45 protein-coding genes and 1 riboswitch (1 of these 46 running past the window's edge) are annotated in these 57398 nt (G+C 75.0%); of the genes, 23 read left to right on the forward strand and 22 right to left on the reverse strand.

The features are described from left to right. The coding region (locus tag SM793_RS23985; RefSeq protein ID WP_320440349.1) for a tetratricopeptide repeat protein at positions 1-1015 on the forward strand (1015 nt) is incomplete at its 5' end. 1 nt (position 1016) lies between these two features. On the opposite strand, the gene SM793_RS23990 is transcribed toward SM793_RS23985, so the two are convergent. Further along, positions 1017-1664 carry a TetR/AcrR family transcriptional regulator gene (locus SM793_RS23990; RefSeq protein WP_320440350.1) on the reverse strand — a complete coding sequence of 216 codons (648 nt, stop codon included), beginning with the start codon at positions 1662-1664 and terminating at the stop codon, positions 1017-1019. A gap of 118 nt (positions 1665-1782) precedes the next feature. Here SM793_RS23990 and SM793_RS23995 point away from each other — a divergent pair, with 118 nt between their 5' ends. Next, positions 1783-2406, forward strand: coding sequence for an SRPBCC family protein (locus SM793_RS23995; protein ID WP_320440351.1), 624 nt, complete (start codon positions 1783-1785; stop codon positions 2404-2406). 47 nt (positions 2407-2453) lie between these two features. On the opposite strand, the gene SM793_RS24000 is transcribed toward SM793_RS23995, so the two are convergent. The 3 genes from SM793_RS24000 to SM793_RS24010 all read right to left on the reverse strand — a co-directional run bounded on the left by SM793_RS24000 (position 2454) and on the right by SM793_RS24010 (position 14868). After that, a complete protein-coding gene (locus tag SM793_RS24000) occupies positions 2454-5681 on the reverse strand; it encodes an amino acid adenylation domain-containing protein (RefSeq protein ID WP_320440352.1) in 3228 nt (1075 codons plus the stop codon). After that, positions 5678-11401, reverse strand: a complete 5724-nt coding sequence (locus SM793_RS24005) for a non-ribosomal peptide synthetase (RefSeq protein WP_320440353.1) — start codon at positions 11399-11401, stop codon at positions 5678-5680. Before SM793_RS24005 ends, SM793_RS24000 begins: the two co-directional genes overlap by 4 nt. A gap of 185 nt (positions 11402-11586) precedes the next feature. After that, entirely contained in the window at positions 11587-14868 is a 3282-nt protein-coding gene (locus tag SM793_RS24010; RefSeq protein ID WP_320440354.1) for an amino acid adenylation domain-containing protein, read from the reverse strand. 566 nt (positions 14869-15434) lie between these two features. Here SM793_RS24010 and SM793_RS24015 point away from each other — a divergent pair. The 5 genes from SM793_RS24015 to SM793_RS24035 all read left to right on the forward strand — a co-directional run bounded on the left by SM793_RS24015 (position 15435) and on the right by SM793_RS24035 (position 22706). Then, entirely contained in the window at positions 15435-18557 is a 3123-nt protein-coding gene (locus SM793_RS24015; protein WP_320440355.1) for a phosphocholine-specific phospholipase C, read from the forward strand. A gap of 258 nt (positions 18558-18815) precedes the next feature. After that, positions 18816-19181, forward strand: coding sequence for a hypothetical protein (locus SM793_RS24020; RefSeq protein ID WP_320440356.1), 366 nt, complete (start codon positions 18816-18818; stop codon positions 19179-19181). A gap of 238 nt (positions 19182-19419) precedes the next feature. Continuing rightward, positions 19420-19812 (forward strand): hypothetical protein, encoded by a 393-nt coding sequence (locus tag SM793_RS24025; RefSeq protein ID WP_320440357.1) that lies wholly within the window; start codon positions 19420-19422, stop codon positions 19810-19812. 61 nt (positions 19813-19873) lie between these two features. Next, on the forward strand, positions 19874-22111 hold the full coding sequence (locus SM793_RS24030) for an MMPL family transporter (RefSeq protein ID WP_320440358.1): 2238 nt from the start codon (positions 19874-19876) through the stop codon (positions 22109-22111). A 76-nt stretch (positions 22112-22187) separates the two neighbouring features. Then, a complete protein-coding gene (locus tag SM793_RS24035) occupies positions 22188-22706 on the forward strand; it encodes a MarR family winged helix-turn-helix transcriptional regulator (protein ID WP_320440359.1) in 519 nt (172 codons plus the stop codon). 100 nt (positions 22707-22806) lie between these two features. Here the strand turns inward: SM793_RS24035 and SM793_RS24040 are convergent, their stop codons facing one another. Next, a complete protein-coding gene (locus SM793_RS24040) occupies positions 22807-24339 on the reverse strand; it encodes an SDR family oxidoreductase (RefSeq protein WP_320440395.1) in 1533 nt (510 codons plus the stop codon). Positions 24340-24802: 463 nt separating this feature from the next. On the opposite strand from SM793_RS24040, the gene SM793_RS24045 reads away from it, so the two are divergent. Together SM793_RS24045 and SM793_RS24050 are read left to right on the forward strand one after the other, a co-directional pair. Continuing rightward, complete coding sequence (locus tag SM793_RS24045; RefSeq protein ID WP_320440360.1) at positions 24803-25624, forward strand: CBS domain-containing protein; 822 nt, start codon at positions 24803-24805, stop codon at positions 25622-25624. A 160-nt stretch (positions 25625-25784) separates the two neighbouring features. Beyond that, positions 25785-26453: a family 16 glycosylhydrolase gene (locus SM793_RS24050; RefSeq protein ID WP_320440361.1), complete on the forward strand. Its 669-nt coding sequence runs from the start codon at positions 25785-25787 to the stop codon at positions 26451-26453. Positions 26454-26496: 43 nt separating this feature from the next. Here SM793_RS24050 and SM793_RS24055 read toward each other — a convergent pair whose 3' ends face one another. Both SM793_RS24055 and SM793_RS24065 read right to left on the reverse strand, forming a co-directional pair. After that, the gene (locus SM793_RS24055; RefSeq protein WP_320440362.1) at positions 26497-26862 is read right to left on the reverse strand and encodes a hypothetical protein; all 366 of its coding nucleotides are present in this window, start codon (positions 26860-26862) and stop codon (positions 26497-26499) included. Between the two features lie 865 nt (positions 26863-27727). Then, on the reverse strand, positions 27728-28138 hold the full coding sequence (locus SM793_RS24065; RefSeq protein WP_030393124.1) for an organic hydroperoxide resistance protein: 411 nt from the start codon (positions 28136-28138) through the stop codon (positions 27728-27730). Between the two features lie 134 nt (positions 28139-28272). On the opposite strand from SM793_RS24065, the gene SM793_RS24070 reads away from it, so the two are divergent. Then, positions 28273-28755 (forward strand): MarR family winged helix-turn-helix transcriptional regulator, encoded by a 483-nt coding sequence (locus tag SM793_RS24070; RefSeq protein ID WP_043475867.1) that lies wholly within the window; start codon positions 28273-28275, stop codon positions 28753-28755. A 146-nt stretch (positions 28756-28901) separates the two neighbouring features. On the opposite strand, the gene SM793_RS24075 is transcribed toward SM793_RS24070, so the two are convergent. The 9 genes from SM793_RS24075 to SM793_RS24115 form a co-directional block, all read right to left on the reverse strand. Then, the gene (locus SM793_RS24075; protein ID WP_320440363.1) at positions 28902-29285 is read right to left on the reverse strand and encodes a VOC family protein; all 384 of its coding nucleotides are present in this window, start codon (positions 29283-29285) and stop codon (positions 28902-28904) included. Between the two features lie 101 nt (positions 29286-29386). After that, complete coding sequence (locus SM793_RS24080) at positions 29387-30373, reverse strand: STM4011 family radical SAM protein (RefSeq protein WP_320440364.1); 987 nt, start codon at positions 30371-30373, stop codon at positions 29387-29389. Continuing rightward, a complete protein-coding gene (locus SM793_RS24085) occupies positions 30370-31797 on the reverse strand; it encodes an STM4012 family radical SAM protein (RefSeq protein ID WP_320440365.1) in 1428 nt (475 codons plus the stop codon). The genes SM793_RS24080 and SM793_RS24085 overlap by 4 nt, the downstream gene beginning before the upstream one ends. Next, the gene (locus SM793_RS24090) at positions 31794-32708 is read right to left on the reverse strand and encodes an STM4013/SEN3800 family hydrolase (protein ID WP_320440397.1); all 915 of its coding nucleotides are present in this window, start codon (positions 32706-32708) and stop codon (positions 31794-31796) included. Before SM793_RS24090 ends, SM793_RS24085 begins: the two co-directional genes overlap by 4 nt. Before the next feature lie 107 nt (positions 32709-32815). After that, positions 32816-34045, reverse strand: a complete 1230-nt coding sequence (locus SM793_RS24095) for an STM4014 family protein (RefSeq protein ID WP_320440366.1) — start codon at positions 34043-34045, stop codon at positions 32816-32818. Between the two features lie 10 nt (positions 34046-34055). Next, on the reverse strand, positions 34056-35012 hold the full coding sequence (locus SM793_RS24100; protein WP_413816024.1) for an STM4015 family protein: 957 nt from the start codon (positions 35010-35012) through the stop codon (positions 34056-34058). Between the two features lie 80 nt (positions 35013-35092). Continuing rightward, positions 35093-36046: an STM4015 family protein gene (locus tag SM793_RS24105; protein ID WP_320440367.1), complete on the reverse strand. Its 954-nt coding sequence runs from the start codon at positions 36044-36046 to the stop codon at positions 35093-35095. 382 nt (positions 36047-36428) lie between these two features. After that, positions 36429-37187, reverse strand: coding sequence for a hypothetical protein (locus tag SM793_RS24110; protein ID WP_320440368.1), 759 nt, complete (start codon positions 37185-37187; stop codon positions 36429-36431). A 103-nt stretch (positions 37188-37290) separates the two neighbouring features. Beyond that, a complete protein-coding gene (locus SM793_RS24115; protein ID WP_320440369.1) occupies positions 37291-37851 on the reverse strand; it encodes a hypothetical protein in 561 nt (186 codons plus the stop codon). A gap of 215 nt (positions 37852-38066) precedes the next feature. On the opposite strand from SM793_RS24115, the gene SM793_RS24120 reads away from it, so the two are divergent. After that, positions 38067-38393: a hypothetical protein gene (locus SM793_RS24120; protein WP_320440370.1), complete on the forward strand. Its 327-nt coding sequence runs from the start codon at positions 38067-38069 to the stop codon at positions 38391-38393. Positions 38394-38554: 161 nt separating this feature from the next. Next, positions 38555-39685, forward strand: coding sequence for a DUF6745 domain-containing protein (locus tag SM793_RS24125; protein ID WP_320440371.1), 1131 nt, complete (start codon positions 38555-38557; stop codon positions 39683-39685). Between the two features lie 151 nt (positions 39686-39836). On the opposite strand, the gene SM793_RS24130 is transcribed toward SM793_RS24125, so the two are convergent. After that, complete coding sequence (locus SM793_RS24130; RefSeq protein ID WP_320440372.1) at positions 39837-40043, reverse strand: hypothetical protein; 207 nt, start codon at positions 40041-40043, stop codon at positions 39837-39839. 263 nt (positions 40044-40306) lie between these two features. Here SM793_RS24130 and SM793_RS24135 point away from each other — a divergent pair, with 263 nt between their 5' ends. Next, the gene (locus SM793_RS24135; protein WP_320440373.1) at positions 40307-41464 is read left to right on the forward strand and encodes an ABC transporter substrate-binding protein; all 1158 of its coding nucleotides are present in this window, start codon (positions 40307-40309) and stop codon (positions 41462-41464) included. A 38-nt stretch (positions 41465-41502) separates the two neighbouring features. Here SM793_RS24135 and SM793_RS24140 read toward each other — a convergent pair whose 3' ends face one another. Next, positions 41503-42999 (reverse strand): bifunctional phosphatase PAP2/diacylglycerol kinase family protein, encoded by a 1497-nt coding sequence (locus SM793_RS24140; protein WP_320440374.1) that lies wholly within the window; start codon positions 42997-42999, stop codon positions 41503-41505. 194 nt (positions 43000-43193) lie between these two features. Here SM793_RS24140 and SM793_RS24145 point away from each other — a divergent pair, with 194 nt between their 5' ends. The 3 genes from SM793_RS24145 to SM793_RS24155 all read left to right on the forward strand — a co-directional run bounded on the left by SM793_RS24145 (position 43194) and on the right by SM793_RS24155 (position 45326). After that, on the forward strand, positions 43194-43949 hold the full coding sequence (locus tag SM793_RS24145; protein WP_320440375.1) for a lysophospholipid acyltransferase family protein: 756 nt from the start codon (positions 43194-43196) through the stop codon (positions 43947-43949). A 42-nt stretch (positions 43950-43991) separates the two neighbouring features. After that, positions 43992-44498, forward strand: coding sequence for a DinB family protein (locus SM793_RS24150; protein ID WP_320440376.1), 507 nt, complete (start codon positions 43992-43994; stop codon positions 44496-44498). Positions 44499-44567: 69 nt separating this feature from the next. After that, positions 44568-45326: a class I SAM-dependent methyltransferase gene (locus tag SM793_RS24155; protein WP_320440377.1), complete on the forward strand. Its 759-nt coding sequence runs from the start codon at positions 44568-44570 to the stop codon at positions 45324-45326. 74 nt (positions 45327-45400) lie between these two features. Here SM793_RS24155 and SM793_RS24160 read toward each other — a convergent pair whose 3' ends face one another. Beyond that, complete coding sequence (locus SM793_RS24160; RefSeq protein ID WP_320440378.1) at positions 45401-46138, reverse strand: alpha/beta hydrolase; 738 nt, start codon at positions 46136-46138, stop codon at positions 45401-45403. A gap of 396 nt (positions 46139-46534) precedes the next feature. Between SM793_RS24160 and SM793_RS24165 the strand changes: the two genes are divergently transcribed. From SM793_RS24165 to lepB, 4 genes are all read left to right on the forward strand, one after another. Beyond that, entirely contained in the window at positions 46535-47548 is a 1014-nt protein-coding gene (locus SM793_RS24165; RefSeq protein ID WP_320440379.1) for an alpha-L-glutamate ligase, read from the forward strand. A 165-nt stretch (positions 47549-47713) separates the two neighbouring features. Beyond that, positions 47714-47899: riboswitch (M-box (ykoK) riboswitch) on the forward strand. A gap of 359 nt (positions 47900-48258) precedes the next feature. Beyond that, the gene (locus tag SM793_RS24170; RefSeq protein WP_320440380.1) at positions 48259-49431 is read left to right on the forward strand and encodes a magnesium and cobalt transport protein CorA; all 1173 of its coding nucleotides are present in this window, start codon (positions 48259-48261) and stop codon (positions 49429-49431) included. Positions 49432-49578: 147 nt separating this feature from the next. Next, entirely contained in the window at positions 49579-50664 is a 1086-nt protein-coding gene (locus SM793_RS24175) for a helix-turn-helix transcriptional regulator (RefSeq protein WP_320440381.1), read from the forward strand. 149 nt (positions 50665-50813) lie between these two features. Then, on the forward strand, positions 50814-51992 hold the full coding sequence (gene lepB, locus SM793_RS24180; RefSeq protein ID WP_320440382.1) for a signal peptidase I: 1179 nt from the start codon (positions 50814-50816) through the stop codon (positions 51990-51992). A gap of 142 nt (positions 51993-52134) precedes the next feature. On the opposite strand, the gene SM793_RS24185 is transcribed toward lepB, so the two are convergent. From SM793_RS24185 to SM793_RS24195, 3 genes are all read right to left on the reverse strand, one after another. Beyond that, positions 52135-52827: a TetR/AcrR family transcriptional regulator gene (locus SM793_RS24185; protein WP_320440383.1), complete on the reverse strand. Its 693-nt coding sequence runs from the start codon at positions 52825-52827 to the stop codon at positions 52135-52137. A 120-nt stretch (positions 52828-52947) separates the two neighbouring features. Next, entirely contained in the window at positions 52948-54186 is a 1239-nt protein-coding gene (locus tag SM793_RS24190; RefSeq protein WP_320440384.1) for an MFS transporter, read from the reverse strand. Then, positions 54183-55073 carry a pirin family protein gene (locus tag SM793_RS24195; protein ID WP_320440385.1) on the reverse strand — a complete coding sequence of 297 codons (891 nt, stop codon included), beginning with the start codon at positions 55071-55073 and terminating at the stop codon, positions 54183-54185. Before SM793_RS24195 ends, SM793_RS24190 begins: the two co-directional genes overlap by 4 nt. A 159-nt stretch (positions 55074-55232) precedes the next feature. Between SM793_RS24195 and SM793_RS24200 the strand changes: the two genes are divergently transcribed. The 3 genes in view from SM793_RS24200 to SM793_RS24210 are tightly spaced (at most 43 nt apart) and all read left to right on the forward strand, a layout consistent with a single transcriptional unit that may run on beyond the window. After that, complete coding sequence (locus SM793_RS24200) at positions 55233-55820, forward strand: NADPH-dependent FMN reductase (protein WP_320440386.1); 588 nt, start codon at positions 55233-55235, stop codon at positions 55818-55820. Between the two features lie 43 nt (positions 55821-55863). After that, positions 55864-56724, forward strand: a complete 861-nt coding sequence (locus tag SM793_RS24205; RefSeq protein ID WP_320440387.1) for an MBL fold metallo-hydrolase — start codon at positions 55864-55866, stop codon at positions 56722-56724. Continuing rightward, on the forward strand, positions 56721-57398 hold the 5' portion of the coding sequence (locus tag SM793_RS24210; RefSeq protein WP_320440388.1) for an alpha/beta hydrolase. Its footprint extends 204 nt past the window's final position; the window shows 678 of its 882 coding nt (coding positions 1-678); its start codon is at positions 56721-56723; its stop codon lies off the right edge, out of view. Before SM793_RS24205 ends, SM793_RS24210 begins: the two co-directional genes overlap by 4 nt.

Genomic DNA, 57398 nt, shown 5'->3' on the forward strand with positions numbered 1-57398 from the left:
TCCATCGCGCAGAGGCGTCCTCGGTGCGGGCCTCTACTCCGCGGCGCTGGCCATTCCCGGGTGGCCGGACGTGGTGGGGCGGTTCGAGAGACTGGGGTCGGATCCGCACGCCAGGATCGGGATGGGCGAGGTCGAGTCCGTCATCGCGATGACCGAGCGGATCAGCCAGATCGACGACCAGTTCGGCGGGCGCACCGCGCGGCCCATGGCGGCAGCGTTCATGGTCAACAACATCGTGCCGTACCTTCGCGCCACGGCCTCGGACGAGGTGCGCAGGGCGATGCTCTCCGCTGCGGCCGACCACCTCTACCTGACGGGGTACATGGCCGTGGACGAACGGCTGGACACCCTGGGGCAGAGCTACTACACCAAGGCGCTGGAGCTCGCGCTCGCGGCCGGTGACCATCTCACCTACTGCACCACCTTGCGTGGCATGAGCGTGCAGGCCGTCGAACTCGGCCACGGGGCAGAGGCGGTACGGCTTGCGGAAGCGGCATCGAGCGCCTCACCGCAGGCTGGGCCGCGGATGCGGGCGTTCCTGGCCGGGCAGCAGGCGCACTCTCTCGCGCGGACCGGTGACCGCGCGGGGGCGTTGGCGATGCTGCGTGCGGCGGAAGTCGCCATGGAGCAGGCCGAGTCCAGGGCGAAGGCTCATGGCTCGTACGATCCCGCCTCGCTCGCCTATCACGTGGCCCAGGTGAACCACGAACTCGGCGACCGGGAAGGGGCGATCAAGGCGCTGCAACGCTCCGAGAAGGTCAGGCCCGCCGTGTACCGGCGGGCCCGGGTGCGTCATCGGGCGATGCTGGCCGAGTGGCAGGTCGAGGCCGGTCGGGTCGAGGAGGCCGTGCAGAACTGGCACTTGGCCTTGGACGAATACCCGCAGGTGCAGTCCGGTCGGGCGGACGACCGGTTCCGGGCGATGGTCGCAGCGGTTCGCCCGTACCGACGTGACGTGCGGGTGCGTGAACTGCTCGAACGGGCCCGGCCGATGGCGGGTGGACGGGTGGGCTGAATCAGCCCAGCAGGGTGGCGAGTTCGGACTCGAAGAGGACTTCGGCGTCGAACTGCATGCCGGTGAAGTGGCCGGCGAGTTCGAGGGACAGCACGCCGTGGAGGCGGGTCCAGAGGGTGAGGAAGAGGGCGAGGGCCTCGGGTGGGGCGGGGTGGCCGGCGGCCCAGGTGCGGTGGTCGGCGAGGTGGGTGGCCAGGGGTGAGGCGGGGGTGGCCGGGGGGAGGGCGGCGGCGCAGGCGTCGATCAGGGTGACGGCGATCTCCTGGGAGATGGCCCTCGTGTCCTCGGGGGCCTGGTAGCCGGGCACCGGGGTGCCGTAGAGCAGCAGGTAGCGCTGCGGGTCGGCGAGGGCCCAGGTGCGCAGGGTGCGGGCGAGGCCGGCCAGGTCGGCGCCGGTTTCGGCGGCTGCGTGGAGGGTGTCGGCGAGGTCGCGGTAGGCCTCGCGGACGAGTTCGGTGATCAGCTCGTCCCGGTTGGCGAAGTAGCGGTAGAGGGCGGGGCCGCTCATGCCCATCTGCTTGGCGATCGCGTTCAGGGAGAGCGCGGAGGCGCCGGCGGTGGCGATCTGTTCCCAGGCGCGCTCCCTCACCTCGGTGCGGACCTGGGTGCGGTAGCGCTCGCGGGGGGTGGTGGGGTCGCTCTTCGCCATGGTGGGGGTCGCCTCTCGGATGCGTTCGTTAGAGGCTATCACGGAAGCTATTGACTCTTGATGGAGCTCGGAGTTATAACTTCTAACAAGGATGACGGGATATCGAGAGGGGAACGCCATGTTCGGTGGACGCAGGATCGGAATCCGGGCCGCAGTGATCACCGTCCCGCTGGTGGTCGCACTCCTGGGCGGTGCCGCGGCACCGGCCGGGGCGCGGTCCGCGAAACCGGCCAAGGGGCTGAGCTGCCGGGGAGCCGGGGTCGACCCGGCCGCGCAGGTCCGGTACCGGACCGAGGCGGTGATCGACGCGCCGCTCGACGTGGTGTGGAAGCTGCAGACGGACGTCGACCGCTGGCCGGCCTGGCAGCAGGCGGTCAGCAGCGCCGAGCGGCTGGACCACGGGCGGTTCCGCGCCGGGTCGGCGTTCCACTGGACGACGCCGATCCCGCCCGAGGTCGGCATCCCGGCCACCGCCCTGGACATCACCTCGACCGTGCGCCAGGTCGAGGACCGCTCCTGCGTCCGCTGGACCGGCCCGGCGGACGGAGAGGGCCTGCACATCGACGGCGTGCACGTCTGGAGGTTCACCAAGGTGCGGGGCGGGGTGCGGGTGAGCACCGAGGAGACCCACACCGGGCCGCAGGTCGACGCCGATGTGCCGTTGGCGACCGCGATCCTGCGGGCCGGGCTGGAGGGATGGCTGGCCGACCTGAAAGTGGCCGCCGAGGACCAGGTGCGCTGACGGACGGTGACGGGCGCGGTTACCGGCCCGCGCCCGTCACCGCTCGGTCAGCCGTCCAGGCGGTCGGCCGCCTCGTCCTCGCTCAGGGCCTCGATCTCGGCGACGAGCAACTCCTCCACCCGGGCCGCGAGCGCTGCCGCCGTGGAGAGTTCGAAGGCGTCGCGGATCGGGACGTCCAGCCCGACGCCCGCCCGGATCCGGGCCACGACCCGGGTGACCAGCAGCGAGTCGCCGCCCAGTTCGAAGAAGTCGTCCAGGGCTCCCACCCGGGGCACCCCCAGGACCTCCTGCCACAGCTGGGCGACCAGTTGCTCGGCATCGGTCCGCGGCGCCAGGTACGGGCGCCCGGTGGCCGGGGCCGGTTCGGGGAGGGCGGCGGTGTCGAGCTTGCCGTTGAGGGTCAGCGGGAGGGTGTCGAGGAGGACGACGGTGTCGGGGACCAGGTAGGCGGGCAGGCGCCGGACCAGGTGCTCGCGCAGGGCGGCGGCGTCGGGCTCCGCGCCCGGGGCCGGGGCGGCGTACGCGACCAGCCGCCGGCCGCCGCGCACCACGGCGGCGGCCCGGGCGACCTCGGGGCGGGCGGTCAGGGCGGCCTCGATCTCGGCCGGTTCGATCCGGTAGCCGCGCAGTTTGATCTGCTCGTCACCGCGGCCGAGGTAGTCGAGGGTCCCGTCGCTGCGCCAGCGCGCGCGGTCGCCGGTGCGGTACATCCGGCCGGCGGCGAAGGGATCGGCGGCGAACGCATCGGCGGCGAACGCATCGGCGGCGAAGGGAACGTCGGCGAACGGATCGTCCAGGAAGGCCGCGGCGGTCAGGTCGGGGCGGCCCAGGTAGCCGCGGGCGAGGCCGGTACCGCCGATGTGCAGCTCGCCCTCGGAGCCGCGCGGCAGCAGGGCGCCGCGTTCGTCCAGCACGTACAGCCGCACGCCGGGCAGCGGGCGGCCCAGGGACGGGCGGCGGGCGGCGTCCCGGGCGCCGAGGTCGGTGGCGGTGACGATCACGGTGGCCTCGGTCGGGCCGTAGGTGTTGACCAGCCGGACGGTGTCGCCGTGCCGCTCCCGCCAGCGGGCGACGGCCTCGGCGCGGACCTCGGAGCCGCCGAGCACCACCAGCCGCAGGGCGGCCGGCCACGGGGTGCGGTCGTCGTGCGAGACCAGTTCCTCCCAGTAGGCGGTGGGCAGGTCGAGGACGGTGACGGAGGGGCCGTGCGGGCCGCGCAGCAGTTCGGGCAGGGTGCGGCCGCCGCCGGGGAGCAGCACTACGCGGGCGCCGGAGGCCAGGGCGGGCCACAGTTCCTCGGCGTGGGTGTCGAAGCCGATCGACGCGAACTGGACGATCCGGTCCCCGGGGGTGAGCCGGTAGCCCTCGGGCCCGGCCATCCAGTCGACCCGGGCGGCGAGGGCGGCGTGGTCGACGGCGACGGTCTTGGGGGTGCCGGTGGAGCCGGAGGTGAACAGGACGTAGGCGAGGCCGGAGCGGTCACCGTCCGTGCTCGCCGGGGCGGCCTCGACGATCCGCAGGCCCTCGGGACCGCCCTCGTCGGTGAGCAGCAGGACGGCCCCCGACTCGCGCAGCATCAGCCGCCGCCGCTCCTCCGGGTGGGCCGGGTCGAGCGGCAGGTAGCCCGCGCCGGCCTTCCAGATCGCCAGCAGGGCCGTCACCAGCTCGAAGGAGGGGGCCAGCCGGACGGCGACCAGCTGCCCCGCCACGGATCCCAGGCGCTCGGCCAACTCGTCGGACAGCCGGTCGAGTTCGGCGTAGGAGAGGGTGCGGCCCGCGCATTCCAGGGCCGGTGCGTCCGGGGCGGCGGCGACCCGCCCGGCGAACCGGGTGAGCACGGGAAGGCCGGTGGGCCGGGGAGCCGGTCCGGTGCCGAGGGCGAGCAGTTCGGCCCGCTCGTCCGGTGTGATCAGCCAGTCGCCGTGCAGCGGCACCGTCACGTCCGCGACGGCGGCGGTGAGCAGCGCGTGGCAGCGGGTGCCGAGCGCGGCCACCGTCTCCGCGTGGAGCACCTCCCGGTCGAAGCAGAAGGAGAGCGTGAGCCCGCCGTCCGGTGTGCGCCAACTGTCCAGCAGCAGATCGGTCTTGGCGCGTTCGAAGCCGGAGTCCATGGAAGCGGTGCGGACCCCGGCGGGCAGCGGGGTGCCGCCGTTCTCGCCGGCCAGGTCGTACTGGCTCTGGTGCACGAACACGGCCTGGTAGAGCGGCGCCGCGCCGGTCTCGGCGGGCAGGCCCAGGTGGGTGGCCAGCCGCTCCAGCGGGACGTCCTGGTGGCTGAGCGCGCCGAGGGTGGCGGTGCGGACGCGGTGCAGGACGGTGCGGAAGTCCGGTTCGCCGGTGAGGTCGGCGCGGAGCACACCGGTGCGGGCGAAGTAGCCGACCAGCTCCTCCTGGGCGGCCTCGGTGCGGCCCGCGAGCGGGGTGCCGACCACGAAGTCGGTGCTGCCGGTCCAGCGGGCCAGCACGCACTGGTAGGCGGCGAGCAGCACCATGAACGGGGTGCAGCGCTCCCGCCGGGCGAGGGCGTCCAGGGCCGAGGTGAGCTCCGGGCCGAGGGCGGTGGTGGCGAAGCCGGCCGGGTGCCGGGGGTCCGCCGGGCGCGGGCGGTCCAGCGGTAGCCGCAGCCGGCCGGTGCCGGCCAGCTTCTCCGCCCAGTAGCGGAACGCGGCCTCGGTGCCGCCCGCCCCGGCGCGCCGCTGCTCGGCGCGGGCGACGTCACCGTAGCGCAGGGCGAGCGGCGCCAGCCCGGCCGGTGCCTCGCCGAGGGCCTCCCGGTAGAGCGCGAGCAGTTCGCGCCAGAGGATCCGGAACGACCAGCCGTCCGAGACGATGTGGTGGACGACCAGCGCGAGCGCGTGCTCCCCGGGCCCGGCGGAGACCAGGACGACGCGCAGCGGCGGGCGCGCGCCGAGGTCGAACGGCGCGTTGACGGTGGGGCGGCAGGCGTCGGTGAAGTCCGCCTCCGCGGCGCCCGGGGCCAGCGCGACGAGGTCGAGCGGGACGGGCGCGGCGGGCTCGACCAGTTGCACGGGCGCCTCGCCGTCCAGGGCGAAGCGGGTGCGCAGCGGCTCGTGCCGGGCGGTCAGTTGGTCGAGCGCGGCGCCCAGGGCGGTCATGTCGAGCGGGCCGCTCCACCGGCGGCACAGGTACATGTTGAAGCCGGCGTCGGCGGGGTGGAGCTGCTGGAGGAACCAGAGCCGGCGCTGTTCCTCGGTGAGCGGGTGGACGGCCTCGACGGGGCGGGCGGGGCCGGCGGTCCGGTCGGTGGTGGTCATCGGGCGGCGGCCTCGGTTCCGGTGCGGGAGGTGGGTGCGGAGGGGAGTTCGGGTGAAGCGGGGGGTGCGGTCCCGGCGCGGGCCGCGAGGGTGGCCAGGCCGACCAGGTCGTCCGGCTCCGCGTCGGGGACGTCGCGGTCGAAGTGCCGCAGGGCGGGGACGGCGAGGCAGACCAGCACCAGCAGGGCCATGGCGAGCCCGAACAGCAGGTACAGCAGGCCGATGCCGCGGCCGTCGCCGGTGCCGATCAGCCGGCCGACGCTGCCCGCCAGCGGGCCGTCCGCGTCCACCCACGGCTGGACCAGGCGCGGTCCGAGCGGTGCGACCAGGGCGAAACCGACCGGCAGGGTGGACCAGGCGACCATGGTGTTGACGGCGATCACCCGGCCGTGGAACCGCAGCGGCACCTTGGTCTGCACGATCGTCGCGTAGACGCCGTTGACCAGGGCCAGCCCGTACGCCATGCCGAAGGCGCCGAGCGCGACCGGCAGGACGCTCGGCCGCAGGCCGGTCACCAGGCAGGCGGCCGCCAGGCCGAGGGTGGCGAGCAGGACGCCGCGCAGCCGCAGCCGGCGCGGCCCGCCCCACACCAGCAGGGTCAGACCGCCGAGGACGGCGCCCAGCCCGGCCGCGACCGCGACCCAGCCGGCGGCGGCCAGCGGGGCGAAGGACAGCACCAGCGGGGTGGTGAGCAGGAACAGCGGCGACAGGAAGATGTTGAGCACGGCGAAGAACAGCAGCATCGCCCGGAAGTTGCGGCTGCCGAGCGCCCGCCGGAAGCCGGCCCGGATCTCGGCGGCGACGCTCTCCCGGCGCCGCGCTGCCATCACGTCGGGGAAGCGCACGGCCAGCGTCACGCCGGTGGCGACCACGTAGCTGGCCACGTCCATCGCCAGGATGCCGCCGAGCCCGAGCGCCGACAGCAGGCCGACCGCGAACAGCGGCACCAGGAACTGGGCGAGGCCGAAGGCCATCTGGACGACGCCGTTGGCGCGGCCGAGGAAGCGTTTCGGGACGAGCTGCGGCACGGCCGAGTTCCAGGCCAGCCGCTGGAAGGTCAGCGCCGTCGACAGCACCGCGATCAGCACGTACGCGTGCCACACCGCCAGCGAGTCGGTCAGGTACAGCAGCAGCATCACCGCCTGGGTGAGGCCAGCGGCGACATCGCCGTACAGCATGATCCGGCGCCGGTCGCCCCGGTCCACCAGCGCCCCGGCCAGCGGCGCGGTGAGGATGCCGGGGACGAGCCCGCAGGCGGCCAGCAGGCCGAACTGCGCGAGCGAGCCGGTGGTCAGGTAGATCCAGACCGGCAGCGCGAACTCGGTGAGCGCCGAGCCGATCATCGAGATCTGCTGGCCGGCGGCGACGCCGAGGAAGCGGCGCATGGTGGGCCGCACCGCGGCGGTCGAGGCCGCGGCTGCCGTCGCCGGCTCGGCCGCCGAGCCCGCGCCGTCCGCCGCGTCCGGGGAACGGGAGAGCCCGGCCAGCCACCAGGTGGCGCCCTCGGTGCGCCGGTGCCGCTGCTCCTCGCCGTCGACGACCGAGCGGTGCACGGTGGTGAGGACCTCGGCCAGTTCGGCGGCCCGGTACTTGAGGTAGAAGTGCCCGGCCTCGTCGAGCACCACGACGCCGGTGGTGTCGCTGAGCCGGTGCCACTCCCGGTACCGCTCCTCGTAGAACTCGGTGGCCGGGTCCCGGTCGCCGCAGACCGCGTACACCGGGGCGGCGATCCGGCCGTCCTCGCTCTCGAACAGCCGGGTGAAGTACTGCTCGGCCTCCCGGGTGCCGGTCCGGCGGTTGGCGACCATCAGCCGCAGCTGCTCGGTGCCGACCTCGTCGGTGTCCAGGCCGGCCGCCGCCAGGGCGTTGATCATGCCCTGGTCGCTGCGCAGCCGGTCGGCGGTGCGGGCCCACCACTCGCCGACGGCGGCGCCGCGCCCGCGCGGCCGGGCGAACGGGAAGATGCCGCCGAGGTGGACGGCCTCGACCTCGCGGCCGGCCGCCTCCAGCCGCCGGGCGATCTCCACGGCCAGCCGGACGCCGACACCGCAGTGGCCGTACAGCACGATCCGGCCCTCGACGGTGTCCAGGACCTCCTGGGCGCAGCCGGCCGCGACCTCGTCGATGTCCATGGCCTCCTCGCCCAGTTCGTGCCCGGGGACGGCGAGCGAGTGCAGGGCCCAGTCGGCCGGGAGGGCGTCGGCGAGCGGCTTGTAGATGAGCGCGCTGCCGCCGCCGTACGGGGTGCAGACCAGGCTGGCGGTGGTCCGGCGGCCGGCCGGGGTGAGCAGGTGCAGCAGGCTGCGCGGGCCGCGATCGGCGTGCGGATCGCTGACCAGGGCGGCCAGCCGGCGCACCGTGGGGTACTTGAAGAGGTCCATCACCCCGACCGGGGTGGGGAGTTCGGGGAAAGCGCGGCGCAGCTTGGCGACCACCTGGGTGGCCAGCAGCGAGTGCCCGCCGAGTTCGAAGAAGTCGTCCAGGGCGCCCACCCGGGGCACGCCGAGCAGTTCGGCCCAGAGCGCGGCGAGGAATTCCTCGGCCGCGCCCTCGGGTTGGACGAACTCCCCGCTCGCGGCGGGCTCCTCGGGTTCGGGCAGGTTCCGCCGGTCGACCTTGCCGTGGGCCAGCAGGGGCAGCCGGTCGAGTACCACGAACCGCGCCGGGACCATGTAGTCGGGCAGCAACTCGCCCAGGGCGTCGCGCAGTTCGGCCGGAGTGGGCACCGGGGCGCCCCCGGGGTGCTCCAGGTAGGCGACCAGCATCTGCCGCAGGCCCTCGCCCCGGGCCAGGACGACGGCCTGGCCGATCCCGGGCAGGGCGGTGAGGGCCGCCTCGATCTCGCCGGGTTCCACCCGGTAGCCGCGGACCTTGATCTGGTCGTCGGCCCGGCCCAGGTAGTCGAGTGTGCCGTCGGTGCGCCAGCGGGCCAGGTCGCCGGTGCGGTAGAGCCGGTCGCCGGGGGCGCCGAAGGGGTCGTCGACGAAGCGCTCGGCGGTCAGCTCCGGCCGGCCCAGGTAGCCGCGGGCCAGCCGGTCGCCGCCGAGGAACAGCTCGCCGGTGACGCCCGGCGGCACCGGCTGCCCGGCCTCGTCGAGGACGTGGCAGCGGGCTCCGGCGAGCGGGGTGCCGATCGGGGTGCTGCCCGGCCCGGCGGCCTCGGCGGTGACCTCGTGCACGGTCACGCCGACGGTGGCCTCGGTCGGGCCGTAGTGGTTGAACACCGCGCACCGGCCGAGGGCGGCCAGGCCCGCGGCCCACGGCCAGGCCGAGGCTTCGCCGCCGAGCACCAGCGACCGGCGCGGCAGCAGCCGCTCCATCGGGGCGTCGGCGCTCAGCGCGGCCAGGTGCGAGGGGGTCATCTTGAGGTGGTCGAGCTCCAACGCCTCGATCTGCTCGGCGAGTTCGGCCCCGGCGATCCGGCGCGGCAGCAGGTGGACCAGGCCGCCGGTGCTCAGCGCGAGGTACAGCATCGTCATGCTGAAGTCGAAGGCCAGCGACTGCAGCAGCCCGTAGCTCGCGCCGGGCTCGATCCGCAGCCGCTCCCGCACCCCGGCCAGGTAGTTGAGGATCTGGCGGTGCTGGACGGCGACACCCTTGGGGGTGCCGGTGGAGCCGGAGGTGTAGATGACGTAGGCGAGGTGGTCCGGTCCCGAGAGTTCCGGCAGCGGGTCGGCGTCCCGCGGTGGCGGCTCGGTGTCCAGCAGCAGCGCGGCGCCGTCGTGGCCGGGGAAGCGGTCGCGCAGGGCCGAGTCGGTGAGCAGGACCCGGACCCCGGCGTCGGCGACCAGGTGGGCGAGCCGGGCGGGCGGCTGCTCCGGGTCCAGCGGCAGGTAGGCGCCGCCGGCCTTCAGCACGCCGAGCAGGGCCACCGCCAGTTCGGGCGACTGCTCCAGGCAGACCGCGACCCGGTCGTCCGGACCGACGCCGAGCGCGCGCAGCCGGCGGGCGAGCCCGGTGGCGCGCTCGTCCAGCTCGCGGTAGGTGACGGTGCGGCCCCCGGACTCCAGGGCCGGCCGGTCGGGGTGGGCACGGGCGGTGGCGGCGAGCAGGGCGGTCAGGGTGGCCGGGGCGCCGTCCGGGTCGGGCAGCGCGGGCCCGGCGGCCCAGCGCTCCAGGACGTCCCGCCGCTCGGCGGGGGTGGCCAGCGGCAGCCGGGAGAGCGGCCGGTCCGGGTCGGCGACCGCCGCCGCGAGGAGGAGTTCGAAGCGCTCGACCAGCCGGCGCACGGTCGCGGCGTCGAACAGGTCGGTGCGGTAGGTGAGCAGCCCGTAGAGGCCGCCGTCGGACTTCTCCCGCAGGTAGAACGCGAGGTCGGTGCGGGTGGTGGCGGCCTCGTGCCCGAAGCTCTCGGCGGTCGGCGCGGCGGGGGAGCCCGCGGAGCCGGGGGCGGACGCGGGGCCGGGGGTGGACGCGGAGCCGGGGGCGGACGCGGGGCCGGGGGTGGACGCGGCGCTGCGCTCGCCGTAGTTCTGGTAGGCGAAGCTGACCTGGAACACGGCGGAGCGGCTGACGTCGCGCTCGATCTCCAGATCGGCCACCATCTGCTCGAACGGCACCTCCTGGTGGGTGTACGCGTCGAGGGTGGTGGCGCGGACCCGGCCGACCAGTTCGGCGAAGGTCGGATCGCCGTCCAGCCGGGCCCGGATCGGCAGCATGTTGATGAACAGGCCGACCACGCCTTCGAGTTCGCGGTGCAGGCGGCCGGCCACCGCCGAACCTATCGCGAAGTCCCGCCGCCCGGCGTGCCGGCCGAGCAGGGTCTGCAGCGCCGCCATCAGCACCATGTAGCCGGAGGCGCCCGAGGACCTGGCCAACTCGGCGACGCCACTTCCGAGTTCACTGCTCCAGTGGAATTCGGTGGCGGCCCCCTCGAAGGTCCGCACCGGCGGCCGGGGGCGGTCCGTCGGCAGCTCCAGGGCCGGGACGTCGCGCAGCTCCTCGCGCCAGTAGGCCCGCGAGCCCGCCAGCGCCCCGCCGGCCAGCCGCTCCCGCTGCCAGCCCGCGTAGTCGCCGAACCGCACCGGCAGTTGGGGCAGCCGGTCCGGGGTGCCGTGCGCGTGCCGGGCGTACAGCGCGTCGAGTTCGCGGTGCAGGATGTCCAGCGACCAGCCGTCGCTGACGATGTGGTGCATGACCAGGGCGAGCACGTGCTCGTCCGGCGCGGTGCGCACCAGCAGGGCGCGCAGCAGCGGGCCCTCGGCCAGGTCGAACGGTCGCGCCACCCGCTCGCCGACCTCGCGGGCGGCCCGTCCGGCCGGGTCCCGGTCGCCGGTCGCGTCCACGAACTCGGCTGCGAGCGGGCCGGGTTCGGCGATCCGGACCTCGGCGGTGCCCTCGGGGGTGGCGGGGAAGCTCATCCGCAGCGCCTCGTGCCGGGCGAGCAGCCCGGTGAGTGCGGCGTCGAGCGCGGTGCGGTCCAGCGGGCCGCGCAGCCGGCGGGCCGGGGCCAGGGTCCAGGCGGTGGAGCCGGGCGCGAACTGGTCCATGAACCAGAGGCGTTCCTGCCCGCTGGAGAGCGGGACCGCGCTGCCCGGGGGCCGGACGGGGACGGTGGTGGCGGGAGGCGCGTCGACGGGAGTGCCGCCGCCGGGCGCGGGCGCGGTGGGTCCGGCGGCGTCCGCGGCCGCGGTGGTGCCGGCGGCCGCGCGCAGGCGCTGGGCGAGCAGGGCGCGTTTGGTCGCGGACAGCCCGGCCGCGGGGTCCTGGAGGTCGGTCATGGGTTGTTCCATTCGGCGCACGTCGGGCGGCGGCTGCGGTGCCGTCGGGCGGGATCGCCACGGGGCGGGCCGCCGCGGGGGAGGGGGCGCGGGGCAGGGAGGGCGAGGGAAGCGGGTGCGGGTACGAGTGCGGGCGGCGGGGAGGGAAGGCCGGGCGGCGCGGGTCCGGCCGCGCCGCCCGGGGGTCACCGCAGTTCGCGGACGGCGGCGGCGATGCCGAGCGGGGTCGGGCTGGCGAAGAATACGTCGAAGTCCAGCTCGACACCCAGCAGGTCGCGGATCCTGGCAGTGATCTGAATGATCGTCAGGGAGTGGCCGCCGAGGTCGAAGAGGTCGTCCTCGGGACCGAGGCCGGGCATCCGCAGCACCTCGGACCAGATCCCGAGCACGGCGGCGAGCACCTCGTCCTCCGCGTCCGGCCCGGCGGCGGGACCGGCCGGGGCCTCGACCGGCACCGGCGGGACGGGCAGCGCGCGGCGGTCCAGCTTGCCGTTGGGCGTGAGCGGCAGCCGGTCGAGCACCAGGAAGCGCTGCGGGACGGCCGCTCCGGGCAGCAACCGCTGGAGGAAGGACCGGAGTTCGGCGGGAGCGGGAGCGGGCTGTCCGGCGGCCGGGACGAGATAGCCGGCGACGAACGGCTCTCCGTCGACCGCGTCCCCGCCGTCCCCGCCGTCCCCGTCGCCCCCGACCCCGCGGCCCCCTTCCCCGGGCGCGGCGGCCTCCTCCCGGTGCACCGCGGCGGCGGCCTCGGCGACCGCCGGATGGGTCAGCAGTGCCGCCTCGACCTCCCCCAACTCGATCCGGTGGCCGCGGACCTTGACCTGGTCGTCGAGCCGGCCGAGGAACTCCAGTTCGCCGTCCGGGCTCCAGGCCACCAGGTCGCCGGTGCGGTAGAGCCGGTCGCCGGGGGCGCCGAAGGGGTCGTCGACGAAGCGCTCGGCGGTCAGCTCCGGCCGGCCCAGGTAGCCCTCGGCGAGCCCGTCGCCGCCCAGGTGGAGTTCGCCGGGCACGCCGATCGGCAGCGGCCGGCGGCGGCGGTCGAGCACCAGCGCGCGGGTGTTGGCGATGGGCCGGCCGATCCGGACCGCCTCCGGGTCGTCCGGCAGCTCGGCGCAGGTGGACCAGACGGTGGTCTCGGTCGGCCCGTAGACGTTGAACAGGCGGTCGGTGCCGGCCCGCAGCTGCCGGGCCAGCGGCAGCGGCAGGGCCTCCCCGCCGACCAGGCCGGTCAGCCCGGACGGCAGCGGCCCGGCGCCGAGCAGGACCCGCCAGCCCGAGGGGGTGGCCTGGACGTGGGTGACGCCCTCGCGCTCGACCAGCGCGCGCAGCCCGGGGCCGTCCACGGACAGGCCGTCCGGGGCCAGCACCAGGCGGCCGCCGGTGGTCAGCGGCAGCAGCAGTTCCAGGGCGGAGATGTCGAAGGAGAGCGAGGTGAGGCCGAGCCAGACGTCCCGGGGGCCGGAGCCGAGCCGCGTGGCGAAGGCCGTGAGCAGGTTGACCAGCGCCCGGTGGCCGATCTCGACGCCCTTGGGGCGGCCGGTGGAGCCGGAGGTGTACAGGACGTACGCGAGCCGGCCGGCGTCGGCCCCGGCGTCGGTGCCGTCCCCGGCTCCGGCATCGCCGTCGGCCCCGCCCTCGGCCCCGCCCTCGGTGTCGGCGTTCGCCCCGGAGGAGGCGCCGCCCAGCCGGAGCACCGCCGGTGCGGCGGCGGCGACTGCGGGCTCCGGTTCGCGGTCGGCCAGCAGCAGGGCGGCGCCGGAGTCGGCGAGCACGAAGGCGAGCCGCTCGGCCGGGTAGCCGGGGTCGAGCGGGAGGTAGCCGGCGCCGACCGCGTGCACGGCGAGCAGCGCGGCCGGCAGGTCGGCGGTCCGGGCGAGGTGCAGGCCGACCAGGTCGTCCCGGCCGATGCCGGCCGCGGTGAGCGCCCCGGCCAGCCGGTCGGCGCGGCGCAGCAACGCCCGGTACGTCAGCCGTTCCTCCCCGGCCACCACGGCGAGCGCGTCGGGGGCGGCCCCGGCGCGCTCCCGGACCAGGTCGAGCACGGTCCGGTCGGCGGGGTAGGCGCGGGCGGTGTCGTTCCAGGCGGTGGTCACCAGGTGCCGCTCGGCCCCGTCGAGCAGGGGCAGGTCGCCGAGCGGCGTCGCGGGGTCGGCCACGGCGGCGGCGAGCAGGGTGGCGAAATGCCCGGCGATCCGCCGTGCGGCGGCGGAGGCGAGCACGGCCGGGTCGTACTGGAGCGAGAGGTCGATCCCGTCGGCGCCGTCGACGGCCTGGAGGTGCAGGGTGTTGCGGGCCGCGTGCGGGAAGACGGTCCAGTCGACCAGGGCGGTGCTGCCGGGGAAGACGGGGTCGGCGGTGGTGCGGCGGCGGTAGCCGAAGGAGACCGGCGCCAGCCCGGCCCGGGGGGTGAGGCCGGGGACGGCGCTGCCGAACGGGACGGCGCGGTGTGCGGAGACCAGTCGGGCCTCGGTGCGCACGGCGGCGGCGTAGCGCGCGAACGGCGTCTCGCCGTCCTGGCCGGCCGGGGCGTACACGGGCAGCTCGTTGACGAACAGGCCGATCGCGCGGCGCTGCCAGGGTCCACGGGTGGAGAAGGGGACGGCGACCGGGACGGCCTCGCCGCCGTAGCGGTGCAGCAGGCCGTGCAGGGCGGCGAGCAGGAACTCGAAGCGGGTGACCCCGGCGGCCCGGGCGGCGTCCGCGAGGGCGGCCCCGGCCGCGCCGTCGAGCCGCCAGGCGACGGCTTCGCCGGGACCGGCGTCGGTCACGGCGCGGGGGCCGCCGGGGAGCACCGGGGCGGTGGCGGCGGCCCACCGGGGGCCGTGGAAGGCGGCGGCCCGGGCCAGGAGGGCGGGGTCGAGCGGCGCGGCGTCGGTGTCCCCGTCCGCTGCCGATCGCCCGCCGTCCGCCGACGAGGTGAGCGCGGCGGCGTACCCGGCGGCGAGGTCCGCGACCAGCACGTCCTTGGAGTTGCCGTCGAACACCGCGTGGTGCGCCACCACCAGCAGCTCGGCGCTCCCGTCCGCCCGCCGGTCCAGGGTGAACCGGGCGAGCGGCCCCCGGGCCAGGTCGAACGGCAGGGCCAGCTCTTCGGCGAGCCGCTTGGCGAGGGCGTCGGCGCAGGCGTCGGCACACTCGCCGACCGGCTCGCCGACCGGTTCCAGGACGGTGAGCGCGGGCGTCCGCCCGGCCGGGACGGGGCGCAGCACGCCGTCCCTTTCCACCAGCGCGGAGGAGAGCGCGGGGTGCCGGGCGACGGTCGCGGTGACGGCGCGGGCCAGCGCGTCGGCGTCGATCCGGTCGAAGCCGATCCGCAGCGCGAGGTGGAAGACCTCGGGGACGTGGGTGAGCCTGCTGGTCAGCCAGATTCCGTGCTGGGCGGGGGAGGCGGGCCGTGCGGCGTCCGTCGCTCTCGCGGGGTCCCCGGCGGCGGAGGACGAGCCGGGCCGGTTGGGGGAGTCGGACATGCGGTGCTCGATTCGGGAGTCGGAGACGGAGCCGCGGGGCACCCGTCCGAGCGGTGGCCGTGGCGGCGCGCGGGCGCGGCACGGCGCGATCGGACGGCGCGGCTGCCGAAGGGTGGCCGGCCCGCCCCGCGGACCGGTCGGCAGGCGCCGAGGCACGGCCGGACCCGACTCCCAGGTTTCCCCCCTGATGCGTCAGGCGACGCGATCCCCTACCCCCGTACGAAGATCATTGGCCTGGACCTGCCGAGAGATTTCCACAGACCACATGCCTCGTCAAGGGTTGTCCACGACCTGGCCGGAGGCTGCCGACGGTTCGTCAACCACCTTCCGCGCCGGGGGGTCTGGCGCGACCGGCGGGGCTGCTGGGAACGCGGTCGCGGCCGTCATGGCGCGAAGGGCGGCCGCGGACCCCCGTCGACGGCAAGTTGTCTGTACAGCTATGGGTTCACTGTCTGTCATCGACGCGCCATCGAACCCCCCGTTCCCGTCCACCTGGGGCCCGTACACATAACGGGTCTGGACCACTGCTCCAGGCACCCCCCGTTCTGTACAAGGAGTCACCCCCGATGAGTCCGAAGCCCGAACTGTCGCGCCGCACCCTGCTCGGCGGCGCGGCCGCGGCCGCCGTGCTGTCCGCCCTCCCCCTCAGTGTGCGCGAGGCGCTCGCCGCGCCGGCCCGCCCCGGCCGCCTGGCGGACATCCAGCATGTTGTGGTGTTCATGCAGGAGAACCGCGCCTTCGACCACTACTTCGGCACCCAGGCCGGCGTTCGCGGCTTCGGCGACCGGACGGCGGTGCGGGGCGTCAACGGCCGCTCGGTCTTCCATCAGCCCGACCCGAGCCGCAAGGAGGGCCACCTCCTGCCGTTCCCGATGAACGCCGCCCACACCAACGCGTACCAGCAGGGCGCCCCCGCGTTCGGCTTCGTCGACTCGATGAAGGCCTGGAACGACGGCCTCGCCGACGGCTCGGTCACCCGCCGCTCCAGCGGCTGGCTCGGCCAGGGCTACTACGAGAGCGCCGACATGCCCTTCTACCACGCGCTCGCCTCGGTGTTCACCACCTGCGACGCCTACTACGCGTCGGTGCAGTGCAACACCAACACCAACCGCGAGCACCTGATGACGGGCACCAGCGGCGGCACCGTCCGGGACACCCCGGTCACCGACAACACCGAGATCCCCGGTGGCTACGAGTGGACCACCTACGCCGAGCGCCTGGAGAAGGCCGGCGTCAGCTGGCGGACCTACCAGGCGCTGGACAACTTCGACGACAACGCGCTCGCCTGGTTCGCCCCCTTCGTCAAGGCCAAGCCCGGCGAGCCGCTGTACGAGCGCGGCATGCGCGCGGTCGGCGACCCGGCCAAGAAGGGCGACCCGTTCGCGATGGGTGACGCCCTGGTCGAGGCCTTCGCCGCCGACATCCAGGCCGACACCCTCCCGCAGGTGTCCTGGATCGTCGCCCCGGCCGCGCTCTCCGAGCACGCCAACTACGCGCCGCCGAACGGCGAGCACCTCACCGCCCGGCTGCTGGCCGCCCTCGCGGCCAAGCCCGAGGTGTGGGAGAAGACCGTCTTCATCCTCAACTACGACGAGCACGGCGGCTTCTTCGACCACCAGCTGCCGCCCGTCCCGCCGCTGGCCGCCGGGCGCGGCAAGTCCACCGTCCCCGTGGACGGCGAGGTCGTCGTCCGCGTCGCCAAGGGCGGCTCCACCTACCACCGCGTGGTGAGCCAGGACGGCAGGTACCGGGTCCGGGCCGCCGACGGCTCGCTCGCCTGGTCCGACACCCTGCCCGCCGGCGAGAGCGTGGTCTCCGGACCGTACCCGATGGGCCTCGGCGTCCGGGTGCCGATGATCGTCGTCTCCCCGTGGACCCGCGGCGGTGTCGTCGACTCCAGCGTCTACGACCACACCTCGGTGCTGCGCTTCCTGGAGCAGCGCTTCGGTGTCCAGGAGCCCAACATCAGCCCCTGGCGGCGCTCGGTCTGCGGCGACCTCACCAACGTCTTCGACTTCTCCGGCCGCGACCCGCGCTGGCCCGAACTCCCCGACACCAGCGGCAACCGGCAGAAGGTCGTCGACACCGGCAAGCTGCCCGCGCCCACCGTGCCCGACCCGCAGGCCTTCCCGCGGCAGGAGCGCGGCACCCGGGCCGCCCGCCCGGCGCCGTACGACCTCACCGTCAAGCCGCGCCTCAAGGGCGACCAGCTGACGATCGACTTCATCAACCAGGGCAGGCAGGGTGCCGTGTTCGCGGTCTACCCGGCCCCCGGAGCCCCGCCGCGCCACTACACGGTGGGCGCCAAGTCCCGCACCTCCGACGTCTGGACGGTCGGCCAGGACGGCTACGACCTGCGGGTCCACGGCCCCAACGGCGCGCTCTGGCACCTGCGCGGCACCGTCGACGCGGCGTACGAGATCTCGCTCTCCGAGGAGCGCGACGGCAAGGTGCTGGAGGTGGACGTGATCAACCGCTCGCGCACCGCCCAGACCTTCCTGGTCGGCGACCTCGCCTACGGCGACGGACTGCGCGAGGTCCGGGTCGCCGCGGGCGACGACAAGACCGTCAACCTCAACGTCGGCCCCGAGGGCTGGTACGACGTCGCGGTGGGGGTGCGCGGCGAACTCGGCTTCCGCCGCCGGATCGCCGGCCGCTTCCCCTGGGACGGCGAGCACCTGCTGACCGACCCGGCGATGGGCCAGGCCGACCCGCTGGCGGTGGACGTCGCGCTCAAGTCCGCCTCCACCACCATCGACGAGGCGATTCTGCTGCCCGGCCGCCCCGCCCGGGTCACCGCCCGCTTCACCGCCGCCGACGCGCTGACCGTGATCGAGGCCCAGCCGGTCGTCCCGGCCGGCTGGACGGTCACCGCCGTCACCGCGCCGCCCGTGGCGCTGGCCGCCGGGGCGAGCGCCACCGCCGAGTGGGACGTCACCCCGCCCGCCCAGTTGCCGGACGGCGCCACCCACCGCGTCCTGGTCACCGCCCGCGCGCTGGCCGGCAACCGCTTCGCCGTCGCCGACGGGGAACTCGCCGCCCGCACCGCGCCGGTGATGGCCGGCCACCTGCTCGGCGAGGACTTCGAGTCGCTCGCGGCCGCGCTCCAGCCGGTCGCCGGGGTGGTCGGCTGGACGCCGCAGGCCCCGCAGGGCTGGTCGGTGGTCAACGCGCCGGCCATGCCGCAGGGCACCGTCCGGCTCCAGGGCTGGACCTTCCACACCAAGCGCGAGTGGTCCAACCCGGCCGGCCAGGACCGGGGCAACTTCACCCGGGGCCTGGGCATCCTGGCCGTCGCCGACCCGGACGACTGGGACGACACCGGTGCGCCGTCCAAGAAGGGCGTGTTCGACTCGACCCTGGTCTCGCCCGTCGTGCCAGTCCCGGCCGGGGCCACCACCCTGTACCTGGGCTTCGACTCGCACTACCGCCAGGAGGCCCCGCAGAAGGCCTCCGTCACGGCGGTCTTCGACAACGGCACCGAGACCCGGCTGGTGTCCTACAGCTCGGACGCCACCGGCAACGACAACGCCGGCAAGGACGTCCAGAACGCCTTCGTCACCAAGCAGTTCGCCGTTCCGGCGGGTGCGCGCGGCGTGACGCTGAAGTTCCGGATGTTCGACGCCGGGAACAACTGGTTCTGGGCCGTCGACCACATCCGGCTGGACGTGAAGCCGATCACCGGCTGACGCCCGCGCGCCGCCCGCGCGCCGCCGCGCGCGGCCCGGGCGTCCTGCGTCACCCACCCGGCCCGCCCGGGCCCCGGACTCCGGGGCCCGGGCGGGCCGTTCGCGCTGCCGGGAAGTGCGTGTCGGCGCACTGTCAACAGTGGCGAACCCGTCGCGGGCCCCGGCGCGGACCGGAAAGTCACTGTCCGTGCCGATGGTCCCACCGATAGGAATGGGTGTCCGGTGCGGATCGCCCGTACCGTGGAGAGGAGCCGCTCCGTGTCCCGTCTTCGCGCCGTCGCCCTGGCTGCCGGTTGTGCCGCCGCCGCACTCACCATGACCACGACCACCGCGCACGCCGCCCCCGGTGACACCCTGAACGTCTGCAGCAGCCAGCTCACCCCGAGCGGCTGGGTCGACGTCCAGTGGTGGAACGACGTGAGCTGCGGCTCGACCTTCAACCCCAACAAGAAGCAGATCAAGCAGCTCACCGGTCTGCCGATCGGCACCACGCTCACCGTCTGCGCCTCGACCTACCAGCCGGCCGGCTGGGTGCAGCTCTCCTCGTTCTACAACAGCAGCTGCCGCTACTCGGCCGTGCCGAGCCTCAACGACAACGCCTGGCAGATCAAGCGCGTCTCCTGACGCCTCCTCGCGGGCACCCCGCGGCAGCGCGCCGACGGCCCGCCGGTCCCGTACCGGCGGGCCGTCGGCCTGCCCGGGGCCGGGCCGCGTCCGGCCCCGGGTGCGGACCCTCCCGGCTCGGTCTCCCCTTGGGCGGCCCGTCCCCGAGTCGTCGTGGGCGCGCCCCGTTCGCCCGAATCCCTTGACCATCGAGAGATATGATCCGCCCCGTCCGCCAGTCCTCCGGGAGGTCACCGCCATGCACCAGCGCCTGCTGCGTCTCACCGGCGCCGCCACCGCCGTCTACGGAATCGCCGTCGCCCGCCGGCCCGCCCTGCTCGCCCGCCCCTCCGGCCTCACCGCGCCGGACGGCTCGGTGCCCGCGCCGGTCGCCGCCTGCCTGCGCCCGCTGGCCCTGCGCGACGCCGCCTGCGGCCTCGCCATGGCCTTCGCCCCGAACGACGCCGCGCTGCGCACCGCGACCGCCGTGCGGATCGCCTCCGACCTGGGCGACGCCGCACTGCTCGCCACCGCCCTCCCGTCCCGCCGCCACCGGGTGATGGCCGTCGCCGTCTCGGTCGGCTGGGGCGCGCTCTCGGTGGCCGGACTCCTGGCGCGACCGCGAAACCTCTCCGCCCGTCAAGTCTCTTGACGGTCGAGAGATATGATCCGGGCTGTCCACGACCCCGCCCAGGCCCGGAGCGCGCCCCGCCATGCCCGCTGACCGTCCGCACGCCGCCCCGCCACCCGCCCCGGCGCCCCCCGCCCCGGTGCCTCCCGCCCCGGTGCCTCCGGCCGGGCGCCCGACCGGCCCGCCCGACCGGCGCCGCCGCGCCCGGCTGCTCGTCCCGCTCGCGCTGCTGATCGTCTGGCTCGGCCTCGGCGGCGCCTTCGGCTCCTACGCGGGCCGGCTCGGCGAGGTCGCGACCAACGACCGGGCCGCCTTCCTGCCCCGCAGCGCCGAGTCCACCGAGGCCGCCCGGCTCGGCGCCGACTTCCGGGCCGACAACGCGCTGCCCGTGATCATCGTCTGGGAGAGCCGCGGCGGCCCGATCGACGGAACCGGCCGCGCCGCCGCCGAACAGGCCCTGCGGGCCGCAGCCGCCCTGCCCGGCGCCACCGGACGGGTCTCACCCGCCCTGCCCGCCGCCGACGGACAGGCCCTCCAGGGCGTCGTCCAACTGCGCGCCGACCTCGGCCGGAAGACCGGCGACGCCGTGCGCGCCGTCCGCGAACTCGCCGAACAGGTCCCCGGCACCACCGTCGGCCTGGCCGGACCCGCCGCGATCGCGGCCGACCTCGGCGGCGCGTTCGCCGGCATCGACGGCCTGCTGCTCGGCGTCGCCCTCGGCGTCGTCCTGCTCATCCTGCTCGCCGTCTACCGCGCCGTCCTGCTGCCGCTGCTGGTGATCCTCGGCGCCGTCTTCGCGCTCGGCATCGCCTGCGCCCTGGTCTACCTGCTCGCCGACCACGGCCTGGTCACCGTGGACGGCCAGGTCCAGGGGCTGCTGTCGATCCTCGTCATCGGCGCCGCCACCGACTACGGCCTGCTGCTCTCCGCCCGCTTCCGCGAGGAACTCCACCTGCACGGCGACCGGTTCGCCGCGATGCGCACCGCCTGGCGGCACTCCGTCGAACCGATCGCCGCCTCCGGCGCCACCGTCGCCCTCGGCCTGCTCGTCCTGCTGCTCTCCGACCTCACCAACAACCGCGCCCTCGGCCCGGTCGGCGCGATCGGGATCGCCTGCGCCGTGCTCTCCGCGCTCACCTTCCTGCCCGCCGCACTGGTGCTGGCCGGCCGGGCCGCCTACTGGCCGGCCCGCCCCGCCGCCGACGGACGGACCCCGGTGCACGCCGTCTGGGCCCGGGTGGCCGAACTCGTCGCCCGCCGCCCGCGCGCCCTGTGGGCGGGGAGCCTGCTCGTCCTGGCGGCGCTCGCCGCCCTCGCCCCGACCCTGGACGCCGGCGGCGTCCCGCAGAGCGAACTCTTCGTCAAGACCCAGCCCTCGGCGGCCGGGCAGCGGCTGCTCTCCGCGCACTTCCCCGGCGGCAGCGGCAACCCCGCCGTGATCATCGCCGCCGGCGACCGCGCGGCGCCCGTCACCGCCGCCGCTGCCGCGGTACCCGGGGTCGCCGCCGTCCGCGCCACCACCGCCGGGGCACCGGGCGCCGAGCCGCTGGTCGTGGACGGCCGGGTCCGGCTGGAGGCCACCCTCACCGACCCGGCCGACAGTGACGCGGCCGTCGCCACCGTCCACCGGCTGCGGGACGCGGTGCACGCCGTGCCCGGCGCGCGGGCGCTGGTCGGCGGCTACACCGCCCAGCAGGACGACACCCGGACCACGGCCGCCCACGACCGGCGCCTGATCACCCCGGTGGTGCTGCTCTGCGTGCTGGCCGTGCTGGTCCTGCTGCTGCGCTCCCTGGTGGCGCCGGTCCTGCTGGCCGCCACCGTCGCGCTCTCCTACCTCGCCACGCTCGGGGTCAGCGCGGTGGTGTTCCCGCACGTGTTCGGGTTCTCCGCGGTGGACCCCTCGGTGCCGCTGTACGGGTACGTGTTCCTGGTCGCGCTCGGGGTGGACTACAACATCTTCCTGATGACCAGGGTCCGGGAGGAGTCCCAGCGCCTCGGCACCCGTGAGGGGGTGCTGCGCGGGCTCACCGCCACCGGCGGGGTGATCACGTCGGCGGGTGTGGTGCTGGCCGCGACCTTCGCCGCGCTCGGGGTGATCCCGCTGGCCTTCCTCGCCCAGATCGCCTTCATCGTGGCGTTCGGGGTGCTGCTGGACACCCTGCTGGTCCGTTCGCTGCTGGTGCCCGCGCTGGTCCGGGACCTCGGCGACCGGGTCTGGTGGCCCGCCGGGACCGGCCGCGGCGCTCCGCGGGCGGCGGCTTCGGCTTCCGCGTCGGCGTCAGCGTCGGCGGAAGCCGGGCCGGGCACCGGGGGATGACCGGCGGGGCAGTGGCGCGGCGCCGTTAGGCTGAACGGGTTGGATCGACGCCGTACGCGACCGGAGAGAACACGCCTTGTCCGAGCAGGGGGAGCAGCAGGAGCAGCAGGAGCACGACCAGTGGCGGGTACCGCCCGGCGGACCGGCGCTCGGCCGGCTGCTCCAGGACCTCGCCTCCGAGATGCACCTGCTCGGCCACGGCTTCGCCGGCGCCAGCGGCCTGCACACCACGGACGTCCAGGCGCTGCTCGCGATCATGCGGGCCGCCCCGGAGCCGGGCGGGTCCGGCAGCGGGGGGACCACGCCCGGGCGGCTGGGCGAGGAACTGGGCCTCTCCTCGGGCGCCGTCACCGCCGTGCTGGACCGGCTGGAGCGGGCCGGGCACATCCGCCGCAGCCGGGACACCGCCGACCGGCGCCTGGTCCTGGTGCACTATCTGCCGGGCGCCGGCCGGATGGCGGCGGAGTGGTTCGCGCCGGTGGCCCGCCGGACCGAGACGGTGCGCGGCGAGTTCACCCCGGCCGAACTCGCCGCGGTGGCGCGCTTCCTCGGCCGGATCACCGGCGAACTGGCCGACCTGCGCCGGGCCCGCTGACCGGCGCGCCGCGCGCTGTGAGCCGTGGGCCGTCAGCCGTGCGCCTGAGCCCTGAGCCCTGAGCCCTGATCCCTGAGCCGCGCGCTGTGCGGCCGGATGCTCAGGCCGTGCCGCCCCCGGCACTTCCTCCGGCACTTCCTCCGGCACCTTCCCCGGCGTCTCCTCCGCCGCCGCGCGCGGCCTCCTCGGTGATCCGCCGGGCCATGCCGCCGAACACGACGGCGTGGAAGGGTGCCACCGACCACCAGTAGGCGTGCCCGGCCAGTCCGCGCGGGTGGAACAGCGCCCGCTGCCGGTATCGGGCGCCACCCGCGCCGTCCGGGGTGACGGTCAGCTCCAGCCAGGCCGGACCGGGCAGCCGCATCTCGGCGCGCAGCCGCAGCAGCCGTCCGGGTTCGAGTTCCTCCACCCGCCAGAAGTCGAGCGATTCGCCGACCCGCAGCCGTGCCGGGTCCCGCCGCCCGCGCCGCAGGCCGACCCCGCCGAGCAGCCGGTCCACCCATCCGCGCACCGCCCAGCCGAGCGGGAAGGAGTACCAGCCGTTGTCGCCGCCGATCGCCTCCACCACCCGCCACAGCGCGGCCGGGTCGACGTCCACCCGCAGCTCCCTGACGTCCTGGTAGAGGCTGCCGCCGGCCCAGTCCGGATCGGTGGGAAGCGGGTCGCTTGGGGTGCCGGGCAGTGAGGCGGAGGACCACCGGGTGGCGACGTCCGCGTCCCCGATCCGCCGCAGCGCCAGCCGGACGGCGTCGTCGAAGCCGACGGCGCCGCCCGGCGGGTCGGGCAGGAGGCGGTCGAGGTCGTGCTCGGTGCGGACCACCTCGTACCGCAGCGACTCCACCAGGGGCCGCGCGATCGACCCGGGCACCGGGGTGACCAGGCCGACCCAGAGGCTGGAGAGCCGGGGCGTGAGGACCGGCACGGCGAGGATCAGCCGGCGCGGCAGTCCGGCCACCGCCGCGTAGCGCTCCATCATCCGGCGGTAGGTCAGCACCTCGGGGCCGCCGATGTCGAAGGCGCGGTCGAGTTCGGGCGGCAGCGTGGCGGCCCCGACCAGCAGTCGCAGCACGTCGCGGACGGCGATCGGCTGGATCCGGGTGTCCACCCAGCGCGGGGTCACCATCACCGGGAGACGTTCGGTGAGGTGGCGCAGCATCTCGAAGGACGCCGAGCCGGAGCCGATGATCACCGCGGCCCGCAGTTCCGCGGTCGGCACGCCGCTCGCCCGCAGGACCCGGCCGACCTCGACCCGTGAACGCAGGTGCGGCGAGAGCCGCTCGGCCGGGACTCCGGCGGGGGCGAGGCCGCCCAGGTAGACGATCCGGCGCACCCCGGCCAGTGCCGCCGCCCGCCCGAACGCCCCGGCGGCGGCCCGGTCGGTGGCCTCGAAGTCCGGGCCGGTGCCGAGCGAGTGCACCAGGTAGTAGGCGACGTCGACGTCCGCGAAGGCGTCGGTGAGGCTCTCGGGGCGGGTGACGTCCCCGGTGACCACCTCGACCCGGCTCCGCCAGGGGTGGTCCCGCAGCCGGTCCGGGGCACGGACCAGGCAGCGTACGGTGTGGCCGGCGTCGAGCAGGACCGGCACCAGCCGCCCGCCGATGTAGCCGGTGGCCCCGGTGACCAGGCAGCGCAGCGGTCCGGGGGCGGGCCGGCCGTCGGGTCGGCTGTCGGGCCGGTCGACGGGCCGGCCGACGGCTCGGTCGTCGTGCTGGTCGTCGGGGCTGGAGGGTGCGGTCACGGTGGCTCCCGGTGGCGGCGGTGGGCGGGCGGCGGTGGCCGGTGGGCGGCCCGGCCGGAAGGCGTACCCGCGCCGCCGGTGTCGCGCGCACCCCCGATCGGCCGCTCCGCCTCCCGTCCGGCCCACCGGTACGGGGGCGGGCACCGGGCCGGGCACCGCGCGCTGCGGTGTCCGGCCGGTAAACGCGGTGTTCGCGGCCAGGGGCCGTTGGTCCCCGTGATTCAGCCCCTTGGCCCCTGGCGGATCGGCCGGTCGGGGGAGATGCTCCAGGTACAGCCGACCGGACGACGGACGTCCGGCCGGACGGTGCTCGCGGACGAGGTGAACCGGCGTGCGGCATGCGACCGTCGAATCAGTGATGACCAGTCCCGTGGTCCGGGTGATGCCCGAGACCGGCTTCCGGGAGATCGTCGCGCTACTGGCCGAGTACGACATCACCGGCGTGCCGGTGGTGGACGACGACGGCCGGCCGCTCGGCATCGTCTCGGAGGCGGACCTGCTGCTCACCCTGGCGGCCCAGGAGGACCAGGGCAGTCTGATGCCACCGCCCGGCGCCGCCAGGCCCGGTCCGGACGGCACGGTCACCGCCGCCGAGCTGATGAGCGGGCCGGTCGTCTGCATCACCCCGTCGACCAGCGTCGTCGCGGCGGCCCGGTTGATGAGTCGGCACGGGGTGAAGCGGCTGCCGGTGCTGGACGAGGACGGCCGGGTCTTCGCCATGGTCAGCCGGGGGGACCTGCTCCGGGTCTTCCTCCGCGAGGACCGGGTGATCCGCCGGGAGATCGTCGAGGAGGTGCTCGGCCGGGTCGAGGGCGTGAGCCCGGCCCTGGTCGGCGTCGAGGTCGACCAGGGGCGGGTGGTGCTCAGCGGCACGGTGCCGGAGCCGCACCTCGTCCCGATCGTGCTGAACCTCTGCCGCTCGGTGGACGGCGTGGTGTCGGTGACCGACCGGCTGAGCGCCGACACCTTCGGCGGTCTGGGCCCGGAGGACGACTCCCCGGGCGGCGCCGACGGAGCCGGCAGTGGAGCCGGCAGTGGAGTCGGCGCCCATGGGGCCGGCGCGCATGGGGCCGCAGAGGGCCCTGGGGGAGGCACCGGAGGGCGGGGGGCCGACGGTTGGGCCGGGGGCGCGCGCAACGGCGGCGCGCGCTGGAGCGAGGCGCCTGCGCCGGTCCGCTGACCCGGTACGCCCGCGCGTGCCGTCCGTCGCCGCTCCGTTCGACCGGGAATCGGCTGGATCCGGAGCGTCCGCTTCGAATACTGCGCTGCGTATCGGGTATATCACCCTGCGTGTGCGGTGGTAGCGGGCCGCCGCGCCGCCGGTGACCGGGGAGGCAGCCGTGGCCGTCGTGTTCGACGCGGACTTCACATCGACCAGCCAGTGGATCGCGGGGCGCAGCAGTGCCTATCCCCGGATGGGGCCGACCAACCGGGGGGACCACAAACTCGACTTCCTCAGCCGCGCGTACTGCCCCGGCGGCGTCCTCACCGCCGTCCGGCGTCACGGCGGCGACCTTTGGACGTGCAATCTGCTGACCACCGAGGGCAGCCCCGAGGGCTTCCAGGTCCGCACCGGAGACGTGCTGAGCGCGCGCATCACCCTGCCCCGCGAGCTCGGCGCCTGGCCGGCGATCTGGACCTGGCGGGACGGCGGCAACGAGATCGACGTCTTCGAGTACCACCCCGACAACCCGGATCTGCTGGAGATCTCCAACCACGTCCGGGGCGGCTACCGCTACTGGCACGGCGCCGAGGCCGGTATAGCCCCCGGCGTGACCTTCGACCTGCGGACGGTCTTCGGCGCCCAGTCGGTCGACTGGTTCGTCGACGGCACCCTGATCCACGCGGACCGGCGGGGTGTGGGTACGGACTGGCACGCCTTCCTGATCGTCAACCTGTCCGTGGCGGACGGCACCTACCACGACCGGCCGCCGATCTTCGGGTCCGACCTGCTCAGCTGGACCTGCCACAGCCTGCGGGTCGAGCGGGAAGGTCCGGACGGCGCGTGAGGCGCGTGACCGGAGTCCGCCGGCCCGGTCCGGGAGGCACGCGCTACGGCGGGAACATCGCGGTCACCAGGCCGCGCGGTCCGGAGCGCTGGAACCAGACCGTGCGTCGGCGCGGGCCGATGTACGCGGGGTGGGTCACGTAGAGGTCGTCGCGCGGCGCGGTCTCGTTGCCGGGTGCGAGGGCGGCGTCCACCGCGTCGGCCGCGATGGTGCGGAGCAGGGCGTGGGCCGTGGCCGCCGCGGCGTCGGGGGAGATGGCCAGTGCGGTGAGCTCGTACCAGAGCGCCGTCGAGACGTAGCCGATGGTGGAGTGTCCCAGTGCCGGGTGCGGGCGGTGGTCCGCGTAGCGGAGCAGCACCCCGACCGCGACGAGGCGCTCGCGGTCGTCGGCCGGCGGGTGGTGGTTCATGGGGCGAACGCTACCCGGCCGGGTGCGGGACGGTCCGGCCTCGGAGCCTTTCCCGGTCCGGCGGTCTCCCGGCGGCGTATGCTCGGCGGCCCTCCTGAGGTCTCCGATCTCCCGCTCGCCCCGTGGGTCGGCGGGGCGGGCCCTCCTCACGCCACTTCGACGCGCCGGGGCGCACGATGGTGGTGAGGCGCCGAACGCTCCGGGGCGGGCCGTTGGTCATGGCGGCCACCCATGGACCGGGGTGGTGAGGAGGTCGTGATGAGGCACTGGAACGGACATGGCTACGGCCATGGTGTCGGGCCCTGGGGTCTGGGCCTGTTCGCGCTGGGACTGTTGCTGGCCGTGGTGGCGCTGGTGGTCGTCGCGGTGCTCCTGAACCGCAGGTCGCGGGTCGCCGGTCCGCCGCCGCCCAAGGGCGTGTGGGGCGGGGGTCCGGCGGGCCCCGGTGGTCCGGCGGGCGGAATGCCGCCGGCCTGGCCGGCGGCCGAGCAGGTCCTGGCGGAGCGATTCGCGCGCGGCGAGATCGACGCGGAGGAGTACTGGCATCGCCTGGATGTCCTGCGGGGGTCCGGCGGGTCGCCAGGAGCCGGTCCGCCGGCCATGCCGTCGGACCAGCCCCCACCCCCGTTCCCGCCGCCGCCGTCCGGCCCGCCGTCCCGTCCCTCGCCCCCGCCGCCCGCTGGATCCGGCCGACACGACGGTGCCCCGCCACGCGACCGCGTGACGGGGCACCGTCGGTGGTCGGGGCCGGTCACGGCCCGACCTGTGACTGCTCGACCCTGTGACTGCTCGACCCTGTGACTACCCGACCTTGTGACTACCTGGCCCTGTGACTACCTGGCCCTGTGACAGTCCGACCCTGTGACTACTCGACGACGAGCTCGACCGGGATGTTGCCGCGGGTGGCGCGGGAGTACGGGCACACCTCGTGGGCCTTCTTCACCAGGAGCTGGCCGGTCTCGCCCGCGAGCGCCTCGGGCAGCTCGACCCGCAGCACCACCGCGAGGCCGAAGCCCTCGGCGTCCTTGCCGATCGACACCTCGGCGGTCACCGAGATCTCGCCGGTGTCCACCTTGGCCTGCCGGCCGACCAGGCCCAGCGCGCTGGCGAAACAGGCGGCGTAGCCGGCGGCGAACAACTGCTCGGGGTTGGTGCCCTGACCGCTGCCGCCGAGGCCGGGCGGCATCGCCAGCGCGAGGTCCAGCTGACCGTCGGAGCTGACGGTGCGGCCCTCCCGGCCGTTGGCGGTGGCGACTGCGGTGTAGAGCGCGTCCATGGTGCGTTCCCTTCCGTCCTGCGTACGAAGTGGTGGTCCGGCGGCCCGCTCGGCCCGCCTTCCGAAAACAAGTAGAGCACGCGATTCAGTTGCGCGCAACTGAATCGTGCACATGTCTTCGCTACCATGGACCCATGACCGTGCTGCCCGACCTTCCCGACGATGCCGACCTGCTCCTCCTGGACCGACAGATCTGCTTCTCGCTGAACGCGGCTTCCCGCGCTTTCGGCGGTGTCTACCGGGTGTTGCTCAAGGACCTCGGCCTGACCTATCCGCAGTACCTGGTGATGCTCGTGCTCTGGGAGCACGGCGAACTGCCGGTGAAACGGATCGGCGAACACCTCCGACTGGACTCGGGGACCCTCTCCCCGCTGCTCAAGCGACTGGAGGCGGCCGGCCTGGTGCATCGGAAGCGCAGCCCGGAGGACGAGCGCTCGGTCACCGTCAGCCTCACCGGTGAGGGCTCCGCGATGCGCGAGCGCGCCGGACAGGTGCCGCGCCGACTGCTGGTCGCGACCGGGCTCCCGGTCGAGCAGCTCGCCACCCTGAGGGTGCTGCTGGACCAGGTCACCGAGGCCCTCGACACCGCCGTGCCGGGCCTCGCCGCCGAGGGCTGACGCCCGCGGCCGGGGCATCCCGCTTCTTCGCGCCCCGGCCGGGCACCGCGCGGTGCGGTGCCCGGCCGGGGACGTGTGCCGGTCAGGTCAGGTCAGGTTCGGTCAGGTTCGGTTCGGGCCTGTTCAGTGCGAGCGGGTCGGCCGGGTCAGCCGTCGGTGCGCTCGTTCAGGCAGAGGATGTTTCCTTCGCTGTCCTTGAACCAGGCCGCGCGCATGCCCTCTTCCTCGACGACGCCGTCGACCGTCTTCAGGCCTGGCATGTCGTACTCCTCGAACACGACGCCCTTGCCGCGCAGCCCGGCCATCTCCGCGTCCAGGTCGGAGACTTTGAAACTGGCCAGGGTGTGGGCGGCCTGGCCGCCGCTGGGTGTCTCGTAGATGCCGAACTCGCTGCCTCCGCACTCGAACGTCAGATCGCCGTGCGGGCCGGCGTCCGTGAGCTTGAGGCCGAGGGTGTCGGTGTAGAAAGCCTTCGCCCGGGCCACGTCGGCGGCGGGAATGATCGCCACCAAGGGTGCGTCTCCAAGCATGCTGATCGCCTCCTCCTTCCCCCAGCCTAGGTACGTGGACCGGAATCCGGCCAGGCAGGAGCCCGGTCGGGACCGAGGTACCCCGTAGCGTGCCGAGGGCGTCACCGCATGTGGGGGATCCGTTCCAGCACACCGCCCGCGAAGACGTCGTACAGCGGCAGCGTCTCCAGGTGCACGTAGCCGATGTGGCAGTCGCAGACCGGCAGTGGGCAGGCCCGTGGGGCGAGCCGGGCCCGGTAGGAGCCGTCGTAGAGGTTGCCCAGCTCCTCGGGTACGAAGTGACAGCGGCGGACCGTGCCGTCGCCGTCCACCGAGACCACCGACTCGCCGGTGCGGCAGGCCCGGCCGGCGCTGGGGTGGGCGTGCCGGCTGTACCCGAAGTACGGATCGAGGGCGGTCCAGTCGGCCGCCTCGGCATCGGTGTAGGTGCGGCCCTCGGCGGCGTTGATCCACAGGTAGACCGCCGGGGACAGCTCGGCGCGCAGCCGCCGGGCCGCCGCGAGGTGCTCCGGCTGCCCCACCACGCCGACGCTGTACCGCACGCCGAGCGCGTCGAGTTCGCGGCACTTGGCGAGGAAGCGCTCGTGCTCGACCTGGCCGGGGTGGTAGGTGACCCAGAGCGCGAGGGTGCCGAGGTCCGCCTCGGCCAGCCAGCCGGTCCGGCAGCTGAGGTTGCTCTGGATCGCGACCCGCCGCACGTGCGGCAGCCGGCTCAACTCGACCATGGCCCGCCGGTACCAGGACCGAACCAGCCCCTCGCCCCAAGGGGTGAACAGCACCGAGAGGGTGTCCCCGGACCCGCCGCGTCCGGCCACCCAGCCGGTGAACCGCTCCAACGCGGCCCGGTCGGCCCGGAGTTGACCGGGCGTGTCGCGCCGCTTGGCGAACGGGCAGTACGGGCAGTCGTAGTCGCAGGAGGCCAGCGGGCCCCGGTAGAGCAGCCGGAGGTCGAGCGGCCCGGGCGGCGGGGACGGGCTGTCCGTCGCGGCCGTGGCGGGCTCCGGGGTCGGGGCGGGCCTCAGGACCGGTGCGGGCCTCGGGGTCGAGTGGGGCCCGGGCCCGGGCGCGGGCATGCCGAGGAAGGTCATTTCGCCTCGTACTCCGCCATCAGCGCGCGGACCTCGGGGGAGAACAGCATCGGGCCGACCGCGTCCGAGTGCGCCAGACCCTCGGGCGAGAGTCTGAGCCGCTCGGCGTGCTCGGCCTGAGTGGCCTGCTCGGCGATATCCGTGGGACCGGTCGCCGGGCCGCCCCCGCCGTGGGCGTCCTCCGCCAGCCAGCCGCGTGCGGCGAAGGCCGCGAACTCGGCCGGGAAGTCCTCGGCCGGGGTGCTGCCGAAGCGGTCCCGGTAGTCGGCGAGCGCCAGCCCCTCCGCCTGGAGCAGCGACTGCACGAGGTGCCGGCGCCGGGCCTCCGGCGGCGTCATCACCCGGCCCACCACCGCGCGGTCGAACAGCGGGGTCGCGACGTAGTCGTCGATGATACGGCGCACCTCCGTCGCATCCACCGCGTAGTCGAAGGAGTAGTGCAGACGGGAGGTGTAGGAGCGGGCACCGCAGCCTAGACCGACCATGCCGTCCGTCTGGCAGGCGTATTCGCTCACCCCGGCCTGCGGCGCGGCCGCCCGGCGGAACATCCGCATCGACACCTGCTCGTAGCCGTGGGCGAGCAGGTGGTCGCGGCCGGCCCGGTAGAGCGCGAGCCGCCGGGTGTCCCACTGGGCGGAGCTATCCACCTCCCCGCGCCGGGCCAGCCCGGTCAACGGCCGGACGTACAGCGGGTACAGGTACAGCTCCTCGGGCCGCCAGACGAGTGCGGCGTCCAGCGACCGGAGCCAACTCGCCTCCGTCTGGCCGTCGATGCCGTAGATCAGGTCGATGTTGAGGACCGGGAACCCGGCGTCGCGGATCCTGCCCAGCGCGGCCTCGACCTCGGCGCGCTTCTGCGGCCGGACGGCCGAGCGCGCCTCGGCGTCGACGAAGGACTGCACCCCCAGGCTCAGCCGCGTGGTGCCGCGCTCGGCCAGTACGGCGAGGCGGTCGGCGGTGGCCGTGGCGGGCGAGGCCTCGACCGAGAGCGGGATCGCCCGCAGGTCGGCGCCCATCCGGTGCTCGGCGATGTCGCAGAGCCGCTCCAGCTCGCCGGCGCTCAGATAGGTCGGGGTGCCGCCGCCGAACGCGGCCAGCGCGAACCCGGCCCCCTCGTCCAGTGCCGCGCGGACGGCGCCCGCCTGCCGGTCGAGGGCGTCCAGGTAGGCGGTGGTCAGTCCGTCCGGGCCGCCGATCCGGGTGAACAGGTTGCAGAAGCCGCAGCGCACTTCGCAGAACGGGATGTGCAGGTAGAGCGAGAGCGCGTGCTGCGACTCGCCCGCCCACAGCTCGCGCAGCGGCGGACGGTCCGGCAGCTCGCGGTACGCCGTCTTGTGCGGGTAGGCGTACACGTACGACTGGTACGGGGAGGAGCCCGCGGAGCCTCCGGGGAGGACGGCCGGCGCGGCGGGGGCGGTGGTCATGCGGTCTCCTCGACGGTCGGTGCGGGCAGTGTGGTCGGTGCGGGCAGTGCGGGCAGTGCGGTCGGTGCGGTCGGTGTGGTCGGTGCGGGCAGTGCGGTCGAGGTGGTCGGCGCGGGCAGCGTGAAGTGGGCGTACGGCACCGTCCAGACCACCTCGTGGCCGATCCGGTGGCCGGTGTAGCCGTCCTCCCCATAGGCGGTCCCGTGGTCCGAGCAGACGATCGCGAAGCACGGCCGGCGCGCGCTCATCGCCGTGAACAGTCGGCCGATGTGGGCGTCCACGTACTCCAGCGCGGCGGCGTGGCTCTCCCTGCTGTCGCCGTGCTCGCGGGTCGCGCCGGGCAGGTGGAACCAGTTCGGCTGGTGCAGTGCCGGGACGTTGACGAACAGGAACAGCGGCTGCCCGGCGGGCTGCTCGGCCGCCACCCGCTCGGCCCGGTCGACCTGTGCCTCGAAGGACGTCGGCGAGGGGACGCCCATCTCCGGCGCCCAGTGGCTCTCCTGGAACAGACCCGGCAGCACCGAGCCCAGCGGACCCTGCTTGTTGAAGAAGCCGACACCGCCGATGCAGACCGTCCGGTAGCCGGCGGCGGCGAGCGCGCCCGGCAGGTCGGGGGCGTCGAACACCCAGGTGCGCGGCGCGGTGCTCTCCGACCCGGCGAACCGGGCGGCGAACAGCCGGGGGTGCGGCCCGCCGGGCGAGGCCGGGGTCGGCAGGAAGCCGGCCAGGATCGCCTGGTGGGCGGCGTAGGTGAAGCTGCCGGGGGAGTGCCGCCGCTCCCAGCGCCCGCCGGGAAGGCGGGCGGCCAAATGCGGGATCCGCCCGGCGGCGGCGAGTTCCTCGGCAACGTCGAAGCGCAGGGTGTCCAGGGTGACCAGCAACAGGTCGTGGCTGCCCACCACGGCGTTCATGTCGGGCTCGGCGGGAACCGGGGAGGTGCTCGGGGACGTGCTCGGGCCGGCGTTCGGGCCCGTGGTCGGGTTTGTGGTCGGATCGGTGGCGGCGGCGCGGTGGCTCATCAGGGCTGTTCCGTACGTGGGTGGTTCGGGTGCGTGGGGTGGGTCGAGTGTGTCGCCGGATCCGGCGCACCGGGCGGGGCCGCCGCCACGGGCGGGACGGCGCCGAGCGCGTCGAGCTGGGCGGCGTAGGTGTCGAGGCCCTCCGCCGGCCCGCCCGGCAGGCCGGTGAGCCGGGGCAGCAGGTCCCCGAAGGCGTTGACCTCGCCGACCACCGTGCGCCGCCAGGCGGCGGTCGGCAGGACGTCGACGCCGACCATCAGCGAGCCCGGGAAGCACGCGGCCGCCCGCTCCGCCGTCTCCAGGAGGTCCGGCCAGGCCGGTCCGGCGGCCTCCCGGGCCAGCTCCAGGCTGCCCCGGGCACCGCCGAGGTGGAGGTTGGTCATCGGCAGGTCGCTGGTGCGGACCACCGCGTGGGTCACCCGCCCGGCGACGACCACGACCCGCAGGTCGGCCGAGCGGCCCGACTGGGAGGCCTTCGGCACCCACTGCTCGACGTGCAGGCCGTCCGGGGCGAGCCGGTCGACCAGCTCCGCCACCTGCCGTTCCTCCTGGTACCGGCGGACCCGCAGCGAATTGTGCATCCGGCCGTCGGCGAGTTCCACCGAGGTGGTGGCCCGCAGCTGGCCGCGCGGCCCGAACTCCAGCGCCACCACGCCCGAGGCGGAGGAGCCGTGGGACGGTTTGACGAAGACCCGGCGCAGCCCGGCGGCGTCCAGCCGCGCCCTGAGGTCCTCCCAGCCGGTGACGGCGCCGCCCGCCAGGGCACGCGGCACCGGGACTCCGGCCGCCGACAGCAGGGCGTGCGTCCGCCGCTTGTCGAACATCACGGCGATCTCCTCCGGATCACCGAGCAGCCCGACCCCCGGAGTCGCGGCCAGCGTGCGCAGCGCGGCCGTCACCCCGGCGTACCAGGCCGCGCCGCCCTCGACCCGGGTCGGCGCGTAGCCCGCGCCGAGCACCGGGCCGCGCAGCAGCGCGTCCACCGCTTCGTCCTCGCCCGGGGACTCGATCCGCAGCACGGTACCCGGGGCCGGTCGATGGGTGCCGCGCAGCAGATCGATCCAGGGCAGGACGGCGGGCTCGGGCAGCCCGGCGGCCCGCGCGGCGGCCGCGAACAGCGTCACCCGCCGGTGGCCGGGATTGCCGAGCACGGTCAGCAGCCCGCCCGGCGGGAGCCGGTGCCCCGACCGGGCCGGAGCCTGGCCGGCGGCCCACGGGGTCGTCAGCATCGGCCCGCGCCTACTCGGAGACCTCGACGTAGCGCCACTCGCCGTCCTCCTCGTCCTCCTCGGCGTCGGAGAGGTCGACGTCCACGCCCGGCAGGGCCTCCCGGACCCGCTGCTGCATGGCCTCGCTGAGGTAGTGGTGGTGCAGGTCGAGGCTCTTGAGGTGGGTGAGCGGCTGGCCGTCCAGCAGCGCGGCCGCGCCCTCGTCGCTCAGCACGCCCATCGACAGGCTCAGCGTGCCCAGCTGCGCCACCACGGGGGCGTGCGCGACGGCGGCGGCGATCTCGTCCTGGAACTCGCTGTTCTGCAGGCCGAGGTGGCGCAGCGCCGGCAGCCGGGTGCCGGTCAGCAGCGGCGCGACGTCGTCGATCGTCGCGTCGCCGCCGTACTCGTCGACGCCGAACCACAGCTCGAGGCTCTCCAGGGCGGGCAGCTCGCTCGCGGCGACCCCCCGGACCACCTCGGCCGGCAGCCCGCCGGTCTCGATCCGCAGGCGGGTCAGCCGCTCGTGCCGGAAGGGTTCGAGCCGCAGCCCGTTGCCACCGCGCACCACCAGGTCGGTCAGCGCCGGGAACGCCGTCAGGACCGGGGTGACGTCGGACATCTCCAGCCAGGAGATCTCGCAGTCCTCGTACGAGACGTCGCCGATGACCAGGCCCTCCAGGGCCGGGAACCGGTCGGCGTCGGCGAGGACCGTGGCGAGCGCCCCGGACACCGGGGTGTAGTCCTGGATCCACCAGGGGCCGAGGAGCAGCCCGCGGACGGTGGCCGGGTCGACGGCCTCCAGGAAGGCGGACCAGAGGGCGTCGAAACCGCCCTCCGCGCCGTACGCCACGGCGAGCCGCCAGGCGACGGTGCCCGGCTCCGGGAGTTCGACCCGGTCACTCCGGTTGCCCCGGTGGGGCTTGTCGACCGAGAAGTCGACGACCGGCAGGTGGAGGAAGCGGTCGACGGTGCTGGTGATGATCACGGGTGCCCCCTGGGCGGCGACTTCGGCGAGTGCGGGTAACGGTCGGACGGTGCGGACGGTGCGGGCGGTCGGCGGGCGGACTACTCGGCCACCGCCACGTACTGCCACTGGTCGTCGGGCTTGCCGGCCTCGGAGAGGTCGAGCTCGACCCCCGCCAGGACTTCGCGCAGTCGCTGCTGCATGGCCTCGGTGAGGTAGTGGTGGTGCAGGTCGAGGCTCCTGAGGTGGGTGAGCGGCTGGCCGTCCAGCAGCGCCGTCGCGCCCTCGTCGGTGAGCACGCCCATCGACAGGTTCAGCGACTCCAGCCGCGCCACCACGGGGGCGTGCGCGAGGGCGGCGGCGATCTCGTCCTGGAACTCGCTGTTCTGCAGGCCGAGGTGGCGCAGCGCGGGGAACCGGCCGCCGTCCAGGAACGGATCCAGATCGGCCGGGCGGGTCGTACCGCCGTACGCCTCCACACCGAGCCAGAACTCCAGCCGCTCCAGCGCGGGCAGCTCGCTCGCCGCGACCGCCCGCGGCACCGCCCCCGGGAGGCCGCCCGACTCGAAGCGCAGCGCCCGCAGGTGCTCGTGCCGCACCGGCTGGAGCGCCAGGCCCTCGCCGTCCGTGTACTCGCCGGAGGCGCCGCGCACCACCAGCTCGGTGAGCAGCGGGAAGGCCGTCAGCACCGGCGTCACGTCGACCATCTCGATCCAGGAGATCTCGTTCTCCTCGTACGTGATGTCGCCGATGAACAGCCCGCGCAGTGCGGGCAGCCGATCGGCCGCCGCCAGGAGGGCGGCCAGCGGTCCGGCGAAGCTCACCGGGCCGTCGTGCGACCACTCGCCGACGACCACGGCCGCGACCGAGGCGGAGTCCACCCGGTCGAGGAACTGCCCCCACCGGGCGGGCCAGTCCTGCTCGGAGTCGAACTCGATGCCGATCTTCCAGGCGACCGCGCCCGGTTCGGGCAGCTCGGCGCCCGCGTCGACGGCCGTGACGAAGTCGAAGACCGGCAGGCCGTGGAAGTCCTCGATGTGCTTGTTGACCGTCATGCGCTGCTCCTGGGGCGTCGGTGCGGGCCGAACAACTGTCTACCAGCCCGGACTGACAATCCCCCGGCCGGGTCGCCTCCGCACAGCCTCCGGACCGCCTCCGGGCCGCATTCAGGGCAGTCTCCGGACCGTCCCCGGGGAAGCGCCGGGTCAGCGGTAGGTAGGCGGCGGGCCGGGGCGGTCGGCGGTCGGTGCGTGGTCGACTGACACGGCATCTCTCCAGAAGCCTCACAGGGAGGCATGGCACCCGCCCGGTCCGCTGCCTAGGCTCCGCATGTGCACGACGATGTGCGCGGCCGGCGGCGAAGGACGGCGACCGGTGTGAACCCGCCGTCCGGCAGCACTGGGAAGATCCTATGAACTACTGCGCGCCCTGCCGCCGTCATCTGAACGGCGCTCTGGCCTGCCCCGGCTGCGGGGCGCCCGCGACCGGCCCGGACCGTCCGGCGCCGACCGGCCCCGGGGCCGGGGCGTCCGCGCCTCCGCTGCCGGAACCGGTGGGAGCGGCGGGAGCGGCGGGGCCGTCCGCGCCCGGTGGCGGCCCGGTCGCCGGCCGTCCGGGCGCCCGGCGGACGGCGCGGCGGACCCGGCGGATGCGGCGGCGGCCGGGGCGGATCGTGGTGTCCGTGCTCGGTGCGGCGGCGCTGGGGCTCGGGGCGGCGACGCTGGTGGCGAACGGCTCCGAAGGCGTGCCGGTCGAGGCGGCTGCGCCGGCCCCGGTCACCACCGGTGCGCCGGGAGGCAATTCCGCTCCGGGGCCGACGGTGTCCACGGCTCCGGCGGTGACGGCTCCGGCTCCGGGCCCGTCGACCACCCGGCCTTCCGCGAGCAGGACGGCGTCCGCGCCCGCCCCGGGCTCGCCCTCGGGCTCCGGCCCCGCCGCTTCGTCGCCCTCGGCCGGCAAGGGCGGTGGGACCACGGCGTCGGCCACCGGAGGCGCGCCGGACCAGGGAGCGCCCACGTCGGCGCAGCCCGTCCCGGCGGCGCCGGGCACCGCTGCGCCGACGGCGTCGCCCTCCGCGTCGGGCCCGCCCCCGTCGGCCGGCGGCTCGCCGTCGGGCACCGGCACGGGTACCGCTACCGCCACCAGCACCGCCACCGCCACACCGTCCGGTACGCCCTCCCCGCGGCCGACGCCCACCTGTACACCGTTCCTCTTCTGGTGCACCTGAGGGCGCCGAGACCCTGGCGGGGCGGGCGGGCCGGGCCGGACGTGGCCACCGCGGCCGGACGGCGGCAGCAGCTCAGGAGGCGTACAGCTCCCGGATCTCGTTGATCCTGCCCTCGCCGTCCAGCGCGATCTCGTAGTTGAGGCCGGAACCGCACACACCCGCGTCCGGGGCGTGGTCCAGGCACGCTCCGATGTGGTTCCACAGCTCGCCGACCACCACGGTCCGGTACTGGCCGGAGGCGGGCTGGAGCTGGGCCTTGACCTGCGGGGCGAACACCAGGTTCTGCTGCGGCCCGGTCGGCTCCCATCTCCCGCCGTTGGCCGCGCAGGTGTAGCCGGTCTCCTGGTAGGTCACGGTGTCCTGGCGCGGCTGCCTGACCGGGTGGATCACCCGGTGGTTGCCGTCGGGCTTCGGGGTGGCGCAGGCACCCCCCGCGCCGGTGGACGGCTGGGCACCCGCGGACCCGGTCGCCGCCGGCTGGGCGGTCGCGGAGTTCACGCCGGACGGCCGGGCCGCGGACGAACCGGCGGGCGCGGCCCCGGTCCCGGAACCGTCGTCGGGGCCGCAGGCGGCGAGGGCAAGGACGGCGGTGGCCGCGGCGACGGCGGCCAGGGCGGTACGACGAGACGACATGGTGACAGATCCCCCTGCTGGTGCATGTGCTGGTCGGCCCCGCAGGCCGACGGTCGAACAGACTAGCGACCGTCGCGGACCACCTGTCCCGGCAGCCCCGGCAGCCCCGGCGTTCACCGGGGCCACTCGGGTACCGGGGCCGTTGTCGGACCCCTGCCCTATGGTCCGTGGTGTGGGAATCCGATGCGTCGTCGATTCGGCGAGGGGGAGAGCTGATGTTCCGTCAGGGTGATGTGCTGCTGGTGCCGGTGGAGAAGGAGGCCGTCCCGGCCCGGGTGGCCTCGCTGGCCGGTCGGCCCAGGGACGCGCGGGGCCGGCTGGTGCTGGCCCTGGGTGAGGTGACCGGGCACGCGCACGCCGTGGTCGGGCCGGGGGAGCTGCGGCGCGAGGCGGGTCCGTTCGGCGTGGCGTGGCTGCACCTGCCGGAGGGCGGCCGGGTGGTGCACGAGGAGCACGCGGCGATACCACTGCCCAAGGGCTGGTTCCGGGTGGTGCGTCAGCGCGAGTACGCGCCGGGCGCGGTGCGGATCGTCGCCGACTGACGGCGTCCGCGCGCGGCCGGCGCACGAGGCGGGCGGCACACGCGGTGGGGGAGTACGACGAGGCGGGGCGGGCGCACGGCGTCCGCGCCACGGCCGGGCGGGGTGCCCGTCCGGGAACGGAGAGGGTGATGGGTATGGGGACGGGACAGGCGGCACCGGACATGACGGCAGCTGTGCTGTCGACCGAGGCGGCAGCCGAGGTGACGGCCCGTTGGCGGGCGACCGCCGCCGCCACCGGCCCGGCCGACCGGGCCGGCGTCGAGCGCGCGGTGCGGGCCGCGTACCGGGCCGCGGGCCTGGCCGAACCGACCGGCATCAGGTGGTTCGGCTCGCCGCTGGCGGCGGCGGAGGCGGCCCTCGAGCTGCGCGCGGCCGGGGCCTCGACCGTCCGGGAGGCGGTCAGGACCCTGCCGTGGGACGCGGTCCGCCGACAGGCGGTCGAGCGGACCGGCGCGGTCGGCTGGCCCCCGCTCTGGGCGCTGACCGGCGGCGAACTCGGCCCGGTGACCAACGCGCTCGCCGACCGGATCCGCGGCGCCCTGCTCGACCGGCTCGCCCCGGACCCGGCCGCCGGGGACGTCCCGCCGGGGGAGGCCGGGGCGGCCCGCGAGCGGCGCACCGCCGCCAGGCTCGCGCTGCTCGACGCCGTCCGGGGTCAGCACGACGCGCCCTGGTACGCCGCCTTCGAGGCCGCCGGGGTGCTGGGCGCGGCGCCGGAGGGTGCGCCGGGCGCGGGGGGCGCCGCAGGTGAGGGGATCGCCGCGCTGGCCGAGGTGGCGCGCGCCGCCGGCTGGTGGTGGCCCTACGCGGACACCGTGCTGATCAGCGAGCGCCCGATCGCCCTGCACCGCGACGAGGCCGGTCGGCTGGACCGCGCCGACGGGCCGGCTCTCGAATACGCCGACGGCTTCGCCCTCCACGCCTGGCGGGGCATGCCCGTCCCCGCCGAGTTCCTGGCCGGGCTCGGCACCGTCACCGCCGAGCGGATCCGCACCGAGGAGAACGCCGAGCTGCGCCGCGTCCTGCTGGAGCACTACGGCTACGAGCGCTACCTCGCCGACTCCGGCGCCGAGCCGGTGCACCGGGACGCGACCGGTGTGCTCTGGCGGATCCAACTGCCGGACGACGAGCCGGTGGTGATGGTCGAGGTGGTCAACTCGACCGCCGAGCCGGACGGCACCTTCCGCACCTACTGGCTGCGGGTGCCGCCGGACACCAGCACCGCCCGCGCCGGTGTGGCCTGGACCTTCGGCACGACCGAGGCGGAGTACCACCCGCAGCGCGAGACCTGAGCGAGCGCCGGGGCAGGGACGGGGAGGGACGGGGAGGGACGGGGCAGGGACGGGACTGTGGCGGGGCGGGTGGAACACGGCACCGCCCGCGCCGGGGACTGGCGCGGGCGGTGCGGTTCCGTGGTGGAACCGGGGGACAGGAGGGTCGGGGTCAGTGGACGTCGATGCCGTCGAAGGAGCCGATGATGGCGTCACCGCCGACGTTGGTGATCTCGCCGCCGGCGAGCTGGTTGCCGGTGCCGATCACGGTGATGGTGGTGGTGTTAACGGTCACCTCGTCGGCGAAGGCCTGGGTGGGGATGGAGATGGCGCCGACGGCGGCGAGGAGGACGGCGAACGTACGGACAGTGCGGTACATGGCAATAAATCCCTTCGTGAGCAAACGGTGCTTCGAACCCTAGGGATCGATCCGGTGTGAAAGGGGGGAATGTCACCCGAACGGGTTCACCTTCGTGTCGCCGGGGCGTTTGCGTCGTGGGGCGCGGTGTCGGTGTGAGGGCACGGTCGGGCGGAGGCCGCCGGTCCGGTCCGGTGCCGTGCCCTGGAGCGCCGGCCCGCGCCTGAGTAGGCTGCGCGTTCTGATCACGGACCGTCGAGGTGATCACGGGGAGGGACCGCCGCATGAACACAGCACCGGAACCGCACGGGCCGCACGGGCCGAACGGCCCGAACGAGCCGCACCTCTCGCGCGGGGCGTCGCCCGCCGACGGACCGCCGGTCCGGATCGGGGCCCTCGTGCCGCTGACCCGCCCCGGCTGGGTCGCGGCGGGCCGACACCTGCTCGCCGGACTCGACCTGGCCGCACGCGAGGTCAACGAGGCCGGGGGGATCGCCGGCCGGCCCGTCGAACTCGTGGTCCGTGACACCGCCGCCGACCCCGGGCGGGCCGAGGCGGCCGTGGACGAACTGGCCGGCCTGGGGGTGGCCGCCCTGGCGGGGGAGTACCACAGCGTGGTCGCGCGCGCCGCGGCCGCCAGGGCCGAGGCCCTCGGGCTGCCCTTCCTGTGCTCCTCCGCGGTGCTCGACGCGCTCACCGACGGGCCGGCCCACTGGGTCGCCCGTCTTGCCCCGGCCCAGTCGCACGGGTGGCGCGTCTACGCCGACCACCTCCTCGGCGCGGGCCACAGCCGGATCGCCGTGGCGGCCGACCCGAGCGTCTACTGGGCGTCCGGCACGGGCATCCTCCGGGACCGGATCACGGCGCGCGGCGGCACCCTCGTCGAACTCGACACGCGCACCCTCACCCCCGAGGGCGTCTGCGAGGAGCTCGCCGCCGACGGCGCGACCGCCCTCCTGCTCCTGGCCGGCCACCCCGACCCGGCGGTCCCGATCGTCCGGGCCGTCCGCCGGGACCGGCGCCTCGCCGGGGTCCTGATCGGTGCTCCGGCCGGGCAGCCGGAACTCGCCGACTGGGCGACGCTGCTGGGCGGGGACGGCGCCGGCGTCCCGTTCCTGCGCTACCTGCCCGAACGCCTCGGTCCGCTCGGCGCCCGCGTCGGGGCGGCGCTGCGCGAGCGGCTGGGCGAGGAGCCCTCCTTCGTCGCCTTCGAGGGCTACGACACCGTCGCCGTCCTCGCCGAGCTGCTGCGCTCGCACGGCGCCGACCGGGCCCGGATCGCCGCGGCCTGGCCGCGGGTCGCGGGCGAGGGCACCCGGGGGCCGGTCAGGTTCTCCCGGGCGCCTGGCATCGGCGTGTGGCAGTGGGCCTGGGCTCCGGTCCAGGTCGCCGACCGTGACCCGGTGGACCCCGGCCGCTTCCGGGTCCTGCACACCGGCTGAGCACGCCCGGTGGCGGCGGGTGCGGCCGGCGGCGGCGCTCAGTCCGCGGAGGGCCGGTAGACCGTCAGCGCCCTCGCGGACTTGGCCAGCCGGAGCGGGCCCGCCGCGGGCAGCGACTCGCCGTCGACCGCCATCCGGTCGGCGTCGCCCAGCCCCTCCAGGTCGAGCCCCCGGAGCCGGGCCGCGTGGTACACCCGGGAGCGGGCGAGCGTGCCGGAGAGGAACGCGGCGGCGAGCCTGGTCCGGGCGAACGGTCGGCCCCCGTCGACCACCCGGACGTCCAGCAGGCCGTCGGCGAGTCCGGTCCGGTGGGTCGGGGCGAAGCCCGGCGGGTCGTAGGCGCCGTTCCCGGCGAACAGCAGCCACAGCTGCCGGTCCCGCCCGCCGGCCCGGACGGTGACCGGCTCACCGTTCACCAGCACCTTCGCGGTGGCCCCCGCGAGGGCCGGCCACTTGCCCATCCGGCCCTCCAACGACTCCCGGAGCCGGACCAGTTCGGGGTAGACACCGAGGCTGAAGGTGTTGAGGAAGTACCGCTGCGAAGTACCGTCGGTGGCCAGCCCGAGGTCCACCCCGCACGCACTGCCGGCGGTCACGGCGTCCGCTGTCGCCTCGAAGTCCTGGATGCCGAGATCCACCGCGAAGTGGTTGAGCGTGCCACCGGGGAACACCGCCAGCGGCAGGTTCCGCTCCACGGCCAGCCCGGCCGCCAGATTGACGCTGCCGTCGCCGCCGCAGACCCCGAGCGCCCCGCCCGCGGCAGCAGCCCGGTCGGCGGCCTCCGCGAGGAGAGCGGGCAGGTCGTCGTCGGGCCCGCAGAGGCGGACCTCGGCCCGGGGCAACAGGTCGCGCAGCACGGCGACCGTCTCCTCGGGGCCGTAGGTCGTCAACGCTCCGCTGCCGGAGCCCGAGTTGACCACCACCGACAGGCCCTGTCCCTCGGTCAGCACCGGGGCGGGGCGGCGCGCGGGCCCGGCGGCGGGCCGGAGGTCCGAGGACCGGGGCCACCAGCGCAGCGTCAGCGCGGCGATCGCCGAGCCCAGCGCGAAGCCGGCCAGCACATCGCTCGGGTGGTGCGCGCCGGTGTACACCCGGGAGACACCCACGGCCAGCGCGACCGGTGCCACGACGGCCGCCACCGCCGGGGACTCGATCGCAACCGCCGTCGCGAAGGCCGCCGCCGAGGCGGAGTGCCCCGAGGGGAAGGAGGTGGTGACCGGCTGGCGCAGCAGCCGCCGGGCGACCGGTACCGCGTCGAGCAGGGGCCGCGGGCGCCGGGTGAGCTGTTTCGCGGCCACATTGGCCGTGTACGAGGCCAGCGCCAGCGCGCTGACCCCGCGCAGTGCCGCCCGCCGCCCGCTCCGCCCGCCGACGGCCCCGAGCACTGCGGCCGTGCCGAACCACAGTTTCCCGTGGTCGGCGGCGTGGCCGGCCCTGCGCAGCCAGTGGCCTACCCGTGATCCGGCCCCGAACGGGCGCTCGGACACGGCGATCCGATGGAACAGTGCCTGGTCGATGACGTCCAGTCGCCTCATCCGACCGAGCCTAGACCCCGTCGGCGCCTGGCGCGCGGCGAGCGGTCAGCGCAGCATCGGCGCAGGGGCGGCCCACGGCTCCGCGGAGCCCTCGGGCCCGGCTTGAGTACGGGTACTCAGGCGCCGCCCGGCGCACCCGAGCAGACTGGCGGACAGCACTCCGCTCCCGCCGCCACCGAGGACGCACCCACGCCATGCTGAGCCGCACCGCCGCCCTCCTGCTGCCCGCCTTCGGCCACCTCCGCATCACCGCCGACCCGGCCGACCCGGCCGCCCACACGGCCGCCGACCCGGCCTCCGCCGCCGCCGACCCGGTCCCCACCGTCGCGCCGGGCAGCATCGTCGCGGCCAACCACACCTCGCTCGCCGACCCCGTCGTGGTGCTCGCCGCCCTGCACCGGCTCGGCGCCCGGCCGGTCGTGCTGGCCACCGCCGGCCTGTGGCGGATCCCCCTGCTCGGGACACTGCTGCGCCACGAGGGGCACATCGCCGTCCACCGGGGCACCGCACGGGCCGCGGAGTCGCTCGACGCGGCGGCCGAGGCCCTGGCGGCAGGGCGGGTCGTGCTGATCTACGGAGAGGGCGGACTGCCGCGCCGCCGGGACTCGGGCGAACGGCCGCCCGGCCCCTTCCGCAGCGGCCTGGCCCGCCTCGCGCACGCCACCGGCGCACCCGTCGTCCCGCTCGGCCAGGCCGGTTCCCGCCGGCTCACCTCGGGCGGAACGGCGAAGCAGCTCGCCGGCCTCGCCACCGCCCCGGTCCGCCGTCCCGGCCTGTACGTCCACCTCGGCGCCCCGCTCCACCTCCCCGCCGACACCGCCGAGGCGACCGCCCGCGCCCACCACGCCGTCACCGCCGCCTGGGCGGCCGCCGGCCGGCACGCCGCGGCCCGCCATGCCGCCGTCGGGCAGGCTCCGGAAGCGACCGGACCGGAGGCGACCGCTCCGTAAACCGGTCGACAGCGGTCGTGCGGTTGGGAATGCTGTCCCACGATGACCAGAATCGACGACACTCCTCCCGCCTGGGACGAGCGCACACAGCTGACCACGTTCCTCGACTACGCCCGTGACACCACCCGCGCCAAGTGCGAGGGCGTCTCCCCGGAGAACGCGCGCAGGGCACTCCTGCCGGGTTCGCCGCTGATGACCCTGAGCGGGCTGGTGAACCACCTCCGCTGGGTCGAGTACTACTGGTTCCAGGTGGTTTTCCTCGGCGAAGAGGACCAGGGCCCCTGGACGGAGGAGGACCCCGACCGCGAGATGCGGATCGGCGTCGACTTCCCGCTGGCGCAGCTGCTCGACGAGTACGCCGAACAGAGCGCCCGCTACCGCGAACTGGTGGCCGCGAGCGACCTGGCCGACCGGGCGAAGCGGCCGGTCCGCAACGGCCTCCATGTGGACCTGCGCTGGATCCTCCTCCACCTGACCGAGGAGACCGCCCGCCACAACGGCCACCTCGACATCCTGCGCGAACTTCTCGACGGCACCACCGGGGACTGACCCGCACCTCCGCGGGGGCGGGCTCTTCCGCGGCGGCGGACCGGTGGCCGGTGGGGGAGGATGAGCGGCATGGAGCGGATGTTCGAGGAGCTGGTGGCCGAGGCGGCCGGGGCGTCGGTGGACGGCTGGGACTTCTCCTGGCTGGACGGCCGAGCGAGCGAGGAGCGCCCGTCCTGGGGCTACCAGCGGCTGCTCGGCGAGCGGCTGGCGCACGCGTCGGCGGCGCTGGACGTGCAGACCGGGGGCGGCGAGGTGCTGGCGGGGGTGGCCGGGAGCTTCCCGCGGACGATGGCCGCCACCGAGGCGTGGCCGCCGAACGTCGCCCGGGCGGCGGCCCTGCTGCACCCGCTCGGCGCGGTCGTGGTGGCCGACCCGGACGAGCCTCCGCTGCCCTTCGCCGACGGGTCCTTCGACCTGGTGACCAGCCGTCACCCGGTGACCGTGTGGTGGGCCGAGATCGCCCGGGTGCTGCGCCCCGGCGGCAGCTACCTGGCCCAGCACGTGGGGCCGGCCTCGGTGTTCGAACTGGTCGAGTACTTTCTCGGGCCGCAGCCGGAGGCGCGCCGGGCCCGGCGGCCGGAGGACGACGCGGATGCCGCCCGGGCCGCCGGTCTCGACGTGGTCGACCTGCGCTCGGAGCGGCTGCGGATCGAGTTCCGGGACATCGGCGCGGTGGTCTGGTTCCTGCGCAAGGTGATCTGGATGGTGCCGGGGTTCACCGTCGAGGCCCACCGGGAGCGGTTGCGCGAACTGGACGCCCGGATCCGGGCGGAGGGGCCGTTCGTCGCCCACTCCGCCCGGTTCCTGGTCGAGGCGCGCAAGCCCTGAAACCGCCCTGCCGCCGTGGTCGACCACGGCGGCAGGGCGGTTTCAGCGTCCGCCGGCGGCCCGACGGTCCGGCCTCACCTCAGGTGCCGGCCGAAGAACTGCGCCGCCGCGTCGCCCGCGAACCGCGGCACGCCGGTGTGCCCGCCGAGATTGGCGTGCAGCGTCTTCTCCGCGGAGCCGAACGCGTCGAAGAGGTCCAGGGACGCCTGCCGGTCGTTCCCCTCGTCGTCCCACTGCAGCAGGACGTGCAGCGGAACGGTGACCCGGCGGGCCTCCTCGAACGTGGCCGCGGGCACGAAACTCCCCGCGAACAGGACGGCGGCCGCGATGCGCGGCTCGACGAGCGCCAGTCGGGTGCCGATGGCGATCACTCCCCCCGAGTACCCGACCGGGCCGCCGATCCCGGGAAGTGCGAGGAGGGCGTCCAGGACCGCCCGCCACTCCGGGACGGCCTGCTCGACCAGTGGGAGGACGAGCCGGTCCACGATCTCGGCGCCGACCGGTTCGCCGGCCGCCATGGCCCGGCGCAGATCGGCGCGGGCCTGCTCGGTGACGGCGGACCGGGGTCGGTCGCCGCTGCCCGGGAGTTCGACGGTGGCCGCGGCGAAGCCGTCGGCCGCGGACTGCCGCGCCCGGTCCAGCAGTCGGGGATACATCCGCTGCAGTCCGCCGGGGTGGCCGAGCAGGACCAGCGGCACCGGTGCGGAGGGGGACGCGGACGCGGGCGTCCAGAGGATGCCGGGAATCCCGTCGAGGGTGAATTCGCGCTCGAGGACGCCGTCGTCGAGGCGCTGCTCGGAGGTGAATCGCATGGTCGTGCCTTTCGGGAGTGCTCTGGAACGGCGCTCCCGGACGACCTATCGCCCGACCATGACTCCGGAGGGGAGCACCCATGTCGATACTGCGTTCACGGGTACCACCTCCTCGTTCTCTCGCACGGCCACCGGGAATGTAGCAGTGACCGCCTCGGCCCGCCAACCGGTTTTCCCGGGGCGGTGCGGAGCGGGCCCGTCGGCCGGTAGGCGCGGGCGTCGACATGGCGCGGGCGTCGACATGGCGCGGGCGTCGACATGGCGCGGGCGTCGACATGGCGCGGTGGTAAACACGCGGCACCGTTCGGGCACACGCGAATTTTCCCGGGCCACCTTCCCCGGGCGGGTTCCGGGAATCCCTTGCCTGGGCATGTTCGCGACATGTTCGATGGGGCCATGGGGCGCAGCGAGCTCGTTCTGATGACCGATCACGGCTCGACCGAGGGCAGCCGGGAGACGCTGGCCACCGCGGTGCGGCGGCTGACCGGGCAGGCGCCGTTCCTGCTCGACGCGCGGCACTTCATGAGCGGCGGCGCGGTCGGCCCGGCCGGTGGCGGACGGGCGCGGGGCACCGGCGACGGGGTCGCCCTCGAAGTCCCCGCCGAAGGGATCGCGCTGACCGCCAGGACGGTGCTCCTGTACGAGATACCGCCGCACCGCCGCCACGAACTCGCCGACTGCCAGCGGCTCCTGCACGAGAACGCGGTCCGCTCGCTCGGCACCTCCGCCGACGGCTGGCGGGCGGCCACCGACAAGCGCCTCACCGTCGAGTGCTTCACCCGGGACGGCGTCCGCCAGATGCCCACCGTCACGCTCTCCCGGCCCACCCGGGCCGAGGCCGCCGCGGTGTTCGAGCGGCTCGGCGGCGACGTCTGGGCCCGCCCGGCCCTCGGCATGGGCGGCGAGGACGTCTTCCACGTCACCACCCGCACCCAGCTCGCCGAGGCGGCCGAGCGCTACGCCGAGGCCGGTACCGCCTGGCTGCTCGCCGCCGACGCCCGCAACTTCACCGCGGACGGCCGGCGCCACCAGTACCGGGTGACCGTGCTCGCCGGCCGGGCGCTCCGCGCCGTCGAACACCTGCAGGACGACCCGGACCAGCCGTGCAACCTCGCCCGGGGCGCCGTCTCCACCCCGCTGCCGGTCGACGCGCTGCCCGCCGGCCTGGCGGAACTCGCGGTCGCGGCCACCCGCTCGGTGGGGCTGCCGTTCGCGGCGGTCGACCTCGCGGGCGAGAGCGGCGGGGCGGTCTTCGAGGTCAACGTCCACCCGGCGTTCGGCTCGCCAGGTGCTCTGGAGGCGGTGGCCGTGCCGTACGTCGCCGCCCACCTCGGGGGGAGCGACCACGCTGCCGCGGACGCCCGCGTCCGCGCCGACGGGAGGGGTACCGCCGCCCGGCAGGCGAACTGACGCCGCCTCGGACCGGCACGCGCCGGGGTGCACCCGGGGCGCGGACCGCCCGCACGAGCCCTCCCCGAGGTCCGCACATCGACCGCCGCGCGCTCCCCGCCGAGTCGTGGCCGCACCCCCGGTCGAAATACCCCTCCACCGGGTACTAGACTCGAGGAGGTTGTGAAGGCACCTCGTTCGGTGAGGCGTCGCCATGGACACAGGCCACTGACCCCACGACGTCGAGAGACGCCCAGGGTCAGGACAGGTCTCCCCGGACTAAGGGGTGACCCCAAGTGGCTGCACCCCTCGGGACCATCCCGGGTGCTACGCCGTGGCGTGCCAAAGCTCTGACGAGATCAGGGGTGCCCACCCGACGCTGCGGCGCCCGTGCGCGCCCGCCCGGCGGGTGCGGATCCTCCTGGTGACCCGGTTACGGCGACCCCGCACGGGCGCCCCGACGGCGAGGAGGTGAGAGCGATGGAGTGCAGTACTGGTCCGGGTCGAAGTAGGCCCCTCCCCAGGACGTCTTTCACTTCTCCCGGCACCCGGTGCCCCTCCTCCCGTACCGCTCCCGACCCCCGCCGTCGCACCGTCCGCCGCTGACCCGGCGCGCCGCGCGGCCCGGGCGCCGTGCGCGGTGGAGGACGACCGGGCGCCCGCCGCCCGCCCCGCACCCCCGACCTGCTGTGTCCGGTGCGACGGCCCCCGAACCGCGGAGGTACCCCGTCATGTCCGACTGGCGTGTACGCGCAGTGCGTGCGAGCAAGCTCCCCTTCTCCCGTCCCACCAACCCGGCCGGCGGCACCGCGGCCGCCCAGCCCGCCCCCGAGCACTCGATGGACCCGCGCCCCGACCAGCCGGTCGAGCACGTGAGCCTGGAGCGCTCCGTCGTCGACGCCGGCGTCTACTGCGACGGACACCGGCTCGCCTCCGCCACCGACCTGGCCGGCGTCTACCGCGAACTGCCCGGCAAGCCCGGCACCATGGCCTGGATCGGGCTCTACCGCCCCGCCGAGGCCCAGCTGCTGGAGGCCGCCGAGCGGTTCAACCTGCACGAACTGGCCGTCGAGGACGCCATCGTGGCCCACCAGCGCCCCAAGCTGGAGCGCTACGGCGACACCCTGTTCGTGGTGCTGCGCGCCGCCCGCTACCTGGACGACGTGGAGGAGGTCGACTTCGGCGAGATCCACCTCTTCGTCGGCCCCGACTTCGTCCTCACCGTCCGCCACTCCCAGGCCCCCGACCTCTCCGCGGTCCGCCGCCGCCTGGAGGCCGACCCCGAACTCCTGGCCCTCGGCCCCGAGGCCGTGCTCTACGCCGTCCTGGACGCCGTGGTCGACGGCTACGCCCCGGTCATCGCCGGCCTCCAGCACGACATCGACGAGATCGAGACCGAGGTCTTCGGCGGCGACCCGCAGGTCTCCCGGCGCATCTACGAACTCTCCCGCGAGGTCATCGAGTTCCAGCGGGCCACCCGGCCGCTGCTGGAGATCATGCAGAGCCTGGAGGCGGGCTTCGAGAAGTACGGCACCGACGAGGAACTCCGCCGCTACCTGCGCGACGTCGCCGACCACGCCACCTACGCGGCCGAACGCGTCGACGGCTTCCGCCAGATGCTCCAGAACATCCTCACCGTCAACGCCACCCTGGTCTCCCAGCGCCAGAACGAGGAGATGAAGCAACTCGCCGAGGCCGGCCACGTCCAGAACGACGAGATCAAGAAGATCTCCTCCTGGGCCGCCATCCTCTTCGCCCCGACGCTGATCGGCACCGTCTACGGCATGAACTTCACCACCATGCCCGAACTCAAGTGGGCCTTCGGCTACCCCTTCGCGATCGCCCTCATGGCCCTCGTCTGCACGAGCCTCTACCTCATCTTCAAGCGCCGCAACTGGCTCTAGTCGGGGCGGCGGACGGGAGGGCGGTCTCGGGGTCGGGGACCGTCCGGAGGATGAGGTGAGGGGGCTCGGGGACCGCCCGGAGGGGGAGGGCGGATCCGCCTGGCGGGGCATGGGCGGGTGGTCGGTGTGCGTGTTAGTTTCCGGCGCATGGGATCACGTGGGGCACGCGGGGTGGCGGCGCAGCAGGCGATCGAGGGGCTGCGGGAGCTTGCCGGGGCGGGGTTGGGGGCCGAGGGTGTGTTCCGCAGGGCGGACGAGCTGCTGCGGGGTGTCCTGGAGTACGACGCGGTCTGCTGGCACTTGGCGGATCCGGCGACCGGGCTGGTGAACTCGGTGCTGAGTGACGACCTCAGCCTGGAGGGGTTCGAGAACGCGGTGCGCCTGGAGGTGTGGGCGGACGATGTGGCGACGTTCTCGGCGATCCGGCGCAGTGGGGTGCGGGCGGAGACGCTGAGCCGGGCGACCCGGGGGCGGTTGGCGGAGAGTGTGCGGTTCCGGGAGCAGGTCCGGCCGGCGGGGTTCGGTGACGAACTGCGGGCCGTGTTCGACGCGCACGGCGGGATGTGGGGGTGCGCGGTCTTCCTGCGGCAGCAGGGTCGGGGGCCGTACCTGGCCCGGCACCGGGAGCTCGCGGACCTCGCCGCGCGGCACCTCGGCAACGCGCTGAGGGCCTGTCATGTGCCGTCGGCCGACGTCGGACCGGGCCGGGCGGCGGACGTGGGGCCGGCGGTGGTGGTGCTCGGCCGGGGGAACCGGCCGATCGCGATCTCCGGCCCGGCGGAGGAACTGCTCGGGCGGCTCTCCGACCCGAGCCGGACCTCGCTGCGGGTGCCCATGGCCGTCGCGATGGCCGCCGAGCAGGCCCGCCGGGTGGCCCACGGCCTGCCCGTGCCGCAGTCGAAGATCAGGGTGCAGGACGGCGACGGCCGCTGGTACGTGCTGCACGGTTCGGCGTTGAAGGGCGGCGCCGAGGACTTGGTGACGGTGGTGGCGGCGCCGGCGACGCCCGCCGACGCGATGCCGCTGTACCTCTCGGCGTACGGGCTGACGGCGCGGGAGCAGGAGGTGGCGCTGCTGCTGGTGCGGGGTTGCGACACCCGGGACGTGTCGCGGCTGCTGGCGATGAAGCCGTACACGGTGCAGGACCATCTGAAGTCGGTCTTCGCCAAGGCCGGTGTGGCCAGCCGGAGGGAGCTGGTCGCGCGGATCATGCTGGGTGGTGGGGTGTCGTAGCGGCGGGGCCCGGGGTGTACGTTCTGACGGGTCGGTGGCGGGCGGGGGTGGTCGGGGGCCGGCTCTGCCCGGTCGCGGGAACCATCGATCGTTAGGTGACAACGGGGGGCCCGCACGGGGCCCGCCGGGCCGTCCGGAGGGGGCCAGGGATGAGCGTGGAGGAGACCGCCGGTTCGGCGGGCAGTGGTCAGGGTGACGGGCAGGCTCCGGAGGTGGCGGCCACGGCCACGGCTGCCGGGGACCGCGACGCCGATCGAGGCGCGGCCAGCGGCGAGGACGGCAGTAAGGACGGCAGTAAGGACGGCAGTAAGGACGGCAGTAAGGACGGCAGTAAGGACGGCGGTAAGGACGGCGAGGAAGACAGCAGTAAAGGCGGCGATGAAGACGGCGGTGAAGACGGTGGTGCGGACGAGGACGGCAAGGGCGGGCGCGGGAAGGCGAAGAAGAAGCGGCCGTTCTGGCAGGAGCTGCCGATCCTGATCGGCATCGCCCTGCTGCTCTCACTGGGCATCAAGACCTTCTTCGTCCAGGCGTTCTCCATCCCCTCGGGCTCGATGCAGCACACGCTGGAGAAGGACGACCGGGTCCTGGTCGACAAGCTCACCCCGTGGTTCGGCGCCGAGCCGGAGCGCGGGGAGGTGGTGGTCTTCAAGGACCCGGGCGGCTGGCTGGACTCGGTGCCCCGGGTCAAGGGCAACGCGTTCGTCGAGGGGATCCGGACGGCGCTCGGCACGGTCGGCCTGCTGCCCTCCGACAACGAGAAGGACCTCATCAAGCGGGTGATCGCGGTCGGCGGCGACACCGTCGAGTGCCGGGAGGGCAGCCCGGTCAAGGTCAACGGCGCGGCGCTGGACGAGCCGTACCTGTACCCGGGCGCGACGCCGTGCGGTGACGCGCCGGTGGGCACGGTGACGGTGCCCGAGGACCACCTGTGGGTGATGGGCGACCACCGCAACGACTCGCGCGACTCGCGTTTCCACGTCAACGAGCCCGGTGGCGGGTTCGTCCCGGTGAAGAACGTGATCGGTCGGGCCTTCGTGATCGCCTGGCCGCTGTCGCGGTGGGACACCCTGTCGGTGCCGGACACCTTCGACCAGAAGGGTCTCGCGGCGGGGGCCCCGGACGGCCTGGGTGGGCGGGGCGGGGAGGGGCCGGCCGAGCCTTCGGCGCCGGAGGCCGCGCTGGTGGCCGCGGCCGTCCCGTTCGTGCTGCGGCAGCGCCGCCGGGCGGAGCGGACCGAGCACGCGGAGCAGACCGAGCGCGCGGAGCAGACAGAGCGGGCGAAGCGGACCGAGCGGAACGGGCGGGCGGGGGACGCCGACCGCTGAGGTGATGCCGAGGGCCGGGTGCCCGTTGCCGTCGCACGAACCCGCCGCCGTCTCCGCCCCGGTCCTCCCGGGGCCGGGGCCGGCGGCGGACCGCTGGGTGGGCCGGCCGTGGGGTCGGCCATGCGACCGGCCGAGGGGCCGGTCAGGCCGGGCCGTGCCAGCCGGGGGGACGGCCGTAGCGGGCGAGGAAGAGGTCGACGCCGGCCCCGATGGTACGGGCGAGTTCGGCGTCGTCCACCGGAGTGGCGGGGGCGAAGGTGTGTACCAGCTGCGGGATGCCGACGGTACAGGCCACCAGCTGCTGGACGGCGAGCTTGGGGTCCGGCACGTGCAGTTCGCCCTTGGCGGTGAGGTCGGTGAGCATCTCGACCAGCGGGCCGTTGTTCATGTCGTAGGTGACCAGGTACCAGAGCTGGCCGAGCTGCGGGAAGCGGTCGATCTCGCCGATCACCAGGCGGCGCAGCAGCATGATCTCGGGGCGCAGCAGGATGCGGGCGAGCTCGGTGGTGTGCCGGACGAGGGCCGTGCGCAGGTCCGGGGCGTCGGCGAGGGCGCGGGCGGGCGGCGTCAGGTCGGCGTAGGTCTTGGGCAGCACACCGCTGACGACGGCCAGGAACAGGCGCTCCTTGCTGCCGAAGTGCTTGTAGATGGTGGCCTTGGAGACGCCGGACCGGTTGGTGATGACGTCCATCGAGGCGGCCGAGTACCCCTCGGCGAGGAACTCCGCGAGGGCGGCGTCGATGATCGCCTGGCGCTTGCGGGCCGCGGCGTCGCCCGGTGCCGGGATGATCGGCATCCCGTACTCGTCGGTGGCGTCCTGGCGCTCGGCTCCCATGCGTCCGTCCTTCGTCCTTCGTTGGGCTGGGAAGGGGGCTTCCCTAACAAGGTGGGCTACTGCGACGGGATGGTACCGACCGTTTGGGGTGGTAGTGACCGGTCCGGGTGATTGGACCGTTCAGTATAGGAACTGAACCGTTTGGTACGCAAAGCCCGCGAGGGCCGGACCTGCGGCGACGCCGGCCGGGAAGGCCAGATTGAACAGGCCGATCGCGCCGCCCCGCCGCTCCGGCGCGAGCCCGCCGACCGCCGAACCCGTGAGCACCCCCTGCCCGCCGGCCGTCACCAGTGAGCTGAGTGCCGAGCCGAGCAGCACGACCGGAGGCCACGGCGCGAGGGCCGCCGCGGCGGCTGCCGCCGCCGAACCCGCCGCCAGCAGCACCCGGACCCGTCCCGTCCCCAGGGCCGGGGCGAGCCGCACCAGCTGCCAGGAGAGCAGCGCGCCGGCGAGCGCCACGGAGGCGACCGCGGCGCCGGTGGGCAGCGGGCCCCAGCCGGTGAGGGCGGCCACCCGGCGCGGGGCACCGTACACCAGGGCGAAGTTGACGGTGGCGAGCGCGAGCATGAGCAGTGCCGGGCGGCGGAAGCCGGCCCGCCGCAGCAGGCCCAGCGGAAGGGCGTCGCGGAACCGCCCGTCGGCTGCCTCCGGCCGGGTGGGCCGGGAGCGCCCGGCCGGGCGCAGTACGGCGGGGAGCACCGCGAGGGCGAGCAGCGGCATGACCAGCGCGGCCCGCCAGCCGAGCAGCTGCGCGGCGCCCGCGCCGACGAACAGGCCGATCGTGCCGCCGGCCGCGTTGCCGATCGCGACCAGTCCGGTGGAGCGGCCGGAGCCGTCCCGGCCGGCGATCCGGAAGGCGGCGACGGTCAGCCCCGCCGCTCCGGCGGCCTCCACCGCCCGCCCTGCCGCCAGCGGCAGCAGGGCGGAGGGCGAGGCGAGCACGATCGCCGCGCCGAGGGCGACCAGTGCCGCGCCGGCCCGGACCAGGGCGGCGGTGCCGCGCCGCCCGGCGGTGCCGGCCAGCAGTGGGGTGCCGGCCAGCAGGCCGAGGCCGTACGCGGTCATCAGCCAGGCCGTCGAGGCGGTCGGGACGTGCAGGGCCCGGGCGGCGGCGGGCAGGGCCAGGCTCGGCCCGGAGATCCCGCTCGCGGCGGCGGCGATCAGCAGCGCGGCGGCCGTCGTCCCCGGCGCCCGCCGGCCCGGCACGGTGGTGGCAGGAACGGGGGCGGCGGTGCGTGCGGAAGCGGTGGGGGCCGGGGCGAGGACAGGGACGGGAACAGGGACAGGGACGGGAACAGGGGCAGGGGCGGCGGTGCGCGGACGGGCCGGTGCGGCGAGCCGGGCCGGGAGGGTGCTCATACCGGCATCCGGCCCATCAGGCCGCGCGAGAAGTCCTGCTGGGCCCGGTGGAGCTCGGCCACCGTGTTCATCACGAACGGCCCGCTGCGGGCGACCGGTTCGCCGATCGGCTCGCCGGCCAGGACGAGCACCTCGGCGGGCCCGTCCACGGCCCGGACCGTGAAGCCCTCGCCGTCGTGGTCGAGGACGGCGAGGTGGCCGTCGGGCAGCGGGACGCCCGCGGTCTCGGCCCGGCCGCTCAGCGTGTGGAACGCGGCGGTGTGGTGGGCCGGTGCGGTGAAGGTCGCCGAGCCGCCGGCCGCGAGCCGGGCGTGCACCACCAGGAGCGGGGTGTGGGTCTCGAAGGGCGCGGTCGTGCCGTGGGTGCTCCCGGCGAGCACGGTCAGCTCGGCGCTCTCGGCGGTGCGGACCACGGGCAGGTCGGCGGCCTCGGCGTTCTGACTGCGCGGCGGTACCCCCTTGAGCCGCGCGGGCAGGTTCACCCAGATCTGCAGCATGTGCTGGCGGCCGCCGGCGGCGAGGAACTCCGGGGTGGGCAGGGCCTCGTGGACGATGCCCGAACCGGCGGTGAGCCACTGGACCCCGCCGGCGCGAACCACGGCCCGGTGGCCCCGGGAGTCGGCGTTGGCGATGTCGCCGTCGATGACGTACTGGATCGTCTCGAAGCCTCGGTGCGGGTGCGGGGGAGCCCCCTTGGCCTCGCCGGGAGCGAGGTCCACCGGACCCACCTGGTCGACCATCAGGAAAGGGTCGAGGAAGGGCAGTTCAGCGGTGGGGAAGGGGCGGCGGACGGGGAAGCCCGCGCCCTCGAAGGTGTGGAACGGGGGGACGACGCGGGCGACGGAGCGGCCGGCCGCCCGGGCGGTGTTCACGGGTGTCATGGTCATGGGTCGACTGAACTACACCATTCAGTTCAGTGTCAAGACTGAACAGTTCAGTTGACAAGGTGAACTGGTCCGTCTAGTTTTCTCGGTGTCGACCCCGACAGTCACCACAGCACCGCCAGCCACATCACTGGCAGTCACATCACCCTTGAGGAGCACGTCATGACCGCGTCCAAGATTTTCGCCATCTCCGGTTCGCTGCGCGCCGACTCGCACAACACCCGGCTGCTGAAGGCCGCCCAGAAGTTCAACCCGGGCGGCCAGGAGATCGAGATCTACGAGGGCCTGCGCGAGATCCCGCCGTACGACCTGGACCTCGACACCCCCGAGCTGCGCCCGGCCGTCGTCGAGGACCTCCGCCGCAGGGTCGCCGAGGCCGACGGCCTGCTGATCGCCACCCCCGAGTTCAACTACTCCATCCCCGGCGTGCTCAAGAACGCCATCGACTGGCTGAGCACCGACTGGACCCGCACCGAGGGCCTGCCGCTGCACCGCAAGCCGACCGCCATCCTCGGCGCCGCGCCGACCAACTTCGGCACCGTCCGCGCCCAGCTGGCGCTCCGCCAGGTCTTCGTCTGGACCGAGACCGACGTCGTGGTGAAGCCCGAGGTCATCGTCTTCCGGGCGCACGAGCGCTTCGACGAGGAGGGCAACCTCACCGACGAGATCACCATCGGCCTGCTCCAGGGCCTGCTGACCGCGCTCCAGGAGAAGATCGACGCCAAGGCGGAGCGCACGGCCCGCGGCTGACCGTCCGGCAGTAGCACCGCACTTACTACGGGGGAAAGAAGAGATGTCCGACCACAGCACACCGGCACCGAGCACGACCACACCCGCCGCCGAACCCGCCACCGTCCCGGTCACCGTCCCGGTCACCGTCCCGGTCACCGCCCCGGTCACCGTCACCGCCGCCCACCTGGGCACCGCCACCGTCCTGTTGCGGATCGGCGACCTGACCGTCCTCACCGACCCGGCCCTCGACCCAGGACCGGCCGACTACCCGGCGGCCCGCCCGCTGCGCCGCACCGCGGGCCCGGCGCTCACCGCCGACCGCCTGCCGCCGATCGACCTCGTCCTGCTCTCCCACGACCAGCACGCCGACAACCTCGACCCGACCGGCCGGACCGTCCTGGCCCGCGCCACCACCGTGCTCACCACGCCGGAAGCCGCCGAACGGCTCGGCGGAGCGGCCGAGGGACTGGCGACCTGGGAGAGCCGTCGGATCACCGCCGGCGCCACGACCGTCACCGTGACGGCCACGCCCGCCCGCCACGGGCCGCCCGGCACCGAGGAGGCCACCGGCCCGGTCACCGGCTTCGTCGTCGAGTACGAGGGCGGCACCCTCTACCTCTCCGGGGACACCGTCCGCCACGACGCGCTGGCGGGCATCGCCGAACGCTTCACCGTGGACACCGCCTTCCTGCACCTCGGCGACGCCCACTTCCCCTCCACCGGCGACCGGGCGTTCTCGATGAGCGCCCGCGAGGGGGCCGAACTCGCCCGCGTCCTGGGCGCCCGCACGGTGATCCCGATCCACTACGAGTCCTGGGAGCACCTCGGCGAGGACCCGGCCGCCATCACCGGCGCCTTCTCGGCCCCCGACCTGACCGGCCGGCTGCGCCTGCTGGCCCCCGGCGTCCCGGAGTCGCTGTGAACGGCCCCACCGCGCACACCGGCGTGCGCCACCGCACCGTCCGGATCGACGGCCTCCCGGTCTTCTACCGCGAGGCCGGCGACCCGAGCCGGCCGACCCTCGTCCTGCTGCACGGCTTCCCCACCAGCTCGGCGATGTTCCGCGACCTGATGCGCGACCTCGCCGACTCCTACCACCTCGTCGCCCCCGACCACGTGGGCTTCGGACAGTCCGCCACCCCACCCGTCGGTGAGTTCGACTACGGCTTCGAGAAGCTCACCGAGTACACCCTCGCCCTGCTGGACGCACTCGGCATCGACCGGTTCGCCCTCTACATCCAGGACTACGGCGCCCCGATCGGCCTGCGGATCGCCTCGCGCCACCCGGACCGGGTCACCGCCCTGATCAGCCAGAGCGGCAACGCCTACACGGAGGGCTTCACCCCGTTCTGGGACGTGCTGTTCGCCCACGCCGGGGACCGCGCCACCCACGAGCCCGCCGTGCGCGAGCTGCTCACCGCGTCCGCCACCCGGTGGCAGTACACCCACGGTGTGCCCGCCGACCGGCTGGACCGGCTCTCCCCGGACACCTGGACGCTCGACCAGGCCGGACTGGACCGCCCGGGCAACCGGGAGATCCAGCTCCAGCTGTTCTGGGACTACCAGTTCAACCTGGACGGCTACCCGCACTTCCAG

The organism is Kitasatospora purpeofusca (genome assembly GCF_034043715.1).
Lineage (GTDB): Bacteria > Actinomycetota > Actinomycetes > Streptomycetales > Streptomycetaceae > Kitasatospora > Kitasatospora purpeofusca_A.

Excerpts from the sequence above, each read along its gene's own strand:
- SM793_RS23990 (WP_320440350.1), bottom strand. The coding sequence starts at position 1,664 with ATGGCGAAGAGCGACCCCACCACCCCCCGCGAGCGCTACCGCACCCAG.
- SM793_RS23995 (WP_320440351.1), top strand. The coding sequence starts at position 1,783 with ATGTTCGGTGGACGCAGGATCGGAATCCGGGCCGCAGTGATCACCGTC.
- SM793_RS24000 (WP_320440352.1), bottom strand. The coding sequence starts at position 5,681 with ATGACCACCACCGACCGGACCGCCGGCCCCGCCCGCCCCGTCGAGGCC.
- SM793_RS24005 (WP_320440353.1), bottom strand. The coding sequence starts at position 11,401 with ATGACCGACCTCCAGGACCCCGCGGCCGGGCTGTCCGCGACCAAACGC.
- SM793_RS24010 (WP_320440354.1), bottom strand. The coding sequence starts at position 14,868 with ATGTCCGACTCCCCCAACCGGCCCGGCTCGTCCTCCGCCGCCGGGGAC.
- SM793_RS24015 (WP_320440355.1), top strand. The coding sequence starts at position 15,435 with ATGAGTCCGAAGCCCGAACTGTCGCGCCGCACCCTGCTCGGCGGCGCG.
- SM793_RS24025 (WP_320440357.1), top strand. The coding sequence starts at position 19,420 with ATGCACCAGCGCCTGCTGCGTCTCACCGGCGCCGCCACCGCCGTCTAC.
- SM793_RS24030 (WP_320440358.1), top strand. The coding sequence starts at position 19,874 with ATGCCCGCTGACCGTCCGCACGCCGCCCCGCCACCCGCCCCGGCGCCC.
- SM793_RS24045 (WP_320440360.1), top strand. The coding sequence starts at position 24,803 with ATGACCAGTCCCGTGGTCCGGGTGATGCCCGAGACCGGCTTCCGGGAG.
- SM793_RS24055 (WP_320440362.1), bottom strand. The coding sequence starts at position 26,862 with ATGAACCACCACCCGCCGGCCGACGACCGCGAGCGCCTCGTCGCGGTC.
- SM793_RS24065 (WP_030393124.1), bottom strand. The coding sequence starts at position 28,138 with ATGGACGCGCTCTACACCGCAGTCGCCACCGCCAACGGCCGGGAGGGC.
- SM793_RS24070 (WP_043475867.1), top strand. The coding sequence starts at position 28,273 with ATGACCGTGCTGCCCGACCTTCCCGACGATGCCGACCTGCTCCTCCTG.
- SM793_RS24075 (WP_320440363.1), bottom strand. The coding sequence starts at position 29,285 with ATGCTTGGAGACGCACCCTTGGTGGCGATCATTCCCGCCGCCGACGTG.
- SM793_RS24080 (WP_320440364.1), bottom strand. The coding sequence starts at position 30,373 with ATGACCTTCCTCGGCATGCCCGCGCCCGGGCCCGGGCCCCACTCGACC.
- SM793_RS24085 (WP_320440365.1), bottom strand. The coding sequence starts at position 31,797 with ATGACCACCGCCCCCGCCGCGCCGGCCGTCCTCCCCGGAGGCTCCGCG.
- SM793_RS24090 (WP_320440397.1), bottom strand. The coding sequence starts at position 32,708 with ATGAACGCCGTGGTGGGCAGCCACGACCTGTTGCTGGTCACCCTGGAC.
- SM793_RS24095 (WP_320440366.1), bottom strand. The coding sequence starts at position 34,045 with ATGCTGACGACCCCGTGGGCCGCCGGCCAGGCTCCGGCCCGGTCGGGG.
- SM793_RS24105 (WP_320440367.1), bottom strand. The coding sequence starts at position 36,046 with ATGACGGTCAACAAGCACATCGAGGACTTCCACGGCCTGCCGGTCTTC.
- SM793_RS24115 (WP_320440369.1), bottom strand. The coding sequence starts at position 37,851 with ATGTCGTCTCGTCGTACCGCCCTGGCCGCCGTCGCCGCGGCCACCGCC.
- SM793_RS24120 (WP_320440370.1), top strand. The coding sequence starts at position 38,067 with ATGTTCCGTCAGGGTGATGTGCTGCTGGTGCCGGTGGAGAAGGAGGCC.
- SM793_RS24125 (WP_320440371.1), top strand. The coding sequence starts at position 38,555 with ATGACGGCAGCTGTGCTGTCGACCGAGGCGGCAGCCGAGGTGACGGCC.
- SM793_RS24130 (WP_320440372.1), bottom strand. The coding sequence starts at position 40,043 with ATGTACCGCACTGTCCGTACGTTCGCCGTCCTCCTCGCCGCCGTCGGC.
- SM793_RS24135 (WP_320440373.1), top strand. The coding sequence starts at position 40,307 with ATGAACACAGCACCGGAACCGCACGGGCCGCACGGGCCGAACGGCCCG.
- SM793_RS24140 (WP_320440374.1), bottom strand. The coding sequence starts at position 42,999 with ATGAGGCGACTGGACGTCATCGACCAGGCACTGTTCCATCGGATCGCC.
- SM793_RS24145 (WP_320440375.1), top strand. The coding sequence starts at position 43,194 with ATGCTGAGCCGCACCGCCGCCCTCCTGCTGCCCGCCTTCGGCCACCTC.
- SM793_RS24150 (WP_320440376.1), top strand. The coding sequence starts at position 43,992 with ATGACCAGAATCGACGACACTCCTCCCGCCTGGGACGAGCGCACACAG.
- SM793_RS24155 (WP_320440377.1), top strand. The coding sequence starts at position 44,568 with ATGGAGCGGATGTTCGAGGAGCTGGTGGCCGAGGCGGCCGGGGCGTCG.
- SM793_RS24160 (WP_320440378.1), bottom strand. The coding sequence starts at position 46,138 with ATGCGATTCACCTCCGAGCAGCGCCTCGACGACGGCGTCCTCGAGCGC.
- SM793_RS24165 (WP_320440379.1), top strand. The coding sequence starts at position 46,535 with ATGGGGCGCAGCGAGCTCGTTCTGATGACCGATCACGGCTCGACCGAG.
- SM793_RS24170 (WP_320440380.1), top strand. The coding sequence starts at position 48,259 with ATGTCCGACTGGCGTGTACGCGCAGTGCGTGCGAGCAAGCTCCCCTTC.
- SM793_RS24175 (WP_320440381.1), top strand. The coding sequence starts at position 49,579 with ATGGGATCACGTGGGGCACGCGGGGTGGCGGCGCAGCAGGCGATCGAG.
- lepB (WP_320440382.1), top strand. The coding sequence starts at position 50,814 with ATGAGCGTGGAGGAGACCGCCGGTTCGGCGGGCAGTGGTCAGGGTGAC.
- SM793_RS24185 (WP_320440383.1), bottom strand. The coding sequence starts at position 52,827 with ATGGGAGCCGAGCGCCAGGACGCCACCGACGAGTACGGGATGCCGATC.
- SM793_RS24190 (WP_320440384.1), bottom strand. The coding sequence starts at position 54,186 with ATGAGCACCCTCCCGGCCCGGCTCGCCGCACCGGCCCGTCCGCGCACC.
- SM793_RS24195 (WP_320440385.1), bottom strand. The coding sequence starts at position 55,073 with ATGACCATGACACCCGTGAACACCGCCCGGGCGGCCGGCCGCTCCGTC.
- SM793_RS24200 (WP_320440386.1), top strand. The coding sequence starts at position 55,233 with ATGACCGCGTCCAAGATTTTCGCCATCTCCGGTTCGCTGCGCGCCGAC.
- SM793_RS24205 (WP_320440387.1), top strand. The coding sequence starts at position 55,864 with ATGTCCGACCACAGCACACCGGCACCGAGCACGACCACACCCGCCGCC.